Raw genomic sequence first — 57,671 nt, 5'->3', positions numbered from 1 at the left:
CCAACCGGCCTCGGTCATCCAAAGCAAATTCTCGATATGCTGACTGCTGAAGTTTACCAGCCCTGGATTGAACTCAACGCCACGCTTTGTTTACTGGATCCGCGTCAGTTGCTGGATGAACGGGCGGTAAGTAATGACAACTTCCGCGACCAACTCGCCGCCGCCGATATCATTATTGCTAATAAAGAAGACCGCGCCAGCGATGAGAGCCGTGCTGCGCTGAGTGAATGGCAAGAGCGTGAAGGGGGCGACCGTGAAATTGTTACCGCTCAAAATGGCAACATTGATAGCGCCCTTCTCGATAAACCGCGCCAGAACTTACGCGAGCTACCCTCCAGCCCCGATCACAACCACAGCCATGCGGCAACTCGTGGCCTCGCCGCGCTCAGTTTGCCCGAACATCAACGCTGGAGACGCAGCATAAACAGCGGCCAGGGTTACACAGGCTGCGGCTGGATTTTTGATGCAGACACACTTTTTGACACAGTCGGTATTTTGGAATGGGCTAGACTTGCTCCCGTTGACCGGGTGAAAGGAGTCATGCGCATCGCTGAAGGCTTAGTGCGCATCAACCGCCAGGGACAGGATTTTCATATTGAAACTCAGAACGTTGCACCACCAGACAGCCGTATTGAGTTGATTCATAGCGGTGAAGTGGACTGGAACGCGTTGCAAAACGCGTTGTTGAAGCTACGTTTAAGTTTGTAAGTCTACCCTTTCTCCTTTGTTAAAAGATTTTGTGGTTTTGCATGAATAATATTCGACTCCCTCAGATTCTGGTGCTGAACGCACTAGGATTAGCTTTGTTTTTCAGCTGGTATCTGCCTGCAGGCCATGGCGCGTGGTTCACCCTGGACTCCAGCATTTTCCATTTTTTCAATCAGAGTCTGATTAAGAGTCATGCTTTCCTGGTTTTTGTCGCCATAACCAATAACCGCGTATTCGATGGCATATCGCTATTAGCAATGGGTTCGCTATTTTTCTGCTACTGGCGCAAAGAGACGCCAAAAGGTCGCCGCCGCATGGTTATCATGGGGATTGTGATGCTATTTTGCGCAATTATCATTAATCAGCTTGGCCATTTGATTCCCGAATCCCACGTTAGCCCAACGCTGTATTTCCCTAATATTTATCGGGTCAGCGAATTACTCCACATCCCGACTAAAGATGCCTCGAAAGATAGTTTCCCGGGCGATCATGGATTAATGTTGCTGATTTTCACCGGCTTCATGCTGCGCTATTTAGGTCAAAAAGCATTCGCGATTGCCCTTATTATTTTCCTGGTATTCATGATGCCCCGCATAATGATTGGCGCGCATTGGTTTACGGATGTGTTTGTCGGCTCATTATCTGTGGTACTTGTTTGCCTGCCGTGGGCGCTATTAACCCCATTAAGCGATGGGTTAATTAATCTGTTTGATCGCTATTTACCTGGCAAAAATAAAACAATTAATTAACACAAAACAAACATCACTTAACTAAAATGACCAGGGATCGAAAACGATCCCTGTCCGTTTTTATCCCACCACGGCAATCGGCTAATATTTGCTCCATTTCATTCCTCCAGCAAATGAATCACCTACATACATAAGCAACAATTCTGGTTAACAAACGTGCAATATGCCTTATTGCCTTTTTACATCACAATTTCTTATAAATTTTCAGAGAAAACCACTCGCTATGCGGGTATTGATAAGGTAACCTCGAGAACGTTTTGCGCTAACCGTTGATTCATTCGCATTGTGAATAAATTTGTGCGTCACACCACAGTTTTGTTGATAAGCATTTGTTTCGCAGCGCTGAGGTAATTAGTCTCGTCACGTTGGCATTTTGTATAACGATATTTATCGTTAAGGACATCAAGGGATAACAAACATAATGGTCAAATCTCAACCTATTTTGAGATATATCTTGCGGGCGATTCCCGCAATTGCTGTGGCAGTAATGCTTTCAGCCTGTAGCTCGACAAACACCGCAAATATGCATTCTGAGACGCATGCAGTCGGCAATAAAGATGGTTTTTTACTGCAAGCTTCTCAGGATGAATTCGAAGAGATGGTCCGTAATGTAGATGTGAAATCACGTCTCATGGATCAATATGCAAGCTGGAAAGGCGTTCGTTATCGTCTTGGCGGCAGCAATAAAAGCGGTATTGATTGTTCTGCATTCGTGCAGCGTACATTCCGCGAACAATTTGGTTTAGAGTTGCCTCGTTCAACTTCTGAACAGCAGGATACAGGTAAATCAATTTCACGTAGTAAATTACGTACAGGTGATTTAGTTCTGTTCCGCGCCGGTTCAACGGGTCGACATGTTGGTATTTACATCGGTAATAACCAGTTTGTACATGCTTCCACCAGCAGTGGTGTGACGATCTCAAGCATGGACGAGCCCTACTGGAATAAGCGCTATAACGAAGCGCGCCGTGTCCTGAGCCGCAGTTAATGCGCTCATTTGCAGACGGTTACTCCCTTGGCTGTACTGCAAAAAAGCAAAACAACGAGACAATAAAATAACGCTGCCCTGGCAGCGTTTTTTATTGCCTGAAATTTAGCTTAGAATTCATCCCCTTATCCTTTTTAACAATATTTATAATTTACATTCGAAACTTTATGACGCAGTTGCAACTTTTGCGTTATAGTCGAAAAAAGCACATATAAACAATAAGTCTCTTGCTCTTGCAGGAACCCATTACCCATGTTTTCAAAAACAATTTTTTCGCGTTACTTTTCCTCTGTCCGGCAAATTGTCGCTTTTAGTATTTTGGCTGGCGTATTTGCCGCACTACTGATTGGCGGGATAACTAGCCTGGCGCTACACAGCAAGCGTGAAGCAAGCTATGATTCTCTTTCTGGCGATGTCCGTGATTATCTCAGTCAATTTTTTCAAGACCTTCACTCCACCGCCAACGGCATCCAGCCATTAACACTTTCTGATTGCCACCAGGTTTCCGGCGAACTGACATCCAGCGCTGCGTTTAACGCCAACGTCCGCGCATTTGTATTAGTCCGTGAGGGTTTTGCCTACTGCTCGTCTGCAACGGGCAGCATGATGCTCGACATGCACGAGCTGGTGCCTGATATCGACATCAATTCCAACATCGACATTGATATCCTGCACGGCACGCCGATGATGCCGGGCAAGCCGACAATCGCTGCCTGGTTTAAAAACCCTGTGATTCAAGGGCGCGGTGTTTTCGCCACCCTGAATGTGAATCTCACACCTTATTTGCTTTTCACCACCCGCCAGAGTGATGTGGTTTCGATGGCCATCATCGCAAGCGGCAAAGCGCTCACGACGATTTCCAGCAATGTGATGAACGTGTCGGAACTTCCCCCGAATCCCACGCGCGAGATCTCAATACCGGGTTATCCGATCAAAATTGCGCTTTACGGTAAAACCTGGCCTGTTGAAGATATTCAAATCTCCGTTCTGACCGGCCTTGTATTCGGGATTCTTGGCGGAGCGCTCTGCGCCTATTTCCTGACGGTGCGGTTACGCTCGGGTAAAGAAATCCTTACCGGCATTAAGCGGGGGCAATTTTATGTTGTCTATCAACCTGTCGTGGATGCGAAAACCTTAACCATGTCGGGCGTCGAAGTTTTGATGCGCTGGAATCACCCGATTGCCGGGCCTATCCCGCCTGATGCGTTTATCGCGTTTGCCGAAGCGCAACAACTGATTGTTCCTCTTACTCGCCATTTGTTTGATTTGATTGCCCGTGATGCCAGACGGCTACAGCAAGTTTTACCGCCGGGTGCCCGGCTCGGTGTGAATCTGGCGCCCAGCCATTTGCACTCCCCCACTTTCAAAGAAGATATTCAAGCTTTCGCCGCCTCGATGCCGCCACATCATTTCCAGCTGATTTTTGAAATCACCGAACGCGATATGGTGAAGGAAAACGAAGCCAGTTGCTTGTTCCACTGGATGCATGAGCAAGGGTTTGAAATTGCAGTCGATGATTTTGGAACCGGGCACAGTGCGCTTATCTATCTTGAGCGCTTCAAACTCGATTATTTGAAAATTGACCGCGGTTTTGTGAACTCCATTGGCCTGGAAACGGTCACTTCGCCGGTGCTTGACGCCGTACTGACGCTCGCCCGGAAACTGAGTATGACGACCGTTGCGGAAGGTGTAGAAACGCGTGAGCAAGCCAAATGGTTGATTGATCAGGGAGTCAATTACTTGCAGGGTTACTTCTTTGCCTGGCCCCTAACCCTCGAGCAATTAAAGGAATGGGAAAGCCAGCCGAAATCCTACGACGAGCTTAAAGGGACTGATTTTTCAGAGTAACGCCCAGGACTAACACAGATGCCGCTTGAAGTATCGTGGGTATAACTTATGATTCATCATCATGACGTTACAAGGATTGGCCCATACGATGTTAGCTCGCGCCTTCGCACTGCTAAGCCTTTGCCTGATGACTTTCCAAAGTCAGGCCGAAAACATCAAGGAAAGTTATTCGTTTGCCGTTTTAGGTGAGCCTAAATACGCGATTAACTTTACCCATTTCGATTACGTCAATCCTGCGGCTCCAAAGGGCGGAAATATCACGCTTTCAGCGATTGGAACCTTTGATAATTTCAACCGTTATGCCCTACGTGGCAATGCGGGGGTGCGCACCGAAGCACTTTACGACACGCTGTTTACCACTTCTGATGATGAACCCGGTAGCTACTACCCCTTGATTGGCGAAATGGCGCGTTACCCTGATAACTTTGCCTGGGCCGAAATCGAAATTAATCCCCGGGCGCGTTTTCATGACGGTACACCCATTAAAGCCAACGACGTTGCCTTCACCTTTAATAAATTCATGACCGAAGGCGTTCCGCAGTTTCGCCTGGTTTATAAAGGCGCGAAGGTCAAAGCTATTGCGCCTTTAACCGTGCGTATCGAGCTGGCAGAACCGAGCAAAGATCGCATGTTGGGGCTATTTTCACTGCCGGTATTCCCGGAAAAATTCTGGAAAAACCATAAACTCAGCGACCCGCTATCCTCGCCGCCGCCAGCCAGCGGCCCTTATAAAATAACCGCATGGCGCATGGGCCAGTACATCACTTATTCTCGCGTCAGGGATTACTGGGCCGCCAATCTGCCAGTTAACCGTGGGCGCTGGAATTTCGACTCCATCCGTTATGACTATTATCTTGACGATAATGTCGCCTTTGAGGCTTTCAAAGCCGGTGCGTTTGATTTCCGCAATGAAGCCTCAGCCAAAAACTGGGCAACGCGTTACATCGGGAAAAACTTCGCTAATCATTTCATCGTCAAAGAAGAACAGCCTAACGAAGCGGCGCAAGATACGCGCTGGCTGGCCTTTAACATTCAACGCCCCATCTTTGCTGACCGAAAAGTTCGTGAGGCTATTGGCCTGGCGTTTGATTTTGAATGGATGAATAAGGCACTGTTTTATGGCTCTTATAGCCGGGCAAACAGCTATTTCCAGAACACCGAATATGCTGCACGTGATTACCCTGACGCCGCTGAATTGATGTTACTGGCACCGATGAAAAAAGATTTACCGCCCGAGGTCTTTACCACGATATACAACCCGCCAAAATCCAACGGCAATGGTTTTGACCGGGACAATCTGCTCAAAGCCCTGGCATTGCTCAAAGAAGCGGGTTGGGAACTGAAAGACCAGAAACTGATCAACGTTAAAACGGGTAAACCCTTCACCTTTGAATTATTGACCGCCACCACCGGCAACACGCAATGGATTCTGCCTTTCCAGCATAATCTGCAACGCCTGGGGGTCACGATGGAAATTCGCCAGGTCGATAACTCGCAGCTGACCAACCGCCTGCGTACACGCGACTATGACATGATGCCAACGCTTTACAGCGCCATGCCTTATCCGAGTGCTGACGTACAAATTTCGTGGGCGTCTGAATATGTCGATTCCACCTATAACGCGCCCGGCGTGAAAAGCCCGGTTATCGACAACCTAATTTCTCAGATTGTCGCCAATCAGGGCGATAAACAAAAACTGTTACCCTTAGGCCGCGCACTCGACCGTGTACTGACCTGGAATAATTACATGATTCCAATGTGGTACATGGCTGCAGACCGCTTTGCCTGGTGGAGCAAATTCTCCAAACCGGCGATTCATCCGTTATACACAACCGGATTTGACACCTGGTGGTATGACGTTAACAAAGCCGCTCAACTACCAGAAAACCGGCGTTAAGGACACTCATGGGAAGTTATCTGTTACGTCGCTTGCTGCTGATAATCCCTACCTTGTGGGCGATTATCACCATCAATTTTTTCATCGTACAGATAGCGCCCGGTGGCCCGGTTGATCAGGCGATAGCGGCGATTCAATTTGGCCATGGTTCAGGCGTGCCTGGCATGGCAACTGACACCATGGGCAGCGGACATGCGCGTGTGGGTGTCGCTAATGCGACTGACAGCCAGTATCGCGGGGCGCGCGGCCTTGACCCGGAAGTGATTGCCGAAATCACTCACCGCTACGGCTTTGATAAACCGCTTCATGAACGCTACTTCAAAATGCTCGGCGATTACCTGCGTTTTGACTTTGGCGACAGTCTGTTCCGCAGCTCATCGGTTTTGAATCTCATTAAAGAAAGCCTGCCGGTTTCAATCTCGATTGGCCTGTGGAGCACCTTAATTATCTATATTGTGTCGATTCCACTCGGCATACGCAAAGCGGTCAGCAACGGCAGCAGTTTTGATATCTGGAGCAGCACGTTCATTATTATTGGCTACGCGATCCCCGCTTTCCTGTTCGCTATTTTGCTGATTGTTTTATTTGCGGGCGGCAGCTATCTGGACTGGTTCCCGCTGCGAGGCCTGGTTTCGACCAATTTCGATACCCTGCCGTGGTACGGTAAGATCATTGATTATCTCTGGCACATCACGCTGCCGGTGCTGGCGACTGTGGTTGGCGGTTTTGCAACGTTAACAATGCTAACGAAAAACTCGTTCCTCGATGAAATTCGCAAGCAATACGTCGTCACGGCGCGAGCCAAGGGACTGGATGAAAGTAAAATTCTTTACCGCCATGTGTTCCGTAACGCCATGCTATTGGTCATTGCGGGTTTTCCTGCCACGTTCATCAGTATGTTTTTTACCGGTTCATTGCTTATCGAAGTGATGTTCTCGCTAAACGGGCTGGGGTTATTGGGTTATGACTCGACCATTTCCCGCGACTACCCGGTGATGTTTGGCACTTTGTACATCTTTACGCTGATTGGCCTGCTATTGAATATTCTCAGTGACATCACCTACACGCTGGTTGATCCGCGTATTGATTTCGAGGGGCGAGGATGAGCCGCTTAAGTCCCGTTAATCAGGCCCGCTGGGCACGTTTTCGCCACAACAAACGCGGCTACTGGTCGCTTTGGGTTTTCGCTGTTCTGTTTTTACTGAGTCTCGGATCTGAGTTGGTCGCCAACGATCGCCCGCTGATCGTCCATTATCAAGAGCGTCTTTACTTCCCGTTTATCAAGAATTACAGCGAAAGTGATTTTGGCGGCCCGCTGGCAACACCGGCTGATTATCAGGATCCATGGCTTGCACAGCGCCTGAGCGAGAAAGGCTGGGTGTTGTGGGCGCCGATCCGCTTTGGCTCGAATGCGATAAACTTTGCCACCACCGTGCCTTTCCCTTCGCCGCCGAGCAGCCAGAACTGGCTGGGTACCGACGCCAATGGCGGCGATGTGCTGGCGCGGATTTTGTACGGCACACGTATTTCAATCCTCTTTGGCCTGATGCTGACGCTATTTTCCAGCGTGATTGGCATTCTTGCGGGCGCAGTTCAGGGGTATTACGGTGGGCGAGTGGATTTGTGGGGGCAGCGGTTTATCGAAGTCTGGTCAGGGATGCCGACGTTATTTCTGATAATCCTGCTCTCAAGCGTTATTCAGCCGAATTTCTGGTGGCTGCTGGGTATTACGGTGCTGTTCGGCTGGATGAGCCTGGTAGGAGTGGTACGCGCTGAGTTTCTGCGCACCCGTAACTTCGATTATATTCGTGCCGCGCAGGCGATGGGCGTCGGCGACAGGTCAATCATCCTGCGCCATATGCTGCCCAACGCGATGGTCGCCACCCTCACATTTTTGCCGTTTATCCTTTGCGGCTCGATTACCACCCTCACCTCGCTGGATTTCTTAGGCTTTGGATTGCCGCTTGGCTCGCCGTCTCTGGGCGAACTGCTGCTGCAAGGCAAAAACAATCTACAGGCACCGTGGCTTGGCATCACCGCATTTTTCTCGCTAGCCATTTTGCTAACGTTACTCATTTTTATTGGCGAAGCAGTGCGCGACGCCTTCGACCCGAGCAAGGCGCACTGATATGACCACTCCACTGCTTTCTATCAAGAATTTATCCGTGGCTTTTCGCAGCGGCGATACCGTCCGCCAGGTGGTGGATGATTTATCACTTGAGGTGAATGCCGGTGAAACGCTGGCACTGGTTGGCGAGTCTGGTTCTGGGAAAAGTGTCACGGCGTTGTCGGTGTTGCGGTTGCTGCCCGCGCCGCCGGTTGTTTATCCCAATGGCGAAATATTCTTTAAAGGCCAGGAATTATTGCACGCCCCCGAAAAACTGCTTCGCACGGTGCGCGGCAACAAAATCGCGATGATTTTCCAGGAACCGATGGTTTCGTTAAATCCATTACACAATATTGAAAAGCAGCTTTATGAAGTGTTATCGCTGCACCGCGGAATGCGCCGTGAAGCCGCCCGTGCAGAAATGCTTACCTGCCTTGATCGCGTTGGCATTCGCAACGCAGCAAGTCGTCTAACTGACTTCCCGCACCAGCTTTCCGGCGGCGAACGCCAACGCGTGATGATAGCCATGGCGCTGCTCACTCGCCCGGAATTGTTGATTGCCGATGAGCCGACCACCGCGCTCGATGTCACCGTGCAGGCGCAAATTCTGCAACTGCTCAAAGAGCTCAAGCAAGAGCTGAATATGGGATTGCTGTTCATCACCCATAATCTGGGCATCGTCAAAAAGCTGGCCGATAACGTGGCGGTGATGCGCCACGGCAAATGCGTTGAGCAAAACTCAGCGGCTCAATTACTCTCTGCACCACAGCATTCCTATACTCAGCAATTGCTGGCGGCAGAACCTGCTGGCACTCCTCGCCCAGTTGATGAGTCTGTTTCCCCACTACTTACGGTTCGTGATTTGCAGGTCGCCTTCCCTATCCGTCGCGGTCTGCTCAAAAAGACCATTGGCTACAACTATGGAATTAAAGATCTGAGCTTTGCGCTGCGTGCGGGTGAAAGTATCGGTTTGGTTGGGGAATCAGGTTCGGGGAAAAGCACTACCGGCCTTGCGCTGTTACGGTTAATTCATTCCAGCGGCGAGATTTGGTTTGATGGGAAACCGCTGCACGAGCTTAATCGCAAAAAGCTGCTGCCGTTGCGTAGCCGTATTCAGGTCGTTTTCCAGGACCCGAATTCATCACTGAACCCGCGGCTGGATGTGTTGCAGATTATTGAAGAAGGTTTGCGCGTTCATCAACCGGCGTTAAGTGCCGCACAGCGCGAACAAAAAGTCATCGTGGCTATGCAGGAAGTGGGTTTAGATCCCGAAACGATGCACCGTTATCCGGCGGAGTTTTCTGGCGGGCAACGTCAGCGCATTGCGATTGCCAGGGCACTCATTTTACAACCCGAATTGATTATTCTTGATGAACCGACTTCGTCGCTTGACCGTTCGGTGCAAGCGCAAATTCTTGCGTTGCTGAAGTCATTGCAGGAAAAGCATCAGCTGGCCTACATTTTTATCAGCCATGATTTGCGCGTGGTGAAGTCGTTGTGCCATCAGGTCGTGGTATTGCGGCAGGGTGAAGTTGTGGAACAAGGGCCTTGTCAGCAAATTTTTGCCGCGCCTCAGGCGGAATACACACGCCAGTTACTCGCACTTGCCTGATAAATTTGGGCGTTAGAATGGGTTCGCGCTGGAAAACGACTCGGCAATCGCCACGCCAAAATTTTTCAGTCGGCAAGTTGCTGTTTGTTCATCCTGACGATTAACGAACAGGCACGGTTGGCCTTCACACTCCACAACCGCAGAATCCACTTCGATATCGCGCAGCGCCAGGCTTAGTTTGTGCATCGTCGGCCACGCTGAATCGCTGTTATTATCGCTGAGTAATTTCAGGCCAATCAGGCAGTTTTCAGCGCTCTGCCCGTTTTGCGGAATCGGTTCAACTCTGGAACCTGCAAAGCCCGCCAACCAGCGATAGCTGTGTGGTAAGCGATGAACGATGGAAAGTTGTAACGTATTCACTGTGGTATCCCCAAAAAAATCCAAATTTATTTCACAAACGATTCACATAAAGGTTAACACAATGTTAGTTAATTGTGTGTAAACAACCTCGAAACCGCTTACATCCGTTGTAATTATTTGTCTACCATTTCATATTTAACGTTTTATTTTTGTGCTGCTGCACACGTTTCGGCGCTATATGTAACGCTTTCTGCGATGTAACTCAACCTTTTTAACTACAAGAATGTGACTTTTTATTGCTGATGCGTTTACATTTGAGAAACAAATTGTAGGCATTCGTGGGGGAATTTCGTTGATGTGGATTAAAGAACGGGCATCTGGCGATGCCCGTTTTGAGATATTAATCTATTTCGTGGCTAAACGCGGGCGGCTGGCGTAGAGATAGAAACCAATAGAACACGTAGCACATACCGCAATCGACCAAATCATTGGCCACGCTGTATTAAAGGTCGCGATAGAAAGCAACGCCCCTGTTAATGCGCCAATACCAAAGCGGAACGTGCCTGCCAATGAAGAAGCCGTTCCCGCCATATGGGGAAATTCATCAAGAATGACCGCCATCGCATTCGACGACACCATCGAAACGCAGCCGACAAACACTGCAATTCCCAGCACCATCGACCAGAAACCTAACCCCATTCCGGTGCTCACCACCAGCCAGATAGCCATGGCGAACTGCACAAACAAGCCGAAACGGAACATCGCCAGTGGGCCAAAACGGCGCACAAAGCGGCTGTTGATCAGCGTCATGACAATCAGGAAGACAATGTTCAGCGCGAAGTAGTAACCGAAATGCTGTGGTTCAACATGGTTCAGCTCGATATACACAAACGGCCCGGCGCTCAAAAATGAGAACATCGCCGCAAAGCTGAACCCGCTCGCCAGCATATAACTCAACACGCGTTTGTGGCGGAACAGCGTGGCAAAGTTACCGATGGTAGTGCGCAGATGAAACTTCTGACGTCGTTCAACCGGGAGCGTTTCGTGAATCATAAAGAAGATCATGGCTGAGGCTAACAATGCAGCCACTGCCAGAATCCAGAAGATCGCATGCCAGCTAAACCAAACCAGCACCGCGCCCCCGACCATTGGCGCAACCAGTGGCGCAATAGTAGTAATCAGCATGACAAACGACATCATGCGCGAAAACTCTTCTTTCGGGTAAATGTCGCGCATCAGGGCGTTAATCACCACGCTTGCCGCAGCCGCCGAAAGGCCATGCAGGAAGCGCATCGCAATCAGGTGATCAATGGTTTGCGAGAGTGCGCAAGCAATGGCCGCCACGGCAAAGATGAGCGTGCCACCCAGTACCACAGGCTTACGGCCAATACTGTCTGCCATCGGGCCATAAAATAGCTGGCCGATAGCGAAGCCGAGAATATAGGTACTGAGCGTCATTTGTGCGCTGCCCGCCGGCACGCCAAATTCCGAGGCGATAACCGGCAAGGCCGGTAAATACATATCGATTGATAACGGCATTAACATGGCCAGCAGGCCAAGGATCACCACAATACCAATTGACGAGTTTTGCTTACTACTCAACGCTTCCTCCGGGAATTAACGTGGCGGCATGCCGACACTGGCAATTTCTTCTTCGGTTAATCGGCGATATTCACCTGGCGCGAGATCCTCATCCATCGCAATAGCGCCAATGCGTTCACGATGCAGGCCAACGACATGGTTACCCACTGCGGCGAACATACGTTTTACCTGGTGATAACGCCCTTCGCTGATGGTCAGACGCACTTCAAGCGGCGTGATGACTTCCATCACCGCGGGTAACGTCAGATCTTTTTCATTATGCAATTGAACGCCTGCGGCGAATTGTTCTGCTGTGTCATCTGACACAGGGTTTTCCAGCGTGACCAGATAGGTTTTTTCGCAGTGATGGCGCGGAGAAGTAATGCGATGCGACCACTGCCCATCGTCGGTCATCAGCACCAGTCCGGTGGTGTCGATATCCAGACGCCCGGCAGCATGCAGTTTGTGCGCCATCGGTTCATCGAGGAAATAGAGCACGGTTGGGTGATCCGGGTCTTCGGTTGAACAAACATAACCCTGTGGTTTGTTGAGCATGAAATAACGAGGGCCATTTTCCTGAGTCAGCGAACGGCCATCAAACTCAACCTGGTGTTCCGGGTTCAGTTTAAAAGCGGCGTCACGCACCATTTCGCCATCAATAGTGACACGCTGTGCGCGGATTTCACGGCCAGCAATAGCGCGGCTCACGCCAAGTTGCTGAGAGATAAATTTATCGAGTCGCATTAAAATATTGCCTGTTTCTAAGAGGTGCCAGCATAAGGCTAGCCGGGCATTCGCCCATTTTCTAAGGGAAAAATCGTTTGCCTGTTAATTAGTTTGCCAGTATAGCGGGATAGAAAACTCTCTCAAGCTAAAACCCCGATTCATGCCATAATCGACGCTTTCGTATCACTTATGACTAGTTTGATACCCTTTAGATTTCGAGTTACAGGTAGGCGGCAAGGGAGCTTATCCCCAGGAGCTTACTTGAGTAAGTGACTGGGGTAAGTGAGTGCAGCCAACACCCCTGTAGCTTGAAAGATGAAGGGTAGGAGTACCGATGTCTTTTACCCTGCGCCCTTATCAACAAGAAGCGGTCGACGCCACCCTCGCCCATTTCCGCAAACACCTCACTCCTGCGGTGATTGTTTTGCCTACGGGCGCGGGAAAAAGTCTGGTGATTGCCGAACTGGCTCGCGTGGCGCGTGGGCGCGTACTGGTGCTGGCTCACGTTAAAGAATTAGTTGCGCAAAACCACGCTAAATATTGTGCGCTGGGTCTTGAGGCCGATATTTTCGCCGCCGGTCTGCAACGCAAAGAGAGCCACGGCAAAGTGGTTTTCGGCAGCGTGCAATCTGTGGCGCGAAATCTTGAGCAGTTCAAGGGCGAGTTTTCATTGTTGATTGTCGATGAATGCCACCGCATTGGTGATTCCGATGACAGCCAGTATCAGCAAATCCTTGCCCATTTACGCACTGCAAATCCGAAGTTACGCCTGTTAGGCCTGACCGCCACGCCTTATCGTTTGGGGAAAGGCTGGATTTATCATTTCCATTATCACGGCATGGTACGCGGCAACGAAAGCGCCCTGTTCCGCGATTGTATCTACGAGTTACCGCTGCGTTACATGATCAAGCACGGCTATTTAACGCCCCCTGAGCGTCTGGATATGCCGGTTGTACAATACGATTTCAGCCGCTTGCAGTCACAATCCAATGGCCTGTTCAGCGAGGCGGATCTTAACCGCGAACTGAAGCAGCAAAAACGTATTACCCCGCATATCATCAGCCAGATTGTGGAATTTGCTACCGAGCGGCGCGGCGTGATGATATTTGCCGCCACCGTTGAACACGCCAAAGAAGTCACCGCCCTGCTGCCCTCTAACGATGCAGCATTGATTACCGCCGATACTCCCGGACCCGCGCGCGATACATTAATAGAAGCGTTTAAAAACCAGCAGTTTCGCTTTCTGGTAAACGTATCGGTACTCACCACCGGCTTTGATGCGCCACATGTCGATTTGATTGCCATTTTGCGCCCGACGGAATCCGTCAGCCTGTATCAGCAAATTGTTGGGCGCGGATTACGTCTGGCACCAGGCAAGAAAGATTGTTTGATTCTCGACTACGCCGGAAATCCCCATGACTTGTTTACGCCAGAAGTTGGGGCGGCCAAAGGCAAAAGCGACAATGTGCCGGTTCAGGTATTTTGCCCTTCCTGCGGTTTTGCCAACACTTTTTGGGGCAAAACCACCAGCGATGGCACGTTGATTGAGCATTTTGGTCGTCGTTGCCAGGGCTGGTTTGAAGACGATGACGGCACGCGTGAACAGTGCGATTACCGTTTTCGCTTTAAAAACTGCCCGCAATGTCACGCTGAAAACGATATCGCCGCGCGTCGCTGCCATCAGTGCGATCACGTTCTGGTCGATCCTGACGATATGTTAAAAGCCGCGCTGAAATTAAAAGATGCGCTGGTTCTGCGCTGCGGTGGGATGACCTTGCAACACGGTGGCGATGAAAAAGGCGACTGGCTGAAAATTACCTATTTCGATGAAGACGGTGCGGATGTCAGCGAACGTTTTCGGCTGCAAACGCCCGCCCAGCGCATGGCCTTCGAGCAGTTATTTATTCGGCCACACAGTCGTGCGCCTGGCGTGCCGCTGCGCTGGATAAATGCGGCGGATGTCGTCGCCCAGCAATCGGCGCTTCGCCACCCGGACTTTGTGGTTGCCCGCAAGAATGGCAACTTCTGGAACGTGCGGGAAAAGGTGTTTGATTATGAAGGCCGCTTCCGCCGGGCAAATGAATTACGCGGCTAGAGGTTCTTTTCATTGAAGCCCAGGCCAGATATGGCTATAATCCCGCCCGCTTTTGCATCCGCAAAGCAGATCACTTACCTGTTGCTGGGTCGCCTGTAACAGGATTATTTAAGAGAGAAACAGTTAATGTTTACTATCAATGCAGTAGAACGCAAAGAGCAGGGCAAGGGTGCGAGCCGCCGCCTGCGTGCAGCTAACAAATTCCCGGCAATCATCTATGGTGGTTCCGAAGCTGCGATCTCTATCGAACTGGATCACGACAACGTAATGAACCTGCAAGCTAAGCCAGGTTTCTACGAAGAAGTTCTGACTCTGGTTGTAGACGGTAAAGAAGTTAAGGTTAAAGTTCAGGCTGTTCAGCGTCACCCGTTCAAGCCAAAACTGAACCACATCGACTTCGTTCGCGCTTAATCGCGAATCTGGTTCGAAAAAAAACCCGCTTCGGCGGGTTTTTTTATGGCTCTCTTAAAGCGTTATTTGCCAGAACTACGGCGCTGTAACTGATCGCGCAGGTTAGGTGGCGTGCCTTTAATGGTCAGCGTATCGGTCGCCGGATCCCAGTAAATGCGTTCGCCTAACAGCATGGCATCAAAGTTAATCGTCAAACCACCGCCGCTACCGGCGAATTTGGTTAACTGGCGCAGCGTGCTGCGATCGGCTGGAAAACTTTCTTCCAGCTCATAGCCCTTATCAGCCGTGAACTGTTGGAAGTTCTTGTCTTCAACCGCCCACGGTAGCTCATCGGCCAGCGCAGAAAGCTCAATTTCCTCACCCGCCTGAAGCTGTTCGTTGCAGTACGCATAAACTTGCTGACGCGCGGCCTGGCGATCGTTCTTATCCAGTTGCGCTTCGTTGGTGAAGTCGTCCAGCGCTTGCAACAAACCTTTGTTCTGCGCTTTCGCGTTCAAACCTTCGCTTGCACCGAGGAAATCCATAAAGAAATCGGAAACTTTACGCCCTACTCGCCCTTTCAGGAAAGTCAGGTAGCGTGATGATTCCGGATTGGTTTCCCATTCGGTCAGATCAATACGCGCCACGATATCAGCATGGTTGATATCGAGGTGGTGCGTGGAACTGATATCCAGCTCTTCGTTAACGCGCATGCTGCTTAGATTATTCAGCACCGCCACCAGCAAATACTCCACCGCCAGATAGCGATACTCGCAGAACAGCACAATGCCGCCATCTGCAAAGGGGTATTTCGCCAGTTCATCACGCAAGCGGCCAGTGGCTGCGCGGCTGAAAGCGAGGAAATCCTCGTCGCCTTTACGTTGTGAACGCAGTGCTTCGGCCAGTTCACTCTCTTCGCTAAACAGGCCGTATGCTTTATTTTTTGCACTATACACACGGTGCAATTCGGCCATCATTTCTTCTACGGCGCCGTTCGTTGCCAACAGAGAATCACGCAGCACCACTTCAAGTGTCTGTTCGCCGCGTTTGATCAACTGGTGTAAGGCAATCTGGTTGATATCCAGACTCATGGTAAACTCTCCTTTTAGACTCGGCGGTATTCAACCATTGCCGGAAGCTTGGCGCAACATCCGTTAGATAATTAGGGTTGACGATATAGCGGATAAAAAAGCAGAAAAACAGGTCCTTCTACGGTAAGATAACGCCCTTTCCTGATTCTAATTGATTGTTAATTTATGCCACAAATATCCCGTTATAGTGACGAACGCGTCGAAGAACTGTTGAGTGAACTGGCAAGCGTGCTGGAAAAGCATCAAACGCCTACCGATCTTTCCCTGATGGTGCTGGGAAATATGGTCACCAACTTGATTAATACCAGCGTAGCTTCTGCTCAACGCCGCTCGTTGGCTCGCTCTTTCGCTGAGGCGCTGCAAGCCTCCGTGAGCGAAGACAAAGCTCATTAAGGGATCGTAGTTACACGTTATGGTGACTAACCGTCAGCGCTACCGCGAAAAAGTTTCCCAAATGGTCAGTTGGGGACATTGGTTCGCCCTGTTTAATATCCTGCTGGCAACATTGCTGGGTAGCCGCTATTTGTTTGTCGCCGACTGGCCGACAACGCTCACAGGCCGTATTTATTCCTGGCTGAGTGTTATCGGTCATTTCAGCTTTGTGGTTTTCGCCACTTATTTGCTGATTCTCTTCCCACTAACGTTCGTTGTGATGTCGCAACGCTTGATGCGCTTTGTCTCGGCAGCCCTTGCTACCGCAGGCATGACGCTGTTGCTTATCGACAGCGAAGTCTTTACTCGCTTCCATCTCCATCTTAATCCGATTGTCTGGGAACTGGTGATCAACCCCGACCAGAGTGAAATGGCGCGAGACTGGCAGCTGATGTTTATCAGCGTGCCGGTGATTTTATTGATTGAAATGCTGTTTGCGACCTGGAGCTGGCAGAAATTGCGCAGCCTGGGGCGGCGCAAACACTATGCTAAACCTGTGGTCGTGCTGTTTTTTGTCGCCTTCTTCAGTAGCCATATTATGTACATCTGGGCGGATGCGAATTTCTATCGCCCGATTACCATGCAGCGTGCAAACCTGCCACTTTCCTATCCGATGACGGCTCGCCGTTTCCTCGAGAAACATGGCTTGCTGGATGCAAAAGAGTACCAGCGCCGTCTTGTCGAACAGGGGAATCCTGAAGCGGTATCCGTGCAGTATCCGCTGAGCGACCTGCAATTCCGCGATATGGGTACCGGGCACAATGTACTGCTGATTACGGTGGATGGTCTGAATGCTGACCATACTCAGAAAGATCTGCCAAATCTGAGCCAGTTTGCCTCCAGCAACATTAACTTTACTCAGCATATGAGCGCGGGTAATGGGACGGATAACGGCATCTTTGGCCTGTTCTACGGCATTTCACCTGCCTATATGGACGGCGTTTTATCCGCTCGAGTCCCGGCGGCATTAATTACTGCATTGAACCAGCAAGGCTATCAACTGGGGCTGTTCGCCTCGGATGGTTTTGACTCATCAATGTACCGCCAGGCGCTGCTGTCAGACTTCTCTTTACCGTCCGCAAAAAGCCAGTCTGACGGGCAAACAGCAACGCAGTGGATCAACTGGCTGAATCAATACGCTTCTGAGGATAACCGCTGGTTCTCCTGGGTTGCTTTTAATGGCACCAACATTACGGATGATACCAATCAACAAGCCTTTGCTCGCCGCTATACCCGTGCAGCAGAAAACGTTGATGAGCAAATCAAACGTGTGCTGGATGCACTGGATGCTTCCGGCAAACTCAAAGACACGGTGGTGATTATTACCGCGGGTCACGGTGTGCCGCTTGGCAAAGAGCAGGATTCTTTTGCCTGGTCACGTTCGCGTATTCAGGTGCCATTAGTTATCCATTGGCCTGGCACTCCGGCGCAAACCATCACCAAGCTTACTGACCATCAGGATGTGATGACAACGCTGATGCAGCGCCTGTTGCATGTTAAAAATCCAGCCAATGAGTATTCACAAGGTGAAGACTTGTTTGCCGCGACACGTCGCCATAACTGGGTTGTGGGTGCAGATAATAATAGCCTCGCAGTCACCCTTCCGGACATGACGCTGGTGCTCGATAACAACGGTAACTATCGGATGTACGACCTACAGGGCGAACGCATCAAAGAAACCAAACCTCAGTTGGGTTTGTTGCTGCAAGTCCTGACTGACGAGAAGCGCTTCATCGCTAACTGATTGCTTATTTATGAATCAGTTAGCGTCAGGCTATCTTGCAAACGATCGCGAAAAAGGTAGTATTATTTTTCAGTCGGCACGTAGCGCAGCCTGGTAGCGCATCGTCATGGGGTGGCGAGGGTCGAGAGTTCGAATCTCTCCGTGCCGACCAAAACTCCTTTTATCTCCCCTGATTTAGTTTTCCACCTGATTATCAATGACGCTGCGTCATTGCCCAATTTTGAACATTTATTAAACTTACCTCGCCGCACAAAAATTGTTACCCTTGATTAAATTATCTCCGTCCTGCATGTATTTAATATTAAGGTTAGTAAGTTGTTAATCAAACTATCAAATTGTTGGAAGGCATTTATAATTCTGTCTTTACTATGGGCCGTATTCTTAATTACAGGCATGATATCCAAAGTGTTTGCGGTTTTTGTAATTGGCATCATTCTTGTTGTTGCCTTTATCAGGGGATGCAACAATTAAACCTTGTACAACACTGAATATGTCAAACTATTAACTTTCAAATTATATACACAGCTTCTCTGAATTAATAAAGCCCTTAACAAGTCATGATCATTAATAATAACTATTTATGACTCAACAGCAGAAGCCCTCTACAATGAAATAATAAATTCTGATATAATTATCGTGGTTTTAGCATGTTTGATTTTCAAACTAAAAAAAACACTCATTCAGCCATTATTTTTACCACTCCAATGTCCATTTAAATACAATCATCAATGAGCATTAATGCTTCAGGTAATTTTGTGAGAAAACTGTGGCTGTATAATAATCTGTTGCATCGTCTGCATAACAGTCAAAGTCGACTGTTAAACAATCGATTTGCTCATGCCATTATTGCCAGCACCATGGCAATTGTCCCGTTATCCATTGTTCGCGGGCTGGTCATCACTGCATCGGTCATCTGTGATACTGCTGGCTTCAACAATGCAGCAATCTGGTTCATGCAATTGCAGGTTGGTTTCTTAGCACTCGCACCGCTGGTGATGAACATCTACGTTGCCGTTCACTGGGCGGTCAGAAACCGTCTTTCACAGATTTACTGTATTGCGCTTAGCATCAGCACGCTGATGATATTTCGCAGAATCCTTGATGATAACGCCCAGTTTTTCTTAGATATCAGTATTCCCCTGGCGTTAGCTTCCGGGATCATCGGCAATTATTTACAAGAAGTGGTGAGTGAGAGCCTACTAAAATTCCGGCGATGGAAAGATAGTAGCTACGTTAACATTCTCTCTTTTTTTATCACCCTGGGTATTATCGCACTCTTTAGTGGCGTCATTAAACTAGGCGCGGCCATCTGGTTAAAAGATGGGATGGACTTCCTCAGTAGTTTATCCCTGTATTTTTATCCCAAAGATTTCTTACATGGCATTTCATACGTATTGTTGCGCACTGTGCCATGGTTCTTTGGCCTCCACGGTTATTATCTTTTTTTGGATATTGATGTTGCTTTTACCGCCGCGCAAAAAATAAATATCAGTGACTGGCATACCCTCCGCCACCCGCTCAATATTCTTAGCCCCGTGTTCTATGACATGTGGTGTAATGCTGGCGGAACGGGTAATACGCTGAGTCTGATCATTTGTATTTTGATGGAAGGTAAAAGCCCTCACCGTCGATTGTTAGGTATCGCTGGCCCCATGGCGTTATTTAACATCAATGAGCCCCTGATTTTTGGTTATCCCATTGTTCTGAACCCGGTGATGATTATTCCGTTTGTGCTGGCACCATTAATGTCCTATCTGGTAGCTTATGCGGCAACTTATCTGAATCTCGTTCCCCGAATCTCGGAAGTCGTCAGTTGGTCGACCCCCTCCCCGATTAAAGTTTGGTTAGCCAGCGGCCACTCAATTAGCGCAGTCGTGTTATACCTTTTTATTGTCGCGCTTGGCGTGGTCATTTATCGCCCGTTTGTCACCAGTTCGCTAAAACATTCCATCCCCGACAACGAGGATTTGGATGGATTTACGGGTGAGATGAATATCAGCCAACCGACTGATTTTGATATGGTGCCTAATTACAGCCACGTCGTCGAAGGGAATAGTTACATTGAAGCCCAGAGGCAAATCGAAAAGCTGCAAACCACGGGCAAATTCATTCTCTATTTCCAGCCGCAGGTGCGTTTGACTGATAACAAAATTGTCGCGCTTGAGGTACTGATTCGCCATCAAAGTGATGATGGGAAGATAACGCCGCCTGTTTTCCTGAAGCATTATGAACGTACCGGGCTGATGCCGGAGATTGATTTCTGGGTCATGGAACATGCGTTAGATTATGTTAGAGAACATATGGCTGATGCTGAGAACATGACGCTATCCGTCAATATTTCACCTCAGACGCTGGTCGACTACAGATTGCTGAATGTGGTTCGCAAAGTGCTGGCAAAGCCACTCCCCGATGGATGGCATCTGGAATTTGAAATTACTGAATCACAAAAGGTGCAGGAACCGGTGCGAGTAGCTGAGGTACTGGAAAAGATGCGCAATTTAGGGATTAAAATCGCGCTGGATGATTTTGGTTCTGGCTATTCGACGCTGCATTATTTGACCCGTTATCCACTGGATAAAATCAAACTCGACAGGTCCATGGTGTTGGGCTTAGCTAAACCCGATGGATTTAACTTCCTGCAACAAGTCGTGAAGTTATGTAAGGTCGTTCAGTGCGAAGTTCTTATTGAAGGTGTTGAAACACAAGATGAATTAGAACAAGTGCAAACGGCGGGAATCGAACTGTGCCAGGGTTATCTCTTCTACCGCCCTTTGCCGGGTAACACGGTGTGTCAGCTATTAGCGGAACAACATATTCAAAAAACGCTCCGCGATGGAATGCACAACAAATCTGAGGCTCGAGTCGTATAACGCGGTGACAACATCGCTCTTTTCATCTGCCACGGCTGCTCAATCCCCTGCCCCGCAAAATAAAGGGTTCCTTTACCTTTCTTCCGATTAAGGCCGTCGATCATCTGCATCAGCATTTCGCTGTTGACCCGCGGTGGGTTGTCATCAAACAGATTAAGTTGCGCAATGCCCTGGCTAAAAAAGTCGCCCAGCATCACGCCGGCTTTTTGATAATGGTGACCGCTTCTCCAGATAGCGTCCAGGCAGCGTGTGGCCGCGGCGATAATATCTCTGGTGTCCTGTGTAGGCGTCAGCAATTTCATCGTCGCCTGGTTGCCATAGTAGGGTTCATTCACAGAGAAAGGGGATGTTTTGACAAAGGCAGAAATATGGCGGCAATACTGGTGCTCAGCTCTGAGTTTTTCTGCGGCGCGTGCCGCATAACTACAAATAGCCTGACGCATATGTTCGTACTCGGTAAGCCGCTCGCCAAATGAGCGCGAGCAAATTATTTCCTGTTTTGTCGGTGCAAACTCTTCCAACCCCAGGCAAGGTTCGCCGCGCAGTTCACGCACCGTTCTCTCAAGTACAACGCTGAAATGTTTACGTATAAAACGGATATCCGCATCCGCCAGTTGCAGAGTGGTTTTAATGCCCATGGCATCAAGCTTTTTACTGATTCGGCGACCAATCCCCCACACTTCATCCACCGGTAGACTGTCCATCAATTTGCGCTGCCGCTCGCGACCTGACAAATCAACAACGCCACCCGATTCCAGCGGCCACTTTTTTGCTGCGTGATTCGCAAGCTTGGCCAACGTTTTGGTCTGAGCTATTCCCACACCCACGTTTAAATGCGTGCGCTGCAGAAGAATGTCACGAATTTCCCGGCCAAAGCTTTTCAGATTGCGGCAATTTCGCACTCCAGATAGATCACAAAACGCTTCATCAATAGAGTAAACCTCAACACGTGGGCATATTTCTTCCAGCGTGGTCATCACCCGATAAGACATATCGGCGTAAAGTTCGTAATTACTGCTGAAAGCAACGACACCTTTTTGCCGGAAAAGATCCTTCTGCTTGAAATATGGCGCTCCCATTGGCACACCACAGTTTTTGGCCTCGGCATTACGCGCAATAATGCAGCCATCGTTGTTACTTAACACCACCACCGGTTTGCCTTTCAGATCGGGCCGAAATACGGCTTCGCAACTCGCATAAAAACTGTTCACGTCCACCAAAGCAAACATCATTCACTCGCTGCTTTCACAATAAAAGTAACGACACCAAATACCTCAAGCGCCTCATCGGTTCCGAGGAAAGTCGGTTTGTAGGCACGATTGAGTGGCATTAACTGAATCACAGGCCGAAGCTGTAACTGTCTGATAATAAATTCGCCATTGATCGCTGCAATCACAATATTGTTATGCACCGCCGTTCTGGCGCTATCGACCACCAGCAAGTCATCCTTACCGATCCCGCCGTTGATCATCGAATCGTCCGCAGCCCGAACGAAATATGTGGCAGTGGGATGTTTAACCAGCAAATCATGAAGATTAATGCTCTGCTCGGCATAATCCTGAGCCGGTGATGGAAATGCGCCCATGGTTATGCTCCATCACTTGCTAATAAGCCAAAAACTAAAAGCGTCAGCGCTGCCATATAATCCCCCAACAAGAATAACTGTATATACATACAGTATCGTTAAATGAAGGCATCAGGCAAGTCGCTTGCAGGAAGATTCTTATAACAATTTGAAGGAGTGGAAAATTTAGTTAATCGAAATCGCTCGGGATTAATCGCAACGCAAATTTGCCCTACCGATCCGCTGCTCGCCGTTCTATGCTTAGCTAATGGAGAAAATAGCTGAACTAAAACGAACCAAGCGCCTGGCGTTGTCATTACTGCTGATTGCCGCTGTAACCTTTGTGACTACCCTCTTTTTGCCACCCAACTTCTGGGTAAGTGGTTTAAAGGCGATCGCCGAAGCCGCGATGGTGGGTGCGCTCGCTGACTGGTTTGCCGTTGCAGCGCTATTTCATCGTGTCCCCATTCCTTTTATTTCCCGCCATACGGCGATTATTCCGCGCAATAAAGACCGGATTGGTGAAAATCTCGGCATCTTCGTGCAAGAGAAGTTTCTCGATACCCAATCGTTGATTGCCCTGATTCGCCGCCACCAACCGGCGCACATGATTGGCCAGTGGTTCAGCAAGCCCGATAATGCACAGCGCGTCGGGCAGCATCTGCTGCAAGTGATGAGCGCGTTTCTCGACCTGACTGACGATGCACGTATTCAGCGTTTAATTCGCCAGGCGGTTCACAAGGCTATCGATAAGGTCGATTTGACCCATTCCAGTGCTCTGCTGCTGGAAAGCCTGACCAAAAATAATCGCCATCAGGAATTGCTCGACGCCGTTATTGCTCAAATGCTGACGCTGATTAAACGCGATAGCACCCGCGCGCTTATCGCCCGCCAGATTGTGCGTTGGCTGGAAACCGAACACCCACGCAAAGCCAAAATCCTGCCAACAGAATGGCTCGGGGAACACAGCGCCGACATGGTTTCTAATGCGGTCAATTCGTTTCTCGATGACGTCAGCCACGATCAGGGGCACCAGATCCGCCAGGCATTTGATCGCGCTACGCTGAAGCTGATTGATAACCTTAAACACTCACCGCAAATGGCTGAGAAAGCCGACAGCATTAAGAGTTATTTGAAAGAAGATGAAGCGTTTAATCGCTATCTGGGTGAATTATGGGGCGACCTGCGCCAATGGCTGAAAGTCGATATCAACTCAGAGGATTCGCGGGTAAAACAACGGATTGCAGAAGCCGGGCAGTGGCTGGGGGAAACGCTGGTTGCTGACAGTGCGCTGCGCACTTCACTGAATGAACATCTGGAGCAAGCGGTGCAAAAAATGGCACCGGAGTTTGCCACGTTTTTAACCCGTCATATTAGCGATACGGTGAAAAGCTGGGATGCGCAGGATATGTCGCGGCAAATCGAGCTGAATATCGGCAAGGATTTACAGTTTATCCGTATTAACGGCACGCTGGTTGGGGGTTCAATCGGGCTGGTGCTGTATCTGCTGTCGCAAATACCGACATTGCTGCCGTTGCTGAATTTATGAAGAGGATAAAGAAACGCCCGCATCAGCGGGCGTTAGGGAATCAATGGTTTTGTTTCTTAGGTTGGTCGTTATGACCGACTTTTGAGAAGACGTTAAAGACTTCACCCAATCCATAGATAAGACCGAGGATCACTGCCATAACGATAGGCACCATGACCACGGCAAACACCAAGCTTTTCAATAACTCTAACATGGATGCCTCCAACAAAAGTGAGAGCGGCTATTCTAACGACCTGACAGAAAAACGCACTCTCCTTTTGTGCGATTTGCCCAACCCCACGCAATAGGGGAAAATGGCGTTTTCCTTATTACGGAGCGGTTATGCAAGCTGAAATTCTCCTGACGCTGAAACTCCAGCAGCGGCTGTTCGCCGATCCACGTCGTATCGCGCTACTTAAACAAATACAACATACCGGCTCAATTAGCCAGGGCGCGAAGCTTGCAGGCATTAGCTATAAGAGCGCCTGGGACGCCATCAATGAGATGAATCAGCTTAGCGACGAGACGCTGGTTGATAGAGCAACCGGCGGCAAAGGCGGTGGCGGCGCGGTTCTGACGCGTTATGGCGAGCGCCTGATTCAGCTATATGAATTGCTCGCGCAAATCCAACAAAAAGCCTTCGATGTGCTGCGAGATGACGCTTTACCGCTCGACAGCCTGCTCGCTGCCATTTCCCGATTTTCCTTGCAAACCAGCGCCCGTAACCAGCTTTTTGGCACCGTTTTGCATCGCGATTGCGAACAAGTGCAACAGCACGTTGATATCCTACTGGCGGATGGTTCAACCCGTTTACAGGCGGCGATTACGCGCCAGAGTGCCGAACGCCTGGGTTTGAGCGAAGGCAAAGAAGTGCTGGTGCTGATTAAAGCGCCGTGGGTGGAAATCACAACGGATGCAAAACGCGCCAGCGGTGCCGATAACCAACTCAACGGCAAGATCAGTCATATTCAGCAAGGGAGTGAGCAAAGCGAAATTCTGGTGCAGCTGCCAGACGGGCAAACGCTGTGCGCCACCGTGCCAAATAGCGTGGTAGAAATTCAGGCGCTGGTAGAAGGTGCTGAAGTCATAGCATTTTTTAATGCCGATCGCGTGATTATCGCCACGCTGTGCTAAAACCGCGCGGCGAATTGACAAGGGCGCAGGCAATATTTAAATCTGACGTTAATCACTGCAAAAAATGGAATGATTTATGACTGCGTTGCATATTTCGCAAGGGGTATTTCACCTTAGCGACACCCGAACTCTTGCCCTCAATGATTTAACCATTAACGCCGGTGAAAGCTGGGCGTTTGTCGGTGCGAATGGCAGCGGTAAATCAGCCCTTGCCCGCGCATTAGCCGGTTCACTTCCCGTGCAAAAGGGCGAGCGCAAGTGCACATTTTCTCGTATCGCCCATCTTTCTTTTGAACAGCTCCAAAAGTTAGTCAGCGATGAATGGCAGCGCAATAACACCGATTTATTGAGTCCTGACGAAGACGATACCGGGCGCACCACGGCGCAAATTATTCAGGATGAAGTCAAAGACGAAGCCCGCTGCCAGCAACTGGCGGAGCTTTTCGGCATCGCGCCGTTACTCACTCGCCGTTTTAAATACCTTTCTACTGGTGAAACGTGCAAAACGCTGCTTTGCCAGGCGCTGATGTCACAGCCCGATTTGCTGATTTTTGATGAGCCATTTGACGGGCTGGATGTGAAATCCCGCGAGCAACTCGCCGCATTATTAGGTGAACTGAGCACCCAAGGTTACACCGTGGTTTTGGTGCTGAACCGCTTTGATGAAATCCCTGATTTTGTCCAGCACGCTGGCGTGCTGGCCGACTGCGCGCTGATTGAAGTCGGTGAAAAACAAAAGCTGCTCGAACAGGCGCTGATTGCACAACTGGCCCACAGCGAAAAACTGGCGGGCGTTGCACTGCCGGAAGCAGACGATCCGAGTGCGCGTTATACGCTTCCCGAAAACCAGCCGCGCATTATTCTTCGCGATGGCGTGGTGGAATATAACGACCGCCCTATCCTGCATAAACTGTCCTGGACGGTAAATCCTGGCGAGCACTGGCAAATCGTCGGGCCAAACGGCGCGGGTAAATCGACATTACTCAGTCTGATTACCGGCGATCATCCGCAGGGTTACAGCAACGATCTGACGCTGTTTGGCCGCCGTCGCGGCAGCGGCGAAACCATCTGGGATATCAAAAAGCATATTGGTTACGTCAGCAGTAATTTGCATCTGGATTACCGCGTCAGCACTACGGTGCGCAATGTGGTGCTCTCGGGTTATTTCGATTCGATTGGCATTTATCAGGCTGTTTCTGATCGCCAGCAAAAACTCGCCCGCCAGTGGCTGAACATGCTCGGCATGGATAATGCGATTGCTGACGCCCCTTTCCACAGTCTTTCCTGGGGCCAACAACGCCTGGCTTTGATTGCTCGCGCGCTGGTAAAACACCCTACATTGCTGATTCTGGATGAACCGCTGCAAGGGCTTGATCCGCTGAATCGCCAGTTGGTGCGCCGCTTTATTGATATCCTGATTGGTGAAGGCGAGACCCAACTGCTGTTTGTTTCTCACCATGCGGAAGATGCGCCAGAGTGCATCACCAAACGGCTAACCTTCGTGGCCGACGGCGACGCTTATCGCTATCAGTTTGATGACTTGCCGCCCGCAAAATAAAGCGCGTCATATTCCGGGTGGATAACGGTTTCAAGTATCCACCCGACTTTCAGACAACCCGCAACAGCCCCACTCTACTCATTTGTTTTATAATCATTTTCTATGATGATATCTGCCGTTGAAATATTAGTGTAAACGATTCCACTAATTTAGCACATGTCACACTTTTCGCATCTCTGTTATGCTAAGATTATTACATACCATACGCGCAATGGAGCGAAAAATGAGAGTATTGGTAACAGGTGGTAGCGGTTACATTGGAAGTCACACTTGTGTGCAACTTCTGCAAAATGGCCACGATGTCGTCATTCTGGATAACCTCTGCAACAGCAAACGCAGCGTGCTGCCGGTCATTGAACGCCTTGGCGGTAAACATCCGCTGTTCATCGACGGTGATATCCGTGATGAAGGCCTGTTGGCTGAAATTTTCCACGACCATCAAATTGATGCGGTTATCCATTTTGCCGGGCTTAAAGCTGTCGGCGAGTCCGTTAACAAGCCGCTGGAATATTACGACAACAATGTTACCGGCACTTTGCGCCTGATTTCCGCGATGCGCATCGCCAACGTCACCAACTTCATCTTCAGCTCCTCCGCCACCGTTTATGGCGATCAGCCGCAAATCCCTTATGTTGAAAGTTTCCCAACCGGAACCCCTGCCAGCCCTTATGGCCGCAGCAAGCTGATGGTTGAACAGATTCTGGCTGACCTGCAAAAAGCCCAGCCGAACTGGAGCGTGGCGCTGTTGCGTTACTTCAACCCGGTTGGCGCGCATCCGTCAGGCGATATGGGGGAAGATCCGCAAGGTATTCCCAATAACCTGATGCCGTATATCGCACAGGTTGCCGTAGGGCGTCGCGATTCGCTGGCAGTTTTTGGTAATGATTATCCAACCGAAGACGGCACCGGCGTGCGCGACTATATTCACGTGATGGATTTGGCTGACGGCCACGTTGCCGCGATGCAAACACTGCAAGGCAAACCTGGCGTGCATATTTACAACCTCGGCGCTGGCATTGGCAGCAGCGTGCTGGACGTGATCAACGCCTTCAGCACCGCTTGCGGCAAGCCGGTGAATTATCACTTCGCCCCGCGTCGTGATGGCGACCTCCCCGCTTATTGGGCCGATGCCACCAAAGCCGATCAAGAACTTAACTGGCGTGTCAGCCGGACTCTGCAAGAAATGGCAGATGATACCTGGCGCTGGCAGTCCCGCCATCCTCAAGGTTATCCAGACTAAGGAAATGTGATGGAGCAGTTTAACCCGGTGGATCATCCACATCGTCGTTACAACCCACTGACCGGACAATGGATTCTGGTGTCCCCGCATCGGGCTAAACGCCCGTGGCAAGGGGCGCAGGAAACGCCATCGCAAGAAACATTACCGCAGCACGATCCGGATTGTTTCTTGTGCCCCGGAAATACGCGCGTAACCGGCGATAAAAACCCGCAATACACCGGCACTTTTGTTTTTACCAATGATTTTGCCGCACTAATGACGGACACCCCGGATGCGCCGGAAAATGGCGATCCGCTGATGCGTTGTGAAAGTGCACGCGGCACCAGCCGGGTTATCTGCTTCTCTCCTGACCACAGTAAAACGCTGCCGCAACTTTCTGTGCCTGCGCTGGAAGAAGTGGTGAAAACCTGGCAAGAACAGACTGCGGATTTAGGCAAAACTTATCCGTGGGTGCAGGTTTTTGAAAACAAGGGCGCGGCGATGGGTTGCTCTAATCCGCATCCACACGGCCAGGTTTGGGCAAACAGCTTCCTGCCAAACGAAGTGGCGCGTGAAGATGTATTGCAGCGTGAATATTTTGCTAAAAATGGCTCGGCGATGCTGGTCGATTACGCGCAGCGCGAGCTTAAAGACGGCAGCCGTACGGTGGTTGAAACCGAGCACTGGATTGCGGTAGTGCCTTATTGGGCGGCCTGGCCGTTCGAAACGCTGTTGCTGCCAAAAACGCATATCCTGCGCATCACCGATTTAACAGCTGAACAAAGTAGTGATTTAGCCGTGGCGCTGAAAAAACTGACCAGCCGTTATGACAACCTGTTCCAGTGCTCCTTCCCGTATTCCATGGGCTGGCACGGCGCACCGTTTAACGGCGAGGAAAATGGTCACTGGCAATTACATGCCCACTTCTATCCACCGCTGTTGCGCAGCGCAACCGTGCGTAAATTCATGGTCGGCTATGAAATGCTGGCTGAAACCCAACGTGATTTAACCGCAGAGCAAGCCGCAGAACGCTTGCGTGCGGTATCCGATATCCACTTTCGCCAATCCGGAGAATAAAAAAATGAGTCTGAAAGATAATACCCAACACCTCTTTGCCGAAAAGTTTGGCTATCCGGCGACCCACACCATTCAGGCTCCGGGGCGCGTAAATCTGATTGGCGAACACACCGATTATAACGACGGTTTCGTGCTGCCATGCGCGATTGATTACCAGACGGTGATCAGCTGTGCAAAACGTGACGACCGCATGGTACGTGTTATTGCGGCGGATTATTACAACCAGGTTGATGAGTTTTCACTGGATAAACCGATCATGAGCCACGACACGCAGCAGTGGTCGAACTACGTTCGCGGCGTGGTGAAGCATCTGCAAAAGCGTGATAAAAACTTTGGCGGTGCGGATTTAGTGATCAGCGGCAACGTGCCACAAGGTGCAGGCTTGAGTTCATCGGCTTCACTGGAAGTGGCCGTCGGTACGGTGTTCCAGAAGCTTTATCATTTGTCGCTGGACGGTTCGCAGATTGCGTTAAATGGCCAGGAAGCAGAAAACCAGTTTGTTGGCTGTAACTGCGGAATTATGGATCAGCTGATTTCAGCGTTAGGCAAAAAAGATCACGCTTTGCTGATTGATTGCCGCACGCTCGGCACTAAAGCGGTTCCGATGCCAAAAGGCGTCGCGGTTGTGATTATCAACAGTAACTTCAAGCGCACGCTGGTCGGCAGCGAATACAATACCCGCCGCCAGCAATGCGAAACCGGTGCGCGTTTCTTCAGCCAGAAAGCGTTGCGCGACGTTGAGCTGTCTAAATTTAATGAAGTGGCTCATGAGCTTGACCCGGTTGTCGCCAAACGCGTGCGCCACGTTCTGACTGAAAACATCCGCACCGTTGAGGCGGCAGACGCGCTGGCAAAAGGCGATTTGCTGCGTATGGGTGAGCTGATGGCTGAATCTCACGCTTCGATGCGCGATGATTTTGAAATCACCGTCCCGCAAATCGATACGCTAGTTGAAATCGTAAAAGCGACTATCGGCGATAAAGGCGGTGTGCGCATGACCGGCGGCGGTTTCGGCGGCTGCATTGTGGCGCTGATCCCGGAAGATTTGGTTCCAGCGGTTAAGCAAGCGGTCGAAAAACAGTACGAAGCGAAAACCGGTATCAAAGAAACCTTCTATGTTTGCAAACCTTCGGAGGGCGCTGGCCAATGCTAAAAGAGACTCCACAGCTCGCACCTGACGGGCTACCGTTCCGCCTTTCCACCCTGCGCAATAGCGCGGGGCTGGTTGTCACCGTGATGGACTGGGGCGCGACCCTGCTCTCCTGCCGCGTGCCGATGAAAGATGGAAGTGTGCGGGAAACGCTGCTCGGCTGCGAAACGCCGGAAGATTATCTGAATCAATCCGCTTATCTGGGCGCAACCGTTGGCCGTTATGCCAACCGCATTGCTAACAGCCAGTTTGAACGCGACGGCGTGACCGTAAACGTCACGGCTAATCAGGGCGCACACCAGTTGCATGGCGGCCCGGATGGTTTTGATACCCGCCGCTGGCGTATTGTTCGCCAGAACGAGCATGAAGTGTTGTATACGCTGGACTCGCCTGATGGCGACCAGGGTTTCCCTGGCGAGTTACGTGCCACGGCGCGTTATGCGCTAACGGAAGATAACTGCATCACCGTTGAATTCCGCGCTAAAACCAGCAAGCCGTGCCCGGTGAATCTGACCAATCACGCGTATTTCAATCTTGATGGTCAGCAGAACGATATTCGCCAGCATCGCCTGCAACTATTGGCTGACAGCTATTTGCCGGTCGATTCCAGCGGCATTCCGCAAGCCGGACTTAAAGATGTCGATGGCACCAGCTTTGATTTCCGCACGCCAAAAACCATCGCCGATGATTTTCTCAGCGACGACGATCAGAAACTGGTGAAAGGCTACGATCATGCCTTCTTGTTACAGGCGCAAGGCGATGCCAGTCTGCCTGCGGCTCACGTCTGGTCGAGCGATAACCAGCTGCAAATGACGGTCTACACCACGGCTCCGGCGTTGCAGTTTTACAGCGGCAATTATCTTGATGGTACGCCCGCCCGTGAACAAGGGACTTACAGTGCGTATCAGGGCCTGGCGCTGGAGAGCGAGTTCCTGCCGGACAGCCCAAATCACCCGGAATGGCCGCAACCCGATTGCTGGTTACAGCCGGATGATGAATATCTGAGTATTACGGAATACGAGTTCATTGCGCTTTAAGTTTTCCGCCCTCCTTCATGGAGGGCGTTTCTTATTCAGATCGCTGGAATTCCCGCCATTTAGCGACAAAAATATAACAACCATTCACATCCACCTTACACTCCACACTCTTTTTCGCTATGTTAAACGTTTGGCATTGCCGCTGGCCCCTTCGCGGCAATATAATGATAATCGTTATCATTAATCGTAAGCTTATTGAGGAGTAAACTATGGCTGTTACTAAGCTGGTTCTGGTTCGTCACGGTGAAAGCCAGTGGAACAACGAAAACCGCTTTACCGGTTGGTATGATGTTGATCTGTCTGAGAAAGGTCAAACTGAAGCTAAAGCTGCGGGTAAATTGCTGAAAGACGAAGGCTACTCCTTCGACTTTGCTTACACTTCTGTGCTGAAACGTGCCATCCATACCCTGTGGAACATTCTTGATGAACTGGATCAAGCCTGGCTGCCAGTTGAGAAGTCCTGGAAGCTGAACGAACGTCACTACGGTGCGTTGCAGGGTCTGAACAAAGCTGAAACCGCAGAAAAATACGGTGACGATCAAGTTAAACAATGGCGTCGTGGTTTTGCGGTGACTCCACCAGAATTAACCCGCGATGATGAGCGTTTCCCGGGCCATGACCCGCGTTATGCAAGCCTGACTGAAAAAGAACTGCCAACGACTGAAAGCCTGGCGCTGACTATCGACCGCGTTATCCCTTACTGGAACGAAACCATTCTGCCACGCATGAAAAGCGGCGAGCGCGTGATTGTTGCCGCTCACGGTAACTCCCTGCGCGCACTGGTTAAATTCCTTGATAACCTGAGCGAAGAAGAGATTCTTGAGCTGAATATCCCAACGGGCGTACCGTTGGTTTATGAGTTCGACGAGAACTTCAAACCACTTAAACGTTACTATCTGGGCAATGCTGATGAAATCGCAGCAAAAGCCGCAGCGGTAGCAAACCAGGGTAAAGCGAAGTAATTCGTTAGATGTGAAAAAGGCGTGGTTTTCACCACGCCTTTTCTTTTGCTACGACGCAGAAACTTAAGCGCGGCGCACTTTTACCGCATCGGCCAACTGGCGCAATACAGTTTCAGTATCTTCCCAGCCAATGCACGCATCGGTCACGCTTTTGCCGTAGACCAGCGGTTCGCCGCTCTCCAGGTTTTGATTCCCTTCCACCAGATGGCTTTCGATCATCACACCGGTAATCGCAGTATCGCCGCCTGAAATTTGCTGGCAAACGTCGGAGCAAACTTCAATTTGCTTCTTAAACTGCTTGCTGCTGTTCGCGTGGCTGAAGTCGATCATTACCTGCGCTGGCAGACCCGCTTTTTGCAAATCTGTCTTAACTTGAGCAACGTGAGCAGCGCTGTAGTTTGGCTCTTTACCGCCACGCAGAATGATATGGCAGTCGCCATTACCGCTGGTGTTAACGATAGCCGAATGGCCCCATTTGGTCACAGACAGGAAGCAGTGTGGCGCGCCAGCCGCGTTGATGGCGTCGATAGCCACTTTCATGGTGCCGTCGGTACCGTTTTTAAAACCAACCGGGCAAGACAGGCCAGACGCCAGTTCACGGTGAACCTGAGATTCTGTAGTACGTGCGCCAATGGCACCCCAGCTCATCAAGTCAGCCAGATACTGTGGCGTGATCATGTCAAGGAACTCGCCTGCCGCAGGCAAGCCTGAGTCGTTGATGTCCAGCAACAGCTTACGAGCGATACGCAGACCGTCGTTAATCTGGTAGCTATTGTCCATGTGCGGGTCGTTGATAAGGCCCTTCCAGCCCACGGTAGTACGCGGTTTTTCAAAATAAACGCGCATTACGATTTCCAGCTCACCTTGCAGCTCTTCGCGCAGTTTCAGCAGGCGCTCGCCATACTCTTTTGCCGCTTTGGTGTCGTGGATAGAACAAGGGCCAATGACTACCAGCAGACGATCGTCATTACCTTTAAGAATTTTGTGAATCGCTTTGCGAGCGTTAGAAACCGTTTGTGCCGCTTTTTCAGTGGCGGGGAACTTTTCATGCAGCGCTACAGGAGGCAGGAGTTCGTTGATTTCTTTGATGCGTAAGTCGTCGTTCTGATAATTCATGAGATTTCCGGGAATGGCCTTGAGATTTAACTTAGTTGCAATCCCTTCAATCTATCGCTTCAAGCCTGAAGTGTAAACGGGCTTTTACACTTCAGGCAGAATATTCCTGGAAACGCGCTAAAAGGCGTCAAAAAATGGTAAAACCTCGGTTTGCCGCTACAATTTTTAAGTGTTAACACTAAAAAGTTATCGTTTCACAAAATTGTATTCTGTTGAGGGTTTCATCGGTGAAATGTTTAGCCGATAAAAGCTTCATACTCAGAATAAAGCTGATGCACTGTTGGAAGAAGTTATCCAGCAATAACAACCAGAACAGGAGCATGATGATGAATAAATTAACCGCACTTTTCCTTACAGCAACCCTTTCAGTCGCCAGCAGCATGGCAATGGCCGCAGATACGGCATCGGACAATAATGGACAGGCTAATGCCGCCGCTTCAGCAGGCCAGGTCGCACCGGATGCGAATCAGAACCTTGCGCCAAAAGGCGTTGATAACAGCAATATCAATAACAGCGGCACCATGCTCCACCCAAATGGTTCAACCAGCAGTAGCGGTATGACCAGTGAAGGGATGAGCAAAGATGAAATTCATAAAAACTCGATGTGTAAAGACGGCAAATGCCCGGACACCAATCAAAAGGTTGAAACCGGTAGCGGCGATGACGTGAACACGAAAGTGGACGGCACCTCGCAGTAAATGAAACCCGGCTAAAACCAGGGGAGCTTCGGCTCTCCTTTTTTATGGGCCTTATTCAATAAGTTAATCAGCATTAGTGGTTATAATTAGCGCATCGTTGTTTCCGAAAACAGAAGAATCCATGGCGCATACACATCAACATTCCGCGGGTAATTCCAATAGCAAACGTCTGCTATGGGCGTTTGCCGTCACCGCTCTATTTATGGTGGCTGAAGTCATCGGTGGAGTGATTTCCGGGTCGCTAGCTTTGCTTGCTGACGCGGGCCACATGCTGACTGATGCCGCTGCGTTGTTAGTCGCGTTGCTTGCCGTTAAATTTGCCAGTCGCCCACCCAATGCTCGTCACACGTTCGGCTGGCTACGCCTGACCACGCTTGCGGCGTTTGTAAACGCGATTGCTTTGGTGGTGATCACCGTATTGATTGTCTGGGAAGCCATCATCCGTTTTTATCATCCGCAGCCAATTGCTGGATGGACGATGCTGATTATTGCGTTTGCCGGATTATTAGCAAATCTGTTTTCTTTCTGGATTTTGCATCGCGGAAATGAAGAAAAGAATATTAACGTGCGCGCCGCAGCGTTGCATGTGCTGGGAGATTTGTTAGGTTCCGTCGGTGCGATTGCTGCAGCGCTCATTATTTTGTGGACCGGTTGGACACCCATTGACCCGATCCTTTCTATTTTGGTTTCGTGTCTGGTTTTGCGTAGTGCGTGGAATTTACTGAAAGAGAGCGTCAACGAGCTGCTTGAAGGTGCGCCGCATTCCATTGATATTCCGGCCCTGAAGCGAAAATTAGCCCGAGCCATCCCCGAAGTCCGTAACGTTCACCATGTGCATATCTGGCTGGTTGGCGAAAAGCCGTTAATGACGATGCATGTTCAGGTAGTGCCACCGCACGATCACGACGCGCTGCTGGAGCGTATTCATCATTTTCTGAAAGATGAATATCAGATTGAACATGCGACGGTGCAGATGGAGTATCAGCTTTGCCATGGGCAGGATTGCGATTTAAATGAGCATGGTCAGCACGACCATGCTCATCATCATTGATTAAGACAAGGCGCGTGAGCCACGTTCACGCGCACTTTTAATCCACATGCGACTGCCGTTGAGCGCGATAAACGTCAGGAGTAAATATTCCAGCGACATTGCGTAGACGCCTTGCAAGGCAAAGATAACCACGCTGATAACGTTAATAACCACCCACAGGATCCAGTTTTCGACATACTTACGGGTCATCAGGATCATCGCTACAATCGACAGCACCATCATGCACGAGTCCCAAAATGGGAAGGCATCAGGTTGCAGTTCTGGCATCGCCACATTCAGGCCCAAGGCTTGCATAGCATGGACGGCAATGCGGGTCAGGAAAGCAAACACCGGGTCGATAAATACCGTCATCAAACCAATCGCACCGACACAAACCGCAATCCAGGCAATCGCTTTAGGCAATGGCAGCCAGCGAATCTGAAGAGCCGTTTGGTTGTCGCTTGTTTGCCTGGACCAGGCATACCATCCGTAAATATTGGCCACAAAGAAGAACAACTGGAGCAGCAAGCTGGCGTACAGTTGAATCTGAAAGAAAATAATCGCAAACAGCGTAACGTTAATTAAACCGAACGCGTAATTGCTGATCTTTTCATGACTCGCTAACCAGATACACAGTAAACCCGCCACGGTTCCGATAGCTTCAATCCACGATAAATCGTACCCGCCCGCCCCGATTGGGATGTGGACTAAAATGTTCTGCGTGCTAAAAAAATCCATATTCGCTCCTGAGCATAAATTCCTTATGCATTACCTTTAATATTGCGTCGCAACTCGGCGGCAAAATCTAACATTCGATTTAAAGGCACCAGAGCGCCCTCACGCAGCGCAGCATCAACATGAATCTCGTGAGCCGCTCCGCCGTTCTCAAGTCCCTCAGCGATAGCTTTAAGGCCGTTCATCGCCATCCACGGGCAATGTGCACAGGTACGGCATGTTGCGCCCTCGCCTGCTGTCGGCGCTTCGAACAATTCTTTATCCGGGCATGCCTGCTGCATTTTGTAGAAAATGCCGCGGTCGGTCGCGACGATCAACTGCTTGTTCGGCAGTGTTTGTGCCGCGGCAATCAACTGGCTGGTAGAACCGACTGCATCGGCTAAATCCACAATCGCTTGTGGTGACTCAGGATGAACCAGTACCGCAGCATCCGGGTAAAGTGCCTTCATGCGGGTCAGGGCTTGAGTTTTAAACTCGTCATGCACGATACACGCGCCCTGCCAGCACAATACATCAGCACCCGTCTGCTTCTGGACGTAGTTCCCCAAATGGCGATCCGGCGCCCAGATAATTTTCTCGCCCAGGCTATCGAGATGTTCAATTAATTCAACAGCAATACTTGAAGTTACGACCCAATCCGCACGAGCTTTCACCGCAGCGGAAGTATTAGCATAGACCACCACGGTGCGGTCAGGATGCTTATCACAGAAGGCGTTAAACTCTTCGATTGGGCAGCCGAGATCCAGAGAACATTCCGCGTTCAGCGTTGGCATCAGCACGGTTTTTTCCGGGCTGAGGATTTTCGAGGTTTCGCCCATAAAGCGCACCCCCGCTACTAGTAGCGTGGTCGCTGGATGATTTGCACCAAAACGAGCCATCTCGAGAGAATCAGAGATACAGCCGCCCGTCTCTTCTGCTAATGCCTGAATCTCAGGGTCGGTGTAGTAATGCGCCACCATTACAGCGTTCCGCTCTTTCAGCAGACGCTTGATTTTCTCGCGGTAAAATTGCTTTTCGTCCGCGCTCAAAGGCTGTGGTTTAGGTGGGAAGGGATAAATCGCTGCTTCTGGATCGAACATTACGCTCATAGTGCTTTCTCGTTTTACTGACTTAACCAAATTAGCACTATTCCGGCGTGAACCTACCAGAAACGGCTAGAGTTGTTTTGTATGCTAAACAAGATAGCGAATTATGGCGGGATTGTCGTGAGGAATTTGAATCTTCAGAAACAACTAAGGCGCCGTAAAGGCGCCTTAGTCTAAATTTGGTGGGGCGTGCAGGATGATTCGGCCTTTGGCCTCACCCTTCGGGTCGTTGCTAAAGCAACGCTGTTTCGCTTGCGCTCAACTCGAACCTGCTACAGGTTCAAACCCTTCACGATTTATTTGCACAGACTATCTAAATATTGGTGGGGCGTGCAGGATTCGAACCTGCGACCAATTGATTAAAAGTCAACTGCTCTACCAACTGAGCTAACGCCCCGAATGGTGGGTGATGACGGGCTCGAACCGCCGACCCCCTCCGTGTAAAGGAGGTGCTCTACCAACTGAGCTAATCACCCAAACTTCGGTACTACTAAATATTGGTGGGGCGTGCAGGATTCGAACCTGCGACCAATTGATTAAAAGTCAACTGCTCTACCAACTGAGCTAACGCCCCGCTATGCGGTTTACTGCTAATATCGAAGATGCTTTCACTCGAGGAGTGGTGGGGCGTGCAGGATTCGAACCTGCGACCAATTGATTAAAAGTCAACTGCTCTACCAACTGAGCTAACGCCCCGCTATGCGGTTTACTGCTTCTTCAAATACTTACTGCATCGAAATTGGTGGGGCGTGCAGGATTCGAACCTGCGACCAATTGATTAAAAGTCAACTGCTCTACCAACTGAGCTAACGCCCCAATTTCGTGTCACTTTGGGTTTGTTTGATATCCCTTGGCAACGGCGGCATATATTACTGATTTAAGATTTTGACGCAACAAGAATTTCGATCAAGATCACCTAATGGCTTGTGTTTTGTCCGGCTTGACCAGAAAACCAGCAATATCTGGTCATGCCGCACACATTACATCGCATTCAGACGTTTTTGTGCCTGCTTTGCGCCTTCGGTATTTGGGAACTGTTTGATCACTTGTTGATACACAGCTTTCGCTTTTGCGGTATCGCCTTTGTCTTGCATGATCACACCGACCTTAAACATGGCGTCCGGTGCTTTAGGTGATTTTGGGTAGTTTTTCACCACGGAGGCAAAATAAAACGCCGCATCATCCTTTTTCCCCTTGTTGTAATTCAACTGTCCCAACCAGTAATTGGCATTTGGCTGGTAAGTTGAATCTGGGTACTTCTTAATAAAACTCTGAAATGCAGCAATGGCTTCGTCCTGACGGGACTTGTCCTGCACCATGGCAATCGCTGCATTGTAGTCGCTGTTAGCGTCGCCACCCTGCACTGGAGCCGCCGGTGTGGCTGCTGACGCACCCGCATCAGGTGCTGCTGCTGCCGCAGCGCCCTGATCGGTTGTACCGCCTGCTTGCCCCGCGGCGGCGCCGCTACCGAGGCTGTCTATCTGCAATAAAATCTGCTTCTGACGCTCCACAACCTGATTCAACTGATATTGGCTTTCCTGGATCTGACCGCGCAGGGAATCAATATCATTTTGGTTATCAGAGAGTTGTTGTTGGAGTTGGGTTAAGAGTTGACTATGAGCGTTAGAAATACGCTCGAGTTGAGTGACACGGTCTTCGACCGAGCCTGAGCCGACACTACTGATTGGCGCCTGAGCAGTAGCGGCCCAGGGGGCCGCTATGCCAACCAGTAACGACAGACTCAACAAGTGATGTCTGAGGTTACTGTTCATACTGTTCTCTTAGTAAACCAGAACGGCACGACGGTTTTTAGCGTAAGCCGCTTCGTCATGACCCAGAACTGCTGGTTTTTCTTTACCGTAAGAAACGATGGAGATCTGGTCTGCAGAAACGCCTTTACCTTGCAGGTACATCTTAACTGCGCTAGCACGACGCTCACCCAGGGAGATGTTGTATTCCGGAGTACCACGTTCGTCCGCATGACCTTCTACAGTCACTTTGTAAGATGGGTTGCTACGCAGGAAGTTTGCGTGCGCATCCAGCATTGCAGCAAATTCAGAGCTCACATCATATTTGTCCAGACCGAAGTATACGATGTTGTTCTGTTGCAGCTGTTGCATCTGCAGGCGAGCCTGTTCTTCAGATGACATGTTGCCATTGCTACCGTTAGCGTCCATACCAGTGCCGGCGCCCAGCATACCTTCGCCGCTCTCGTTGTTGGCGCTCTTGTTAGAACTACACGCAGCGATTGCCATAACAGGCAGTGCCAGCATCAGCCCTTTCAGCACTTTGTTCAGTTGCATTTCTTTGATCCTTTAATATTTTATTATCACAGATACGGCGACCAGGCAGGGAATTTAACCTGACCATCGGTTGCCGGAAGACGCGCTTTGAAACGCCCATCTGTTGAGACCAGATTCAGCACAGATCCCATCCCCTGAGAAGAGCTGTAGATTACCATCGTGCCGTTAGGTGCCAGACTTGGCGTTTCATCCAGGAACGTTGACGATAAAGTTTGTACGCCACCCGCTACCAGATCCTGTTTGGCGATATGTTGTTGCCCACCGTTGGAGCTCACCATCACCATAAACTTGCCGTCGGAACTCACATCGGAATCCTGGTTCTGAGAACCTTCCCAGGAAATACGTTGTGGAGCACCGCCATTCACATTCACTTTATAAATCTGTGGACGACCTGCCTGATCGGAGGTGTACGCCAGGTTCTGGCTATCCGGGAACCAGGTTGGTTCGGTGTTGTTGCTGCGACCATCCGTCACCTGACGAATCTGGCCAGAGCCAATATCCATCACATACAGGTTCAGGCTACCGGTTTTCGACAATGCGAAGGCCAGTTTGCTGCCGTCTGGAGAGAAGGTTGGTGCACCGTTGTGACGTGGGAAAGAAGCCACCTGCTGCACTGCGCCATTCGCCAGAGTCTGGATTACCAGAGCTGAACGACCGCTTTCAAACGTAACATAAGCCAGTTTGCTACCGTCTGGAGACCAGGCTGGAGACATCAACGGCTGCGGAGAACGGTGAACCACAAACTGGTTGTAGCCATCGTAATCAGAGACACGCAGTTCATACGGGAACTGGCCGCCATTGGTCTGCACGACGTAAGCAATACGCGTACGGAATGCACCTTTGATACCTGTCAGCTTCTCAAACACTTCGTCGCTGGCGGTATGACCGGCATAGCGAAGCCACTGTTTGTTCACTTTGTAGGAGTTTTGTGCCAGCACAGTACCTGGAGCGCCAGAGGTATCAACCAACTGGTAAGCTACGGTATAGCTGCCATCACCGTTTGGTGTGACCTGACCAACAACGACAGCATCAATACCCAGAGCAGTCCACGCGGCCGGTTGCACTTCCTGAGCGGAGCCAGGCTGCTGCGGTAAACGTGAACGATCGAGTGGATTGAATTTGCCACTGTTACGTAAATCAGCGGCAACGATGCCACCAATATCTTCTGGTGCCGCGCCTGGGCCAGCCCATTTGAACGGTGCTACACCGATTGGACGTGCTGAGTCCACCCCTTGGGTGATCTCAATACGAACTTCTGCGTGCAGCACGGCTGCCCACAGCATTAAAAAACTTAATGCAACTCGAAATGCCTGCTTCATCATATCTCCCTTATCTGGACCCATAGCCCACGATAATTTAGCAGAATGTTAACAAACTCAAATACACAAAACTACCAAAACCCTGTGACTCAGCCTGGTTAGTTTTCCCCACTTTCGCGAGGAAAATTTCACTATGGCTTAAAGTCGATAGGCGCGTTTTTGAAAACTTCATAAACGTCCTGGCTTGGCGGTTTTGGAATCTTCGCCAGACGTGCAGCAGCAACGGCAGCCTGGCAAAGAGCCGGGTCGCCACCTTCTGACTTGATATCAAGCAGTAAACCATCAGGAGCCAGTTTTATGCGCAATGTACAGGTCTTACCGGTGAAGGCTGGGTCCTGGTAAAACTTACTTTCGATTGCGGCTTTTATCTGACCTGCGTAACCGTTGATCTCTGCGCCAGAAGCGCCATTATTTTTATTATTCCCTTTCCCAGCCGCAGCTGCGCTATCACCTTTAGCTCCAGCACCTGATTTCGGCGCATTCTTACCTGAACTCAGGTCACCAAAGAGATCGTCAACACCTGCAGCTGCTGCTTTATCGGCAGCCGCTTTGTCAGCTGCAGCCTTTTTCTTCGCATCCGCAGCGGCTTTTTTATCAGCAGCAGCTTTTGCAGCTGCGGCCTTATCGGCAGCCGCTTTATCAGAGGCTGCTTTTTCGGCAGCAGCAGTTGCTGCAGCTTCTTTAGCAGCCGCTTTTTTGGCAGCTTCAGCCTCAGCTTTCTTCTCAGCATCTTGCTGAGCTTTCTTGGCTGCTGCATCTGCGGCTTTCTTCTCAGCGTCCTGCTGGGCTTTTTTAGCCGCAGCAGCGGCATCAGCAGCAGCTTTTTTCTCTGCATCGGCAGCTTTTTTAGCCGCTTCTTCAGTCGCTTTCTTCTGTGCATCAGCAGCGGCTTTCTTCGCCGCGTCATCTGCCGCTTTCGCCTGAGCATCAGCCTGTGCTTTAGCATCTGCTTTGGCTTTCGCCGCAGCCGCTTCTGCCTGTTTCTGTTGCTCCTGCGCTTCTTTCGCTGCTTCTTGCGCTTGTTTCTGCTGGTCTGCTTGCTGCTTCGCTTGTTCCTGCGCGTCGAGGCGTTCTTTCTCCAGTTGCTTCAGACGCTGTTGTTCAGCAGCCTGTTTTTCCTGAAGTTCTTCCGCCTGCTGTTGCGCTTGTTTCTCGCGTTGCTCTGCCGCACGTTTACTGCTCGCCTGCTGTTGCTGCTGGCGATTGTACTGCTGAACAACTGCACCTGGGTCGACCATGACCGCGTCAATAGCCGAACCCCCACCGCCGCCAGCACTGGCGTCGATGTGCTCGTCAAACGAGCTCCAAATCAGGATTGCAATCAAAATGATATGCAAGATCACTGAGACGATTATCGCACGCTTGAGCTTATCGTTTTCTATGGTTGCCTTTGACACTATCGGTTCCCAAATATAGCGAGTTGGATCAGATTGGCTGCGTCATCAGACCGACGGATTTCACACCTGCACTATGCAGCATGTTCAGTGCTTTGATGATTTCCTCATAAGGAACATCTTTAGCACCACCGATCAAAAAGACCGTTTTTGGATTTGCCTGCAAACGACGCTGTGCTTCCGCAACAACCTGTTCCGACGGCAACTGATCCATACGATCTTTCTCTACCACCACGCTGTACTGCCCTACCCCGGACACTTCAATAATGACCGGCGGTTCATCGTTACTGCTCACCGTTTGCGAGTCTGTTGCATCCGGCAAATCTACCTCAACGCTCTGCGTAATGATGGGAGCTGTCGCCATGAAAATCAGCAACAACACCAACAGTACGTCCAACAGAGGAACGATGTTAATTTCGGACTTTAATTCCCGACGACCACGCCCACGTCCACGTCTGGCCATGCTAACCCCTTACTGCTTATCGCTGCTGGTAAAAGCCTGACGGTGCAGGATAGCCGTGAACTCTTCCATGAAGTTGTCGTAATTCAATTCCAGTTTGTTCACACGTTGATTCAGGCGGTTATACGCCATAACCGCAGGGATTGCAGCGAACAGGCCGATTGCGGTTGCAATCAGTGCTTCTGCGATACCTGGTGCGACCATCTGCAACGTCGCTTGTTTTACCGCACCGAGTGCGATAAAGGCGTGCATAATCCCCCAAACCGTACCAAACAGACCGATATACGGGCTGATGGAACCGACTGTTCCGAGGAAAGGAATATGTGTTTCCAGGGTTTCCAGCTCGCGACTCATAGAGATACGCATCGCACGAGTGGCCCCATCTACAACCGCTTCAGGTGCATGTGTATTCGCACGATGCAGTCGGGCAAACTCTTTAAAGCCTGAATAGAAAATTTGTTCAGAGCCAGCAAGATTGTCACGGCGGCCCTGGCTTTCCTGATAGAGACGGGACAATTCAATGCCCGACCAGAACTTATCTTCAAATGCTTCAGCTTCACGAGTGGCAGCATTGAGGATTCGCGTACGCTGAATAATGATTGCCCATGATGCAATGGAAAAACCAATCAAAATCAACATGATAAATTTGACCAGAAGGCTTGCCTTCAGGAACAAATCAAGGATATTCATGTCAGTCACTGCTTGAACTCCGCGACAATAGACTTGGGAAGCGCACGAGGCTTCATTGAGAGAAGATCAACGCAAACGATCAGGACCTCAGCTTCATTGAGGACCTTGCCATCGGCATTGACTATTCGCTGCGTAAACACCATAGAGGTGCCACGCATTGATGTAATTTCACTTTGGATTTCGAGTAAATCGTCGAGTCGGGCAGGCGCAAGATAATCTACTGTCATCCTACGTACGACGAACGCGATGCTCTCTGCCAACAAATCCTGCTGGTTAAAGTGGTGTTGACGCAGCATCTCTGTGCGTGCTCTTTCATAAAAAGCAACATAACTGGCGTGGTAAACCACACCACCGGCGTCGGTATCTTCATAGTAGACACGAACCGGCCATCGAAACAGCGTTGTACTCACTTTACATCCCGGTAATGCAATTAAACGTTGCTACTATACGCAAGAGGATGGGGGTTGGGAATGGGTTGCATTAAACGTAAGGTAAATAATTATGGGCTTGTTAAAGCCCATAAAATTTATGTAAAAGTCTTCGAGGTTAAAGAAGCATCAGAAGAAGAAAATAGCCAGTCCTGCCAGCAGGACTAATTGCGCAGGTAACGGGCTGAAAACGCCCTGCCACAGCACTTTACGAGGGCGAAAGCCCACGCCATGTATCACTCCGGTGCATACCGCCCACATCAGCAAGAAACCATGCCAGATTGCCAGCTCGCTAGTTTTCGCTGCGAAACGTGACGGGTCCCAAAACATACACCCGGCCAGGATGAGCGCCATGATCAAGGAAAGAGCCCTTAAAGGGCTCTTATCCATTACCGCATACAGCTTTGCGATAATTCCTTCCATTAATGTTCTTCTTTACCGGCTTTAGCAGCTTCTACGTGCTCAAGTGCCAGGGCGGTAATGATGCCGAAAGCACAGGCAAGAAGCGTCCCCAGAATCCATGCAAAGTACCACATAATCAGCTCCTTACTTAGTACAGAGAGTGGGTGTTGCTTTCGATATGTTCTTTGGTGATTCGACCGAACATTTTCCAATAACACCAGATGGTGTAGATAAGAACAATCGGCACAAATACCGCAGCAACAAAGGTCATCACGTTCAGCGTCAGCTGGCTGGATGTCGCATCCCACATGGTCAGGCTAGCGTTCAACATGGTGCTTGAAGGCATCACGAACGGGAACATTGCCACACCAGCAGTCAGAATCACACAAGCCAGAGTCAGTGAGGAGAACAGGAACGCCATCGCGCCCTTTTCCATACGCGACATCAACACAGTCAGCAACGGCAGCACCACACCCAATGCAGGGATGAGCCACAGAATCGGCATGTTGTTGAAGTTCACCATCCAGGCACCCGCCTGACGAGCGACTTCTTTAGTCAGCGGATTCGATGCAGCGTGGTGGTTCAGCTCTGAAGTCACAACGTAACCATCGATACCGTAAATCACCCAAACACCTGCCAGTGCGAAGCACACCATCATCACCAGCGCAGAGATTTGCGCAGCCGCTTTGGCACGCAGATGCAGTTCACCCACAGTACGCATTTGCAGATAAGTTGCACCCTGAGCAAGGATCATGGAAACGCTCACGATACCCGCCAGTAAACCAAACGGATTCAGCAACTGGAAGAAGTTACCGGTGTAGTACAGGCGCAGATACTCATCAACGTGGAACGGAACACCCTGCAACAGGTTGCCGAAAGCCACACCGATAACCAACGGTGGCACGAAGCTACCGATGAAAATGCCCCAGTCCCACATGTTGCGCCAGCGCATGTCTTCAATCTTCGAACGGTAGTCAAAACCTACCGGACGGAAGAACAATGAAGCCAGCACCAGAATCATCGCCACATAGAAGCCGGAGAACGCAGCGGCGTAAACCATCGGCCAGGCAGCGAACAACGCGCCACCAGCAGTGATGAGCCATACCTGGTTACCATCCCAGTGCGGGGCGATGGAGTTCACCATAATACGGCGTTCAACGTCAGTACGGCCAATGATGCGGGATAGCATACCTACGCCCATATCAAAGCCATCGGTGACTGCAAAACCAATCAGCAGAATGCCAACCAGCAGCCACCAGATAAAACGCAATACTTCATAATCGATCATTTGACGACTCCTGTCTTAGCGTGCCGGCTGAGAGGTCACATTGGACTGCTCAAAGTGATAGCGACCTGTTTTCAGACTGCTCGGCCCAAGGCGAGCAAATTTGAACATCAGGAACAGTTCCGCCACCATAAACAGCGTGTAAAGGCCGCAAATCAGTACCATGGAGAAGATCAGATCGCCAACGGTCAGCGAGGAGTTAGCCACCGCGGTTGGCAAGACCTCACCAACTGCCCATGGTTGACGACCGTATTCAGCAACAAACCAGCCAGATTCAATCGCAATCCACGGTAGCGGGATGCCATAGAGCGCCGCACGCAACAGCCATTTTTTCGAACCGATGGCATTACGCGTCACAGTCCAGAACGAAGCCGCAATGATAAACAGCATCAGGAAGCCACAACCGACCATAATACGGAATGCGAAGTACAGCGGAGCAACGCGTGGAATAGAGTCTTTGGTTGCTTTCTGAATTTGCTCTTCCGTCGCGTCAGCAACGTTCGGGGTATAGCGCTTGAGCAGCAAACCGTAACCCAGGTCTTTCTTGACGGACTCGAAGTTATCGCGAACCGCCTGGTCTTTAGAACCTGCGCGTAGCTGTTCCAGCAGGCTGTAAGCCTTCATCCCGTTACGAATACGTTCTTCGTGTTGCACCATCAGGTCTTTCAGACCGATAACTGGCGTATCTACCGAACGGGTAGCAATGATGCCCAGTGCATAAGGGATTTGAATCGCGAAGTGGTTTTCTTGCTTATCTTGATCCGGGATACCAAACAGCGTAAATGCCGCCGGTGCCGGTTGTGTTTCCCACTCGGCTTCAATGGCAGCCAGCTTGGTTTTCTGCACGTCACCCATTTCGTAACCGGACTCATCACCCAGCACGATAACAGACAAGATTGCCGCCATACCAAAGCTTGCCGCGATGGCAAAAGAACGCTTCGCAAATGCAACGTCACGGCCTTTGAGCAGGTAGTAAGAGCTCACACCAAGAATGAACATCGCACCACACACATAGCCAGAAGCCACGGTGTGAACGAATTTAACCTGCGCAACCGGGTTCAGAACCAGCTCGGAGAAGCTGACCATCTCCATACGCATGGTTTCGAAGTTGAAGTCGGAAGCAATCGGGTTCTGCATCCAGCCGTTCGCCACCAGAATCCACAATGCGGAAAGGTTGGAGCCCAGTGCCACCAGCCAGGTTACCGCCATGTGTTGGACTTTGCCGAGGCGATCCCAACCGAAGAAGAACAGACCCACGAATGTGGATTCAAGGAAGAATGCCATCAGGCCTTCGATGGCCAGAGGGGCACCGAAGATATCACCCACGTAATGTGAGTAATAAGACCAGTTTGTGCCGAACTGGAACTCCATGGTTAAACCGGTGGCCACGCCCAAAGCAAAGTTGATACCAAACAACTTGCCCCAGAACTTGGTCATATCTTTATAAATTTGCTTACCTGACAGAACGTATACCGTTTCCATGATGGCCAGCAAGAACGCCATACCGAGCGTTAGTGGCACAAAAAGAAAATGGTACATCGCGGTCAAGGCAAACTGTAAGCGCGACAGTTCGACAATATCAAACATCTTGACTCCTTGCTCTTCGCATGAAGACTCCGACCGTGGTTCACCCGATGGTTAACCACAACGCATGCCCTAATACAAAAACATTCGCTTCCAAACTTCATCTTCTCGTTATTTACATGTAACAAAGAAGGATGAAAGGTTACAAACACGTTAATAAAAACCCAAAAATAATCCGCAAATATATTACCCTGCAATTCCCTTACGATAAATAGGTAATTGCTAAGGCTTATTTACGTTTCTCGACAGTGATCAATTTATAGCGAAAATGTCGAATTACCGCCATCTTGATCTGCAACAATTTACCCGTTTTCGCACACTACTTGCTAGTTTTAGATATTGATCTAGCGCAATTTATTCTCTGTTTGTTAATTTAGTTTCTCACAACAACGAGAGGTGAATTTGTTGTTAATGATATGTTTTGCAAATGCCGCTTCCGTTAATACAAGAATGATATCTATAAACAAAAGTTATTTATTTGAGGCAAAGTCAGAAATTAACTCCTCATCCATTAATGTCGCATTGCGTTAATCACCTCGCGGTATTTTATGAGATTCATTTCTTTTTTTGCTCATCAGTAACATTTATTTTACTTTTAATGCCAAGCGAATTAACAAACCATTGCTTTTGATAAAGTTAGTTGTCGAACATGGTGGTCAGTAAAAACAGAAAGGCCACGTACAAACGTGGCCTTATGGAAAGGATTTAAGCAATAACGCTATCTTGAACGAACTATCGCCAGGCTGAAGGTTCGCGACTGGCAAGGCTTAACTTTGGCAAACTGCCCTGCCCTTTCTGATTGTTCCTGCAATGGTTTTTCATCCATCCCCGTTTCCTGCCAGCCCTCAACCGGCAACGCGCAAGCGACCATTCCTTCACTGATATGTTGCTCATCCGGGTTGAAGACGCGAACAATCAATTCATCGCGGTCTTCCGCCTTTTTAAGTGCACTGAGCATACATCCCACTGAAGGCATCGTAAGCAAGCTAAATGTGCCCGGCGTTTCGAAACCTGCGCGGTTGAGTTTCATCGCATCGAATGGAATTTTGTTGTAGCACTGGACGGGTGTCAGCCATGCGCGTGCGTGTTGAGCAATCCCCGCAGTAGTGGGCGAACCGCTAAACGCCATCAGGCTAAAACGACAACGCAACTTTCCACGCAACTGAGAATCCGGCGTAGGCAATTTGATACCAGATGGGCGCCCTGGGCGTAAAACCAACTCTTCTTTGCCTAGCACTCCCACAGAACGGAAAAGTGTCAGCGCAAACGTATCCTTTTTCTCACCGATGATTTCGAACTCGCGCAGCCCGTCGGTAAACAATGCCACACCATTTTTACCATCATGCAGCGCAGCATAATTCAGTAAATTCCACACCGGAATCGGCGCTTCTTTCCAGCCTTCTTGTTCCCAGTTTTCCATTGCTGAGTCATCGACCGAGCGTGTAATGGTGCCAAACTGGTTATCTGCCAGAACAGTTTTAGAGGCAAATGGCGTCGGGATCAAAACGCGCACCCGGTGATCTTCAGCCTGATTATCAAGATGCATTTCGATATCAATGCGACGGCTATTTTGCGCAAGCGTAACGCGGCATTCCACATCCAGATAACCACTTGCTTGCCGCACGGCACGCTGTTGCAGATTTTCAGGCAACTCCATGCGTAATTTCAGCGTTGCCGTGCTTTGCCAGGCTTCGTGTTTCACTTCACAAACGTGCGCGCTGGCGGTCGAGTAAATCAGCCATTCGGCTTTGGCAGGTGAATAGTCATATTCATCGCCATCATCCGAACCCTCTTCCAGTTGTAGAACCTGGTCGTAGGTCAGGCCGCTTTGCTTATCAGCGATATGCAGCGTGCCATTCTGGTTCAGCTCGATGCGGTAGAAATTGTTTTCCATTAAGGCTTCTGTGCTTTCCGCTGCGCTGCGCTGCACCCCTGGTTTTTTCCCTTCCACATACAGCGTGCAATAGCCCATCGCTGGCAGCACCTGGCTGAGCTGAATGTCGTATTCCATGAACGGATCGTAATTACCGTAATGCACAATTTGCCTGTCGACCAGGCCTGGGTCGATTTCACGCGCTTCACGAATGAAGTACTCCACCTCATTACCCTGTTCATCTTTCAGTGAAAACTGGCTGGCACGAATGCGAATCGTGGTGTTAATCACCTCTTCGCGCGGGTACGGCATCATATTGAAGAACGTGAGTTTGTCGGCGTCTGTCGCAGGCATATTGTCGACAATCTTGCGCATATAAAAACGAATCAGGTTTTCGGCCATGTCGTCTGCCAGCACAAATCGCGTCATGATTTCCTGGTGAACCTTATCGCTACAGCAGCAGCCGATGCTGTCGTGCGCATGGTTTTTCAGGATCTCTTTCCACATTTTTTCCAGCAAGCCGTGGTGATATTCAAAGCCTAGCGACCACGCGATAGAGGCCAGAGGCTCGAGAATATTGACGATTTTGTTCTCAATCTGCGCGTGGGCGATTTTGATATCCATACGCGTAGAACTAATAGTGCGGTGTACACGCATGTATTTGCCGTCGATAAACTCGCCTTTCAGCGTGGCAAGTTTCCCGCGCAAAGCTTCAATTTTCTCGAACACCTCTTCATAGCGACTCATCACAAACTCGCGCTGTGGGTAAATCTCACGCAATTTGTCCATCACCGCGAAGATATTCTGTTGCAGCGGCATTTGGTCATGCCCGTTTGGCAGTAGGATTTCCTGCGTTGCAGAGGCTTTTTCCAGCACCTCAAAATAGTTGTCGAGGCGTTTACGCAACCCGGCTTCATCTTCCGGTAAATATTTGCCAATGGCGTAACCCAGCGGCAGAACCTGGGCGACGACTTCGCTGCCATCGTTGCTTTGCCATAAGAATTCCGTTCTGTCGGTGCCGTGACGCTCCGAGCAGCCGCGCCAGAACATGGCACGCTTAATGCCAAAACCGTTAAAGATATGCGGCAACTGTGCCGACATGCCAAAAGAATCCGGCAGATAACCAATCTTCATCGGTTCGCCAAACGCCATACAATCGCGCATTCCATACATCAGGTTGCGCACAATAGACTCGCCCGAAACAATCGTGGTGTCCGTCTGCGTATACCACGGGCCGATAATCAACTTGCCCGCCTCGACCAGTGCTTTCACCCGCGGCTTATTTTCCGGCTTAATCGCAAAATAATCTTCCAGCACAGCCGTTTGCCCATCGAGCACGTAATACTTATATTCAGGGTCACACTCAAGGCGCTCCAGAATCTCTTCCATATTATTAATCAAAAGGATGCGTGATTCTTCGGTAGTAAAATACCATTCACGGTCCCAGTGCATATGGGGAGTGATATGAACACGAGATACAGCTTTCATTCTTGTTTGCCTTACTTCTGAGTGATTAAGATAAAACGCTTTCAGTGGAATATTTGCCCTGCTTAACCGCTTGCCTGCGCCACAAAATCAAGACCAATGTGGAAATGGCGGTGCCGACCAACGCTGCGCCAAACCAGACAGCCGCCGCAGCTATGCCCGAGTGGTCGCCCGGATGAAGCAAGAATAATGAGAAGATGCCCGCCCCCGGCGTCGATAAACCTATGTGCATCGCCCCCACCATCGCGCCAGTCACGACCGAACCCACCAGGAATGAGCCAATCACGCGGACAGGATCCTCAATCGCCATCGGGATCGCCCCTTCGGTGATCCCCGCAAGCCCGAGCAACCAGGTCGATTTACCGGTTTCAATCTCAAAATCTTTAAAGAGTTTTGGCGCAATTAATGTCGAAGCGGTGACCGTAAATGCCGACACCATTTTGACCGAGGCAAAAATGGCATACGGGCCGTACACACCGTTCGCCATCGCCCCGAGACAAAACGCGTAAGAGGCTTTATTCACCGGGCCGCCGAGGTCAAACGAACACATAAAACCGAGGATCGCGCCCAGCACGAGTGCGTTGCTGCCGGACAAACCATTAAGCCAGTGAGTTAACGAGGTGTTGATCCACGCGACGGGTTCGCCAATCACAAACAGCATCAGGCTACCCGCGACCAACGTGCCGATTACCGGGTAAAGATAAAATGTGAGGAAACCATTGAAGTTAGGGCTCAGGCGAATATGTTTCTTCACCCAGCGCATCAGATAACCCGCGATTAAACCGCCGACCACCCCGCCGAGAAAACCCGAGCCAATCATGTTTGCTGCAAGCCCTGCCGCAAAACCAGGGCCGAGCGCAGGTTTATCTGCCAGGGAATAGGCCGTGTATGCCGCCAACACTGGAACCATCAACGTGCCGAGCATGCCGCCGCCTAGCTTGCGATACATCCACAGCCAGGAATTTTCGAGGTCGAACAAATGCTGCAAACCAAAAATTTGCGCCAACAAAACGGCGACGGCCAAAACCGTACCGCCCGCCACAATCAGCGGAACGGCAAAGGAAATCCCGCTCAGTAATGCCTGCTTGAGTTCGGTTTTAAAACCTGGTGTCGATGGTGCCGCATCGTTTTGCTGCACGCGTTCTTCTGTCAGCGGCTTGAGTGCCAGAGCCTGCTGCAAAATACGCTCGGCATGTTTGATGGGTTCAGCCACCGGTGTGTTTATAGTCGGAATACCGTTGAACCGTTCCATTTCCTTTATTGCCACTTCAGCGGCGAACACGCAGGCATGTGCCTGATTTATTTGCCTGGCGGTTAAGCGCCCTTCGACCCCATTCGCCCCCTGCTTTTCGACATAAACATTAATACCGAGTTTGCGCCCGGCTTTTTCAAGATACTCAGCTGCCATATACGTATGTGCGATCCCGGCGGGGCAAGCCGTTACGCAGACAATAGTTGGGCGAGAGGCATCTTCCAGCACCGCCACACTTTGCGGCTCGCTGTTGAGAAGTGACATAAACTCATCAACCGTTTTTGCCTGCATCACTTTTTCGCGCACGTCGTCATCTACCAGCACGGTGGTGAGCGAGGTCAAAAGCTGCATATGCGTGGAACCGGCCTCTCCTTCGGGGATCGCCAGCAGGAAAATCATCTGCACGGCTTCCGGCCCGTCGACACCTTCCCACTCAATGGGCGTTTTAAGTGTTGCAGCGGCAAATGCCGCTTCTTTTACGGCATTTGTCTTGCCGTGCGGAACCGCCAGCCCTTCGCCCAATGCGGTAGGCCCTTGCGCCTCACGAGCGAAAACCTCTGCCAGAAACTGTTCCAGATTGTGTAACTTGCCTGCCGCATCCAGTTGTTGCGCCATCGTGCGTATTGCGTCATCACGACTGGCAAACGTGGTTTGCAGTGTGATCAAATCAGAGTGAGTTAACGCCGTCAGGTTCATCATTCCCTCTTTATGAATCGATTCCAGTTGGCGGCATTTTACACAGCAAAACAATACCTTTATGTGATCAATTTCACCATGCCGAATATTTGTATTGAATTTGTATTAATACTTATCAATTAACAGCAATGGAGAATGACGCTATTATTCGCCATGATTTCAATGTTCTCAGAGGGCTGCGTGGTGGGTAAAAAACCGATGTACCGTCAGATTGCTGATGCTATTCGCCAGCAGGTTGAAAGTGGCGAGCTGAAACCCGGTGATGCGCTGCCGACGGAATCAGCGTTGCAGGCACAGTTTGCGGTGAGCCGTGTCACCGTTCGTCAGGCGCTCAAGCAACTCACCGAGCAGCAAATCATTGAAAGCATTCAAGGCAGCGGTTCATACGTCAAAGAAGAAAGGGTTAATTACGATATTTATCAACTGACCAGTTTCTATGAAAAACTGGCCGACAGAAACGTCGAAACCCACAGCGAAGTGCACGTTTTTGAAGTCACCAAAGCCGATGAGTTTTTGGCGGCTCGTCTGCAACTCACCACAGATGACAAAGTCTGGCATGTGAAGCGCGTGCGTTTTATCAAACAAAAACCCGTCACACTGGAAGAAACCTGGATGCCTCTCGCACTCTTCCCGGATCTGACCTGGGAAGTGATGGAAAACTCAAAATATCACTTCATCGAAAACGTGAAGAAAATGGTCATCGACCGCAGCGAGCAAGAGATTATTCCAGTGATGCCGTCAGAAGAAGTAGTTAAAGCCCTTGGAATCGACGCCAGCAAACCGATTCTGGAAAAGGTTTCGTGTGGTTATTTAAAGGATGGCCGCGTTTTTGAGTTCAGCCGAAATGTGTTCAAAAGTGACGATTACAAATTTACGTTGGTGGCACGGCGTAAACACTAACTTTGTCCGCGACACTTGCATTCATCAATGCACCATTAAAACTCTCTTTTAAATGGTGCTATTCATTAATCCAACCTGTTTTCATATTCGCTTTGTCCGTTTCCCTAATTCTTTTTATGTGATGTTAATCACAGTCACTCCTGCGTTCCCAACTTATCTTCCACCTCCAGTATCACACTGATTTTATTATATTTACCTGCGTTATGATTGTGCTCCTGCCATACACTCAGGTCAATGTATCCACGGACAGGAAAGGGACTCATATTATGGCCGCTGACGGCACCCGCTTTACCTTTACCGCTGGTCGTACCCCGGAAAATACTTTTGCCGTGGTGGGCTTTACCCTCAAACAGTCCCTTTCTTCTCTGTTCTGTCTGGATATCACCGTCGCCTGCAACGACCCGGCCATCGGCTTTAAACAGGTGCTTGATGAAATGGCCACCCTCACCATCCATGAGGGAGAGGTTGTCAGACGCCGGGTACGCGGTATCGTGACCTTCTGCGAGCAGGGCGACACCGGTAAACACCAGACCCTGTACACCATGACGGTGCATCCCGAATTCTGGCGCAGTTCACAACGCCAGAACTGCCGCAGCTTTCAGAATTACGACATCGCGTACATTTTTGCAAAGCTGCTCAAAGAGATGGATATCCGTACTCACGACACCCTGTTCCGCCGCCCGCATCCTGAGCGTGAATTCTGTGTGCAGTTTATAGAAACGGACTATGAATTTATCTCCCGTCTCGCCGCCGAAGAGGGGATTTACTTTTTTGAAGAGGAATACCTTAAGGAAAATGCCCAGAAACTGACGTTTGCCGATGACAGCTCTGTCCTGCGCAGCCTGGGTTCACTGCCCTATAATCCGAACGCTGCTTCAGAATCCTCCACCTACTGCATCAACACCTTCCGCCGCAGTGCGCAAATCCGCCCGGCGCAGGTCACTACTCAGGATTACACCTTCACCGCCCCAGGCTGGCCCGCGCAGTATAATGAGTACGGCAGGAAACTGGCGTATCAGCGCCCGGAGTATGAAATCTTCGACTATCCGGGGCGTTTCAAGGACGAACAGCACGGTGCCGATTTTGCGAAATATCAGGTGGAAGGCTGGCGTAACAACGTCGACTTTGCCAGCGGCACCAGTAACTCTCCGCAGCTCCAGCCCGGACGCCGCTTCGCACTGACCGACCATCCGCGTGAAGACCTCAACGACGTGTGGCAGGTGGTGTCGTGTGTGCTGACCGGCAGCCAGCCGCAGGCGTTAATCGGCAGTTCCGGACAGGGCACCACTCTGAACTGCGAATTCCACGTTATTCCTGCCATTCAGACCTGGCGACCGCAGCCATTACCCAAACCGCTGATAGACGGCCCGCAAATCGCCATCGTCACTGGCCCTGCCGGAGAAGAAATCTACTGCGACGAGCACGGGCGCGTGACGGTGAAATTCGCCTGGGACCGCTATAACAAAGCCAACGAAGAAAGCTCCTGCTGGGTACGTGTGTCGCAGGCGTGGGCAGGCACAGGTTTCGGCAATATCGCCATTCCCCGCGTCGGCCAGGAAGTGATTGTCGATTTCCTTAATGGCGACCCCGACCAGCCGATTATCACCGGGCGCACCTACCACGCCGCCAATCGTTCACCAGGCGACCTGCCGGGCACCAAAACGCAGATGGCGATACGCTCGCAGACCTACAAAGGTGCCGGGTATAACGAACTAATGTTTGAGGACCAGACCGGCCAGGAACTGCTTTCGATGCATGCCCAGAAGGACATGAAAACGGTGGTGCTGAATAACCGCATGACGGATGTGACAGCTAACCACAGCGAAAACGTGGGCGGCAACCAGGCTGTCACCATCGCCAGGAACCAGGTGCAGAGCATTGGTGCCAACCAGATGGAAACCATCACCGCCAACCAGGTCCTGACCGTCGGCCAGAATCAATCGGAAACCATCGGGACCGCAAAAAAAGAAACGGTCGGGTTACTGAGTGCGTTAACCGTCGGGCTGGCATATCAAGTCAGCGTCGGTGGAGTGATGAACACCTCGGTGGCTCTGTCCCAGTCCTCAGAAGTGGGAATTCTTAAGTCCCTGATGATCGGGCAGAAATACAGCGTCAGCGTCGGTAAGGAAATGGCCGTCACTGTGGGCGAGCGTAAAACAGAAAGTGTGGGGAAGGTGTCACAACACTCCGCAGGTGACCACCTGGAGCTGAGTTGCGGAAAGGCTAAAATTGTCCTGACCAAAGACGGCAAAATATTTCTGTCAGGGATGGAATTACATATCCAGGCCGTAACGGCGGTAAACAGCGATGCACTGCTGATAAATCTTAACTGCGGAACGACCACACCTCCGCCATCTGCCCCACAGGGTAACAATGGCGGTAACAGCGGTACGAATGACAACCCATTGATAAACTATTAATTAAAAGGACTTAACCATGCCAGGAATGCCTGCTGCGCGTCAGGGTGACGCAACCTTAATCGGCGGCCCGATTGTTCAGGGCTCCCTCGGGGTGATGATTGGTGCCCCCACCGGCGTGGCCTGCTCAGTCTGCCCCGGTGGTGTGGCGGTGGGCAATCCGGTCAACCCGGTGCTCGGCGCAAAAGTGCTGCCCGGTGAAACCGATATCGCCCTGCCTGCACATTTACCCTTTGTCCTCACCCGCAGCTACAGCAGTTACCGCACTGACACGCCTGCGCTCGTGGGCACCTTCGGCCCCGGCTGGCAGTCGGCGATGGATATTCGTCTGCAGATTCGTTCTTCTGAGCTCATTCTTAACGATAACGGCGGACGCAGTATTCATTTTGATGTTCTGGCCCCCGGTGCTATCGCGTACAGTCAGTCCGAAAAACTCTGGCTGGCCCGCGGCGGTGTGGATAAGCAGCCTGATAATCACCGTCTGAGCCGCCTGTGGCAGGCGCTGCCCTCGGAGGTTCGGTTAAGTCCGCATACCTACTTTGTCGCAAACGACGCCACCGGGCCGTGGTGGATTCTGGAGGCGTTTCAGTTACCGGTTTCACCGGACGACGTGCTGCCACGCCCGTTGCCGCCGTTCCGCGTGCTTTCCGGTCTGGTGGACCGCTTTGGTAATCAGTTGCGCTATCACCGTGATGCTGACGGGGAATTTGCCGGGCAGGTGACTGCGGTGACTGACAGCAGCGGGCGCCGCTTTCGGCTCGAGCTTGTCACGCTCCCCGCCGGCATTCGTCTTGCCGCCGTCTGGCTGGTGCGCGATGTGGCGTTTCCCGATTTGCCGTCACTCCCGCTCGCCCGTTATGACTACAGCCCGCGCTGTGAGCTGGCGGCGGTGTATGACCGGGCAGGTGTGAAAACGCGTCACTTCGAATGGCACCCGCAACATGCAGGCCTGATGGTCGCCCACCAGTACACCGGGCGGCCCGCCACCCGCTATGCGTATGACGACAGCCTGCGGGTCATTTCCCAGAGCAACACCGGCGGGCTGAGCTATCAGTTTGTTTACACCGACCAGAAAACAGTGGTCACTGACAGCCTTGAGCGGACAACCGTTTACCATTTTGCCGGTGAACGCGGCCTGAAGCGGGTCGTCAGACTGGAGCAGCCCGACGGCAGTGACATCCACAGTGAGTTTGACGGCAGCGGGCGGCTGGTCAGCCAGACCGATGCCGCCGGGCGCAAAACCGAATTCCAGCTCGATGTGGTGAGCGGCAACCTGCTGGCCCTCTGGCACCCGGACGGCAGCGTCAGCCGTTATGATTACAACGCCCGCAACCAGCTCACCAGCGCCACCGCACCGGATGGCAGTCGTACCGGCAGGGAATATGACGAATACGGGCGGCTGACCGCGCAAACCGATGCGCTGCGCCACACCCGCCGTTACCACTACGCGGACGAAAACAGCGCTCAGCCGTCGGAAACCGAAGACGAAGCCGGGGGCCGTCAGACGCTGGAATGGAATGAACACGGGCTGCTGGCGTCCTACACCGACTGTTCAGGCTACAAAACGCAGTATCGCTATAACCGCGACGGCCAGCCGCTCGAGGTCACCCATGAAGAAGGCCTGTCCGTTCAGTATGAGTACGATGCACGCGGACGCCTGACGTCCAGCGAAGACAACACCGGTGGCCGCACCTCCCGTCAGTACAACGAGGCCGGTGACCTGCTCACCACCACGCATCCCGACGGGAGCACCACCACGCAGCGTTACGATGCGCGTGGCAACCCGTTGTCGCAGACATCCGGCGGGCTCATCCGTCAGGCTGAATTTGATACGGCAGGTCGCATCACCGGGCTGATTAACGAAAACGTCGCCCGCACGCAGTTCAGCTATGACGTGATGGACAGACTGACAGCTGAAACCGGTTTTGACGGCCGTGAACACCGTTATCAGTACAGTAAGGCGGGCGAACTCACCCACAGCGAGGACGCCGGTCTTGTCACCCGCTGGCATTACGATGAGAACGGCAAATTAATCCGCCGCGAACGCCCGCCGCTGCCCGACGGCACCCCGGATGAAATGCTGTTCGACCACGACGAAGCCGGACGGCTGAGCGAAATCGCCCACCGCAGTGAAAACCATCTGGTCTGTGTG

General features: G+C 50.7%; 49 protein-coding genes, 6 tRNA genes and 1 other RNA gene (1 of these 56 running past the window's edge). 27 read left to right on the top strand and 29 right to left on the bottom strand.

The annotated features are described in order from the left end of the window. The 8 genes from D6029_RS16230 to yejF all read left to right on the top strand — a co-directional run. On the top strand, positions 1 to 708 hold the 3' portion of the coding sequence (locus D6029_RS16230) for a CobW family GTP-binding protein (protein ID WP_120065742.1). 273 nt of this gene lie to the left of the window's left edge; 708 of the gene's 981 nt are visible here — the last part of the coding sequence; the start codon falls outside the window, past its left edge; the stop codon is at positions 706 to 708. 41 nt (positions 709 to 749) lie between these two features. Further along, on the top strand, positions 750 to 1,457 hold the full coding sequence (locus D6029_RS16225) for a phosphatase PAP2 family protein (protein ID WP_120065740.1): 708 nt from the start codon (positions 750 to 752) through the stop codon (positions 1,455 to 1,457). A 421-nt stretch (positions 1,458 to 1,878) separates the two neighbouring features. Next, on the top strand, positions 1,879 to 2,445 hold the full coding sequence (mepS, locus tag D6029_RS16220; protein ID WP_120065738.1) for a bifunctional murein DD-endopeptidase/murein LD-carboxypeptidase: 567 nt from the start codon (positions 1,879 to 1,881) through the stop codon (positions 2,443 to 2,445). A 252-nt stretch (positions 2,446 to 2,697) separates the two neighbouring features. After that, positions 2,698 to 4,293 (top strand): cyclic di-GMP phosphodiesterase, encoded by a 1,596-nt coding sequence (locus D6029_RS16215; protein WP_120065736.1) that lies wholly within the window; start codon positions 2,698 to 2,700, stop codon positions 4,291 to 4,293. Between the two features lie 88 nt (positions 4,294 to 4,381). After that, on the top strand, positions 4,382 to 6,190 hold the full coding sequence (locus tag D6029_RS16210; RefSeq protein ID WP_120065735.1) for an extracellular solute-binding protein: 1,809 nt from the start codon (positions 4,382 to 4,384) through the stop codon (positions 6,188 to 6,190). Between the two features lie 8 nt (positions 6,191 to 6,198). After that, the gene (locus tag D6029_RS16205) at positions 6,199 to 7,296 is read left to right on the top strand and encodes a microcin C ABC transporter permease YejB (RefSeq protein WP_120065734.1); all 1,098 of its coding nucleotides are present in this window, start codon (positions 6,199 to 6,201) and stop codon (positions 7,294 to 7,296) included. Next, complete coding sequence (locus D6029_RS16200; protein WP_120065732.1) at positions 7,293 to 8,318, top strand: ABC transporter permease; 1,026 nt, start codon at positions 7,293 to 7,295, stop codon at positions 8,316 to 8,318. The genes D6029_RS16205 and D6029_RS16200 overlap by 4 nt, the downstream gene beginning before the upstream one ends. A gap of 1 nt (position 8,319) precedes the next feature. After that, positions 8,320 to 9,909 carry a microcin C ABC transporter ATP-binding protein YejF gene (gene yejF / locus D6029_RS16195; protein ID WP_120065731.1) on the top strand — a complete coding sequence of 530 codons (1,590 nt, stop codon included), beginning with the start codon at positions 8,320 to 8,322 and terminating at the stop codon, positions 9,907 to 9,909. A gap of 12 nt (positions 9,910 to 9,921) precedes the next feature. Here the strand turns inward: yejF and D6029_RS16190 are convergent, their stop codons facing one another. The 3 genes from D6029_RS16190 to rsuA all read right to left on the bottom strand — a co-directional run bounded on the left by D6029_RS16190 (position 9,922) and on the right by rsuA (position 12,534). Further along, positions 9,922 to 10,269 carry a YejG family protein gene (locus D6029_RS16190; protein ID WP_120065794.1) on the bottom strand — a complete coding sequence of 116 codons (348 nt, stop codon included), beginning with the start codon at positions 10,267 to 10,269 and terminating at the stop codon, positions 9,922 to 9,924. 345 nt (positions 10,270 to 10,614) lie between these two features. After that, positions 10,615 to 11,811: a Bcr/CflA family multidrug efflux MFS transporter gene (locus D6029_RS16185; RefSeq protein ID WP_120065729.1), complete on the bottom strand. Its 1,197-nt coding sequence runs from the start codon at positions 11,809 to 11,811 to the stop codon at positions 10,615 to 10,617. A 15-nt stretch (positions 11,812 to 11,826) separates the two neighbouring features. Beyond that, complete coding sequence (rsuA, locus tag D6029_RS16180; protein WP_120065727.1) at positions 11,827 to 12,534, bottom strand: 16S rRNA pseudouridine(516) synthase RsuA; 708 nt, start codon at positions 12,532 to 12,534, stop codon at positions 11,827 to 11,829. 316 nt (positions 12,535 to 12,850) lie between these two features. Here rsuA and radD point away from each other — a divergent pair, with 316 nt between their 5' ends. Both radD and rplY read left to right on the top strand, forming a co-directional pair. After that, positions 12,851 to 14,611, top strand: a complete 1,761-nt coding sequence (radD, locus tag D6029_RS16175; RefSeq protein WP_120065725.1) for a DNA repair helicase RadD — start codon at positions 12,851 to 12,853, stop codon at positions 14,609 to 14,611. Between the two features lie 126 nt (positions 14,612 to 14,737). Next, positions 14,738 to 15,022, top strand: a complete 285-nt coding sequence (rplY, locus tag D6029_RS16170; RefSeq protein ID WP_120065723.1) for a 50S ribosomal protein L25 — start codon at positions 14,738 to 14,740, stop codon at positions 15,020 to 15,022. A 62-nt stretch (positions 15,023 to 15,084) separates the two neighbouring features. Here the strand turns inward: rplY and yejK are convergent, their stop codons facing one another. After that, a complete protein-coding gene (yejK, locus tag D6029_RS16165; RefSeq protein WP_120065722.1) occupies positions 15,085 to 16,092 on the bottom strand; it encodes a nucleoid-associated protein YejK in 1,008 nt (335 codons plus the stop codon). Between the two features lie 165 nt (positions 16,093 to 16,257). Here yejK and D6029_RS16160 point away from each other — a divergent pair, with 165 nt between their 5' ends. The 4 genes from D6029_RS16160 (at position 16,258) to D6029_RS16145 (ending at position 21,138) form a co-directional block, all read left to right on the top strand. Continuing rightward, positions 16,258 to 16,485 (top strand): YejL family protein, encoded by a 228-nt coding sequence (locus tag D6029_RS16160; RefSeq protein ID WP_034458713.1) that lies wholly within the window; start codon positions 16,258 to 16,260, stop codon positions 16,483 to 16,485. Between the two features lie 19 nt (positions 16,486 to 16,504). After that, positions 16,505 to 18,268, top strand: coding sequence for an LPS biosynthesis-modulating metalloenzyme YejM (gene yejM, locus D6029_RS16155; protein WP_120065720.1), 1,764 nt, complete (start codon positions 16,505 to 16,507; stop codon positions 18,266 to 18,268). A gap of 74 nt (positions 18,269 to 18,342) precedes the next feature. Next, a tRNA-Pro gene (locus D6029_RS16150) sits at positions 18,343 to 18,419 on the top strand. A 604-nt stretch (positions 18,420 to 19,023) separates the two neighbouring features. Then, positions 19,024 to 21,138 carry an EAL domain-containing protein gene (locus D6029_RS16145; protein ID WP_167456019.1) on the top strand — a complete coding sequence of 705 codons (2,115 nt, stop codon included), beginning with the start codon at positions 19,024 to 19,026 and terminating at the stop codon, positions 21,136 to 21,138. Here D6029_RS16145 and D6029_RS16140 read toward each other — a convergent pair. Beyond that, entirely contained in the window at positions 21,084 to 22,367 is a 1,284-nt protein-coding gene (locus tag D6029_RS16140) for a Y-family DNA polymerase (RefSeq protein ID WP_120065792.1), read from the bottom strand. The genes D6029_RS16145 and D6029_RS16140 overlap by 55 nt on opposite strands. Further along, complete coding sequence (umuD, locus tag D6029_RS16135; RefSeq protein WP_120065717.1) at positions 22,367 to 22,723, bottom strand: translesion error-prone DNA polymerase V autoproteolytic subunit; 357 nt, start codon at positions 22,721 to 22,723, stop codon at positions 22,367 to 22,369. The genes D6029_RS16140 and umuD overlap by 1 nt, the downstream gene beginning before the upstream one ends. 247 nt (positions 22,724 to 22,970) lie before the next feature. Here umuD and D6029_RS16130 point away from each other — a divergent pair, with 247 nt between their 5' ends. Next, on the top strand, positions 22,971 to 24,251 hold the full coding sequence (locus D6029_RS16130; RefSeq protein ID WP_120065715.1) for a DUF445 domain-containing protein: 1,281 nt from the start codon (positions 22,971 to 22,973) through the stop codon (positions 24,249 to 24,251). Between the two features lie 40 nt (positions 24,252 to 24,291). On the opposite strand, the gene D6029_RS16125 is transcribed toward D6029_RS16130, so the two are convergent. Further along, a complete protein-coding gene (locus tag D6029_RS16125) occupies positions 24,292 to 24,444 on the bottom strand; it encodes an AcrZ family multidrug efflux pump-associated protein (RefSeq protein WP_120065714.1) in 153 nt (50 codons plus the stop codon). A 128-nt stretch (positions 24,445 to 24,572) separates the two neighbouring features. Between D6029_RS16125 and modE the strand changes: the two genes are divergently transcribed. The 7 genes from modE (at position 24,573) to gpmA (ending at position 32,367) form a co-directional block, all read left to right on the top strand. Then, positions 24,573 to 25,364, top strand: a complete 792-nt coding sequence (gene modE, locus D6029_RS16120) for a molybdenum-dependent transcriptional regulator (protein WP_120065712.1) — start codon at positions 24,573 to 24,575, stop codon at positions 25,362 to 25,364. 76 nt (positions 25,365 to 25,440) lie between these two features. Next, the gene (modF, locus tag D6029_RS16115; RefSeq protein WP_120065711.1) at positions 25,441 to 26,922 is read left to right on the top strand and encodes a molybdate ABC transporter ATP-binding protein ModF; all 1,482 of its coding nucleotides are present in this window, start codon (positions 25,441 to 25,443) and stop codon (positions 26,920 to 26,922) included. Between the two features lie 223 nt (positions 26,923 to 27,145). Further along, positions 27,146 to 28,162 (top strand): UDP-glucose 4-epimerase GalE, encoded by a 1,017-nt coding sequence (galE, locus tag D6029_RS16110; RefSeq protein WP_120065709.1) that lies wholly within the window; start codon positions 27,146 to 27,148, stop codon positions 28,160 to 28,162. A gap of 9 nt (positions 28,163 to 28,171) precedes the next feature. Continuing rightward, positions 28,172 to 29,218, top strand: a complete 1,047-nt coding sequence (gene galT, locus D6029_RS16105) for a galactose-1-phosphate uridylyltransferase (protein WP_120065707.1) — start codon at positions 28,172 to 28,174, stop codon at positions 29,216 to 29,218. Positions 29,219 to 29,222: 4 nt separating this feature from the next. Beyond that, positions 29,223 to 30,371 carry a galactokinase gene (galK, locus tag D6029_RS16100; protein ID WP_120065705.1) on the top strand — a complete coding sequence of 383 codons (1,149 nt, stop codon included), beginning with the start codon at positions 29,223 to 29,225 and terminating at the stop codon, positions 30,369 to 30,371. After that, the gene (gene galM / locus D6029_RS16095; protein ID WP_120065703.1) at positions 30,365 to 31,405 is read left to right on the top strand and encodes a galactose-1-epimerase; all 1,041 of its coding nucleotides are present in this window, start codon (positions 30,365 to 30,367) and stop codon (positions 31,403 to 31,405) included. Before galK ends, galM begins: the two co-directional genes overlap by 7 nt. A 209-nt stretch (positions 31,406 to 31,614) precedes the next feature. After that, the gene (gene gpmA / locus D6029_RS16090; protein ID WP_120065701.1) at positions 31,615 to 32,367 is read left to right on the top strand and encodes a 2,3-diphosphoglycerate-dependent phosphoglycerate mutase; all 753 of its coding nucleotides are present in this window, start codon (positions 31,615 to 31,617) and stop codon (positions 32,365 to 32,367) included. Positions 32,368 to 32,430: 63 nt separating this feature from the next. Here gpmA and aroG read toward each other — a convergent pair whose 3' ends face one another. Continuing rightward, complete coding sequence (aroG, locus tag D6029_RS16085; RefSeq protein WP_120065700.1) at positions 32,431 to 33,483, bottom strand: 3-deoxy-7-phosphoheptulonate synthase AroG; 1,053 nt, start codon at positions 33,481 to 33,483, stop codon at positions 32,431 to 32,433. 320 nt (positions 33,484 to 33,803) lie between these two features. Between aroG and D6029_RS16080 the strand changes: the two genes are divergently transcribed. Further along, positions 33,804 to 34,181, top strand: a complete 378-nt coding sequence (locus D6029_RS16080; RefSeq protein ID WP_120065698.1) for a YbgS-like family protein — start codon at positions 33,804 to 33,806, stop codon at positions 34,179 to 34,181. A gap of 121 nt (positions 34,182 to 34,302) precedes the next feature. Further along, complete coding sequence (gene zitB, locus D6029_RS16075; protein ID WP_120065696.1) at positions 34,303 to 35,232, top strand: CDF family zinc transporter ZitB; 930 nt, start codon at positions 34,303 to 34,305, stop codon at positions 35,230 to 35,232. Here the strand turns inward: zitB and pnuC are convergent, their stop codons facing one another. The 21 genes from pnuC to mngA all read right to left on the bottom strand — a co-directional run bounded on the left by pnuC (position 35,233) and on the right by mngA (position 52,202). Next, the gene (gene pnuC / locus D6029_RS16070; protein ID WP_120065694.1) at positions 35,233 to 35,949 is read right to left on the bottom strand and encodes a nicotinamide riboside transporter PnuC; all 717 of its coding nucleotides are present in this window, start codon (positions 35,947 to 35,949) and stop codon (positions 35,233 to 35,235) included. 23 nt (positions 35,950 to 35,972) lie between these two features. After that, positions 35,973 to 37,034 carry a quinolinate synthase NadA gene (gene nadA / locus D6029_RS16065; protein WP_120065692.1) on the bottom strand — a complete coding sequence of 354 codons (1,062 nt, stop codon included), beginning with the start codon at positions 37,032 to 37,034 and terminating at the stop codon, positions 35,973 to 35,975. 177 nt (positions 37,035 to 37,211) lie between these two features. Beyond that, positions 37,212 to 37,338, bottom strand: a non-coding RNA gene (locus tag D6029_RS16060) — RtT sRNA. A gap of 14 nt (positions 37,339 to 37,352) precedes the next feature. Next, positions 37,353 to 37,428: transfer RNA gene (locus D6029_RS16055), tRNA-Lys, on the bottom strand. A 3-nt stretch (positions 37,429 to 37,431) separates the two neighbouring features. After that, a tRNA-Val gene (locus tag D6029_RS16050) sits at positions 37,432 to 37,507 on the bottom strand. Between the two features lie 22 nt (positions 37,508 to 37,529). Next, a tRNA-Lys gene (locus D6029_RS16045) sits at positions 37,530 to 37,605 on the bottom strand. A 46-nt stretch (positions 37,606 to 37,651) separates the two neighbouring features. Further along, positions 37,652 to 37,727, bottom strand: a tRNA-Lys gene (locus D6029_RS16040). Between the two features lie 44 nt (positions 37,728 to 37,771). Next, positions 37,772 to 37,847, bottom strand: a tRNA-Lys gene (locus D6029_RS16035). Between the two features lie 164 nt (positions 37,848 to 38,011). Then, complete coding sequence (cpoB, locus tag D6029_RS16030; protein ID WP_120065691.1) at positions 38,012 to 38,803, bottom strand: cell division protein CpoB; 792 nt, start codon at positions 38,801 to 38,803, stop codon at positions 38,012 to 38,014. A 9-nt stretch (positions 38,804 to 38,812) separates the two neighbouring features. Beyond that, positions 38,813 to 39,334 (bottom strand): peptidoglycan-associated lipoprotein Pal, encoded by a 522-nt coding sequence (gene pal, locus D6029_RS16025; protein ID WP_064544887.1) that lies wholly within the window; start codon positions 39,332 to 39,334, stop codon positions 38,813 to 38,815. A 26-nt stretch (positions 39,335 to 39,360) separates the two neighbouring features. After that, the gene (gene tolB, locus D6029_RS16020; protein WP_034497136.1) at positions 39,361 to 40,653 is read right to left on the bottom strand and encodes a Tol-Pal system beta propeller repeat protein TolB; all 1,293 of its coding nucleotides are present in this window, start codon (positions 40,651 to 40,653) and stop codon (positions 39,361 to 39,363) included. A 131-nt stretch (positions 40,654 to 40,784) separates the two neighbouring features. Beyond that, positions 40,785 to 42,050: a cell envelope integrity protein TolA gene (gene tolA / locus D6029_RS16015; RefSeq protein ID WP_120065689.1), complete on the bottom strand. Its 1,266-nt coding sequence runs from the start codon at positions 42,048 to 42,050 to the stop codon at positions 40,785 to 40,787. A 28-nt stretch (positions 42,051 to 42,078) separates the two neighbouring features. Next, positions 42,079 to 42,510: a colicin uptake protein TolR gene (gene tolR, locus D6029_RS16010; protein WP_064559844.1), complete on the bottom strand. Its 432-nt coding sequence runs from the start codon at positions 42,508 to 42,510 to the stop codon at positions 42,079 to 42,081. Positions 42,511 to 42,519: 9 nt separating this feature from the next. Further along, a complete protein-coding gene (gene tolQ, locus D6029_RS16005) occupies positions 42,520 to 43,206 on the bottom strand; it encodes a Tol-Pal system protein TolQ (protein WP_120065687.1) in 687 nt (228 codons plus the stop codon). After that, on the bottom strand, positions 43,203 to 43,607 hold the full coding sequence (gene ybgC / locus D6029_RS16000) for a tol-pal system-associated acyl-CoA thioesterase (protein WP_120065685.1): 405 nt from the start codon (positions 43,605 to 43,607) through the stop codon (positions 43,203 to 43,205). Before ybgC ends, tolQ begins: the two co-directional genes overlap by 4 nt. 147 nt (positions 43,608 to 43,754) lie before the next feature. Beyond that, complete coding sequence (gene ybgE / locus D6029_RS15995) at positions 43,755 to 44,048, bottom strand: cyd operon protein YbgE (RefSeq protein WP_120065683.1); 294 nt, start codon at positions 44,046 to 44,048, stop codon at positions 43,755 to 43,757. Continuing rightward, positions 44,048 to 44,161 carry a cytochrome bd-I oxidase subunit CydX gene (gene cydX / locus D6029_RS15990; protein WP_064544874.1) on the bottom strand — a complete coding sequence of 38 codons (114 nt, stop codon included), beginning with the start codon at positions 44,159 to 44,161 and terminating at the stop codon, positions 44,048 to 44,050. Before cydX ends, ybgE begins: the two co-directional genes overlap by 1 nt. Positions 44,162 to 44,175: 14 nt before the next feature. Then, positions 44,176 to 45,315, bottom strand: a complete 1,140-nt coding sequence (cydB, locus tag D6029_RS15985) for a cytochrome d ubiquinol oxidase subunit II (RefSeq protein WP_120065681.1) — start codon at positions 45,313 to 45,315, stop codon at positions 44,176 to 44,178. Positions 45,316 to 45,330: 15 nt separating this feature from the next. Next, complete coding sequence (gene cydA, locus D6029_RS15980) at positions 45,331 to 46,899, bottom strand: cytochrome ubiquinol oxidase subunit I (RefSeq protein ID WP_120065679.1); 1,569 nt, start codon at positions 46,897 to 46,899, stop codon at positions 45,331 to 45,333. 715 nt (positions 46,900 to 47,614) lie between these two features. After that, positions 47,615 to 50,257, bottom strand: coding sequence for a mannosylglycerate hydrolase (mngB, locus tag D6029_RS15975; protein ID WP_120065677.1), 2,643 nt, complete (start codon positions 50,255 to 50,257; stop codon positions 47,615 to 47,617). A 25-nt stretch (positions 50,258 to 50,282) separates the two neighbouring features. Then, entirely contained in the window at positions 50,283 to 52,202 is a 1,920-nt protein-coding gene (gene mngA / locus D6029_RS15970) for a PTS 2-O-a-mannosyl-D-glycerate transporter subunit IIABC (RefSeq protein WP_120065791.1), read from the bottom strand. Between the two features lie 183 nt (positions 52,203 to 52,385). Between mngA and D6029_RS15965 the strand changes: the two genes are divergently transcribed. From D6029_RS15965 to D6029_RS15955, 3 genes are all read left to right on the top strand, one after another. Further along, positions 52,386 to 53,102 (top strand): GntR family transcriptional regulator, encoded by a 717-nt coding sequence (locus D6029_RS15965; RefSeq protein ID WP_167456020.1) that lies wholly within the window; start codon positions 52,386 to 52,388, stop codon positions 53,100 to 53,102. Between the two features lie 266 nt (positions 53,103 to 53,368). Then, the gene (locus D6029_RS15960; protein WP_120065675.1) at positions 53,369 to 55,522 is read left to right on the top strand and encodes a type VI secretion system Vgr family protein; all 2,154 of its coding nucleotides are present in this window, start codon (positions 53,369 to 53,371) and stop codon (positions 55,520 to 55,522) included. A gap of 16 nt (positions 55,523 to 55,538) precedes the next feature. Next, a partial coding sequence (locus D6029_RS15955; protein ID WP_335671915.1) for a DUF6531 domain-containing protein occupies positions 55,539 to 57,671 on the top strand: 2,133 nt, incomplete at its 3' end.

It is taken from the genome of Buttiauxella izardii, assembly GCF_003601925.1.
Classification (GTDB): Bacteria; Pseudomonadota; Gammaproteobacteria; order Enterobacterales; family Enterobacteriaceae; genus Buttiauxella; species Buttiauxella izardii.
Note: the sequence above shows the minus strand (reverse complement) of the source record. Positions and strands in the feature narration are given on the sequence as shown.

What these genes read in the sequence shown, in the direction of transcription:
- D6029_RS16225 (WP_120065740.1), top strand. Translation starts at nt 750, where the DNA reads ATGAATAATATTCGACTCCCTCAGATTCTGGTGCTGAACGCACTAGGA.
- mepS (WP_120065738.1), top strand. Translation starts at nt 1,879, where the DNA reads ATGGTCAAATCTCAACCTATTTTGAGATATATCTTGCGGGCGATTCCC.
- D6029_RS16215 (WP_120065736.1), top strand. Translation starts at nt 2,698, where the DNA reads ATGTTTTCAAAAACAATTTTTTCGCGTTACTTTTCCTCTGTCCGGCAA.
- D6029_RS16210 (WP_120065735.1), top strand. Translation starts at nt 4,382, where the DNA reads ATGTTAGCTCGCGCCTTCGCACTGCTAAGCCTTTGCCTGATGACTTTC.
- D6029_RS16205 (WP_120065734.1), top strand. Translation starts at nt 6,199, where the DNA reads ATGGGAAGTTATCTGTTACGTCGCTTGCTGCTGATAATCCCTACCTTG.
- D6029_RS16200 (WP_120065732.1), top strand. Translation starts at nt 7,293, where the DNA reads ATGAGCCGCTTAAGTCCCGTTAATCAGGCCCGCTGGGCACGTTTTCGC.
- yejF (WP_120065731.1), top strand. Translation starts at nt 8,320, where the DNA reads ATGACCACTCCACTGCTTTCTATCAAGAATTTATCCGTGGCTTTTCGC.
- rsuA (WP_120065727.1), bottom strand. Translation starts at nt 12,534, where the DNA reads ATGCGACTCGATAAATTTATCTCTCAGCAACTTGGCGTGAGCCGCGCT.
- radD (WP_120065725.1), top strand. Translation starts at nt 12,851, where the DNA reads ATGTCTTTTACCCTGCGCCCTTATCAACAAGAAGCGGTCGACGCCACC.
- rplY (WP_120065723.1), top strand. Translation starts at nt 14,738, where the DNA reads ATGTTTACTATCAATGCAGTAGAACGCAAAGAGCAGGGCAAGGGTGCG.
- yejK (WP_120065722.1), bottom strand. Translation starts at nt 16,092, where the DNA reads ATGAGTCTGGATATCAACCAGATTGCCTTACACCAGTTGATCAAACGC.
- D6029_RS16160 (WP_034458713.1), top strand. Translation starts at nt 16,258, where the DNA reads ATGCCACAAATATCCCGTTATAGTGACGAACGCGTCGAAGAACTGTTG.
- yejM (WP_120065720.1), top strand. Translation starts at nt 16,505, where the DNA reads ATGGTGACTAACCGTCAGCGCTACCGCGAAAAAGTTTCCCAAATGGTC.
- D6029_RS16140 (WP_120065792.1), bottom strand. Translation starts at nt 22,367, where the DNA reads ATGTTTGCTTTGGTGGACGTGAACAGTTTTTATGCGAGTTGCGAAGCC.
- umuD (WP_120065717.1), bottom strand. Translation starts at nt 22,723, where the DNA reads ATGGGCGCATTTCCATCACCGGCTCAGGATTATGCCGAGCAGAGCATT.
- D6029_RS16130 (WP_120065715.1), top strand. Translation starts at nt 22,971, where the DNA reads ATGGAGAAAATAGCTGAACTAAAACGAACCAAGCGCCTGGCGTTGTCA.
- D6029_RS16125 (WP_120065714.1), bottom strand. Translation starts at nt 24,444, where the DNA reads ATGTTAGAGTTATTGAAAAGCTTGGTGTTTGCCGTGGTCATGGTGCCT.
- modE (WP_120065712.1), top strand. Translation starts at nt 24,573, where the DNA reads ATGCAAGCTGAAATTCTCCTGACGCTGAAACTCCAGCAGCGGCTGTTC.
- modF (WP_120065711.1), top strand. Translation starts at nt 25,441, where the DNA reads ATGACTGCGTTGCATATTTCGCAAGGGGTATTTCACCTTAGCGACACC.
- galE (WP_120065709.1), top strand. Translation starts at nt 27,146, where the DNA reads ATGAGAGTATTGGTAACAGGTGGTAGCGGTTACATTGGAAGTCACACT.
- galT (WP_120065707.1), top strand. Translation starts at nt 28,172, where the DNA reads ATGGAGCAGTTTAACCCGGTGGATCATCCACATCGTCGTTACAACCCA.
- galK (WP_120065705.1), top strand. Translation starts at nt 29,223, where the DNA reads ATGAGTCTGAAAGATAATACCCAACACCTCTTTGCCGAAAAGTTTGGC.
- galM (WP_120065703.1), top strand. Translation starts at nt 30,365, where the DNA reads ATGCTAAAAGAGACTCCACAGCTCGCACCTGACGGGCTACCGTTCCGC.
- gpmA (WP_120065701.1), top strand. Translation starts at nt 31,615, where the DNA reads ATGGCTGTTACTAAGCTGGTTCTGGTTCGTCACGGTGAAAGCCAGTGG.
- aroG (WP_120065700.1), bottom strand. Translation starts at nt 33,483, where the DNA reads ATGAATTATCAGAACGACGACTTACGCATCAAAGAAATCAACGAACTC.
- D6029_RS16080 (WP_120065698.1), top strand. Translation starts at nt 33,804, where the DNA reads ATGATGATGAATAAATTAACCGCACTTTTCCTTACAGCAACCCTTTCA.
- zitB (WP_120065696.1), top strand. Translation starts at nt 34,303, where the DNA reads ATGGCGCATACACATCAACATTCCGCGGGTAATTCCAATAGCAAACGT.
- pnuC (WP_120065694.1), bottom strand. Translation starts at nt 35,949, where the DNA reads ATGGATTTTTTTAGCACGCAGAACATTTTAGTCCACATCCCAATCGGG.
- nadA (WP_120065692.1), bottom strand. Translation starts at nt 37,034, where the DNA reads ATGAGCGTAATGTTCGATCCAGAAGCAGCGATTTATCCCTTCCCACCT.
- cpoB (WP_120065691.1), bottom strand. Translation starts at nt 38,803, where the DNA reads ATGAACAGTAACCTCAGACATCACTTGTTGAGTCTGTCGTTACTGGTT.
- pal (WP_064544887.1), bottom strand. Translation starts at nt 39,334, where the DNA reads ATGCAACTGAACAAAGTGCTGAAAGGGCTGATGCTGGCACTGCCTGTT.
- tolB (WP_034497136.1), bottom strand. Translation starts at nt 40,653, where the DNA reads ATGAAGCAGGCATTTCGAGTTGCATTAAGTTTTTTAATGCTGTGGGCA.
- tolR (WP_064559844.1), bottom strand. Translation starts at nt 42,510, where the DNA reads ATGGCCAGACGTGGACGTGGGCGTGGTCGTCGGGAATTAAAGTCCGAA.
- ybgE (WP_120065683.1), bottom strand. Translation starts at nt 44,048, where the DNA reads ATGGAAGGAATTATCGCAAAGCTGTATGCGGTAATGGATAAGAGCCCT.
- cydX (WP_064544874.1), bottom strand. Translation starts at nt 44,161, where the DNA reads ATGTGGTACTTTGCATGGATTCTGGGGACGCTTCTTGCCTGTGCTTTC.
- cydB (WP_120065681.1), bottom strand. Translation starts at nt 45,315, where the DNA reads ATGATCGATTATGAAGTATTGCGTTTTATCTGGTGGCTGCTGGTTGGC.
- cydA (WP_120065679.1), bottom strand. Translation starts at nt 46,899, where the DNA reads ATGTTTGATATTGTCGAACTGTCGCGCTTACAGTTTGCCTTGACCGCG.
- mngB (WP_120065677.1), bottom strand. Translation starts at nt 50,257, where the DNA reads ATGAAAGCTGTATCTCGTGTTCATATCACTCCCCATATGCACTGGGAC.
- mngA (WP_120065791.1), bottom strand. Translation starts at nt 52,202, where the DNA reads ATGAACCTGACGGCGTTAACTCACTCTGATTTGATCACACTGCAAACC.
- D6029_RS15960 (WP_120065675.1), top strand. Translation starts at nt 53,369, where the DNA reads ATGGCCGCTGACGGCACCCGCTTTACCTTTACCGCTGGTCGTACCCCG.